The sequence below is a fragment of the Lysinibacillus sp. IITD104 genome (assembly GCF_036698265.2).
GTDB classification, from domain to species: Bacteria; Bacillota; Bacilli; order Bacillales_A; family Planococcaceae; genus Lysinibacillus; species Lysinibacillus boronitolerans.
In genome coordinates, this window is sequence record NZ_JBAHYH020000001.1 from 4,415,090 (window position 1) to 4,472,760 (window position 57,671).

The following is a 57,671-nucleotide window of genomic DNA, read 5'->3' on the forward strand; positions in this document are numbered from 1 at the left end:
ATTGATTACGTTTTGCTTGTTCAGTTTTCAAGGTTCATTTAGCAACCATCTCTCGACAGCAACTTTTATATTATAACACCTTTTTCATTTTGTTGTCAACACTTTTTTAAAACGTTTTTTCAAATCAATGGAGACAACTTTTAAAGTATATTATAATCAATCATCCATGTCAACATCTTATTTCAAATTGCTTTTGAAGTTCTAATGTTGTTAATTGCGTTGTCTTAACGACAAGTAATAATTTATCATGTTATAGAGGCCTTCGCAAGTGTTTTTTACACAAAATCTAATTTAATTTAATAAACTTGCTTTAATAAGCTATTTTGCGCAATTACGAGAATTGTAAATCATAGTATCTTTCCTTATTTAATTTATTATTTGTTTTACTATACATCTCTTTCTATTAATTCTCAATATCTTAAATTAAAATACTACTTAATTTTCAAGTTAAATATAGCTCATAAAACTTTAAAATTACTTCCTTAATAAAAACTACAAATCTAATTATGTTGTTAATGAAAATAAGCAGGCGCTAAAGTACTTCTACTTTAGCGCCTGCTTATTCCTAACATGTCCCTATTTTATGTCATTACCTTGAGGGTCAACTATATTTAAGCACCACAAGAAGTTATCCCATGCTGAATACCAGCCACTAAAGATTTCAGAAGAATCGTCCCAACGAACATCAAATTTCTTATGGCCATCTATTTCCACTAAATATAAAGTAAGTGTCTCGTCTTTTTTAGCAACGACTAATTTCATACCATGCTCGAGCTCTTCCTCCGTAAATGGAACATCAGAAACAGAACGTAATTGTGCCTGTTCAAATACTTGTTTGTTAATAATTTTGTAATTCATTATAAGCCCCCAATAAAATACTTCTTTTTATACTTATTGTATTTGATTTGAAAAACATAGAACTATAAAAGTATAACCTAAATATAATCTACGTTTAAACAACTTAATTTTTTTCATTGAGCAAAAAGAAGAGAACTCACCTATCCTGTGAATTCTCCTCTTAATCCATTGACTGCTCTTAGTAGCTCTATAAAGAGCCTACGCAGTAATTTATTTTGTAATATGACGCATTGTTGGGAATAATAATACATCACGAATTGATGGTGAATTTGTTAGTAGCATGATTAAACGGTCAATACCTATACCTAAACCACCTGTTGGAGGCATACCATATTCTAATGCTTCAATGAAATCATTGTCCATTTCATGTGCCTCATCATTACCTGCTTCTTTTTCTGCTAATTGCGCTTCAAAGCGTTGGCGTTGGTCGATAGGGTCATTTAACTCTGTGAAGGCATTGGCGTGCTCACGACGAACGATAAATAACTCAAAGCGATCTGTAAAACGCTCGTCCTCTGGATTTTTCTTCGCAAGAGGTGAGATCTCTACTGGGTGACCATATACAAATGTAGGCTGTACAAGCGTCTCTTCTACTTTTTGTTCGAAGAATTCATTGATAATATGGCCTACTTCATGAACATCCTTCACTTCTACTCCATGCTCTTTAGCAAGCGCTTGTGCTTGTTCTTTTGTCATTGACTGCCAGAAGTCTACACCTGTTGCCTCTTTTACAGCGTCAACCATGTGAACTCGTTTCCAGCCTACTGCAAGGTTGATTTCATCTTCACCATATTGAACTGATGTTGTACCAAGAACTTCTTGGGCAACATGTGCAATAAGGTTTTCAGTTAGAGACATGATATCTTGATAATCAGCATATGCTTCATATAGTTCTATCATTGTAAATTCAGGGTTGTGGCGTGTAGAGATTCCTTCATTACGGAACACACGGCCGATCTCGTATACTTTCTCTAAACCACCAACTATTAAACGTTTTAAATGCAATTCGATGGCAATTCGCATATATAATTCCATATCAAGGGCATTGTGATGTGTAATAAACGGACGAGCAGCCGCGCCACCAGCAATTGTGTGAAGCATTGGTGTTTCTACTTCTAAGTATCCAGCATTATCTAAATAATTTCGGATTGCACGAATAATTTTTGAACGCGTGATAAATGTTTTTTTGCTATCTTCATTTGTCATTAAATCTAGATAACGTTGGCGATAACGTTGCTCAACATCCTGTAAGCCATGGAATTTCTCTGGCATAGGACGTAGCGCTTTTGTAAGGAATGTGAATTCCTCAGCCTTTACAGAAAGTTCTCCCACTTGTGTACGGAACACGTTACCACGCACACCTACGATATCTCCTAAATCAGCTTGTTTAAATAATTCATACGCTTCTTCGCCTACATGATCTTGACGAACATAAATTTGAATTTGACCATTTAAATCTTGAATATGTGCAAAGCCAGCTTTTCCTTTACCACGTTTCGTCATAATACGTCCCGCAATAATTACCTCTTGAAGGTTTTCTTCAAGCTGCTCTTTTGTTTGATCTGCAAATTGCTCACGTACTCCTGTTGATAAATGTGTACGCTCAAAACGGCATCCAAATGGATCTTGTCCGTTTTCTTGTATCGTTGTCATCTTTTGGCGTCTCACCAATAGTTGATCATTTAATTCTTCTATATTTGACACTTGTTTCACTCCTTAAGTAAATTGTCCGCGTTTACGTCCATAATATTTCTATTGTACACAATTTTAGTGCTGTAATCATCTGTTTCAATTTATTTTCAATCCAATACAAAATAATTAATAATTCTAAAAATTAAAGGTACTGCTGAAAAGGCGCCTCTATTAAATTATAGAGACGCCCATAATAAAAACTATATTATTAATTCTTTGGCTTCCGGTACAATCAATTTTGATTCGCTCTCTTCATATTCCTGTACAAGACCATTTAATAATGCACGAAGTTCTGCCGCAGTTTCTGTTTGGTTAATAGCATTGCGTGCCTTACCATTGCCTCGGATTCCTTTTAAATACCATGATGCATGCTTACGCATTTCCCGTACTGCAATTCCTTCTCCTTTTAATTGAAGAAGTCGTTCAAAGTGTAGTAAACATACGTCCATTTTTTCACGTACACTTGGCTCTTCTTTTAATTCACCTGTTGCTAGGTATTGAACGGTACGATAAATCATCCATGGATTACCTAAAGCTGCACGTCCAATCATTACTGCATCTACACCTGTAGTTTCCAGCATACGTTTAGCGTCTTGTGGTGTTTCCACATCCCCATTACCAAGTACAGGAATGTTGACATTTTCCTTCACTTGGCGAATGTAATCCCAGTTCGCTTTACCTTCATACATTTGTACACGTGTACGACCATGAACTGCTACTGCAGCTGCACCTGCACGCTCAACAGCTTGAGCGTTTTCAATTGCAAAGATATGTTCTTCATCCCAACCAATACGCATTTTTACGCTAACAGGCTTTTTAACAGCATCCACAACAGCTGCTACCATCTCATATACTTTATTGGGATCTAGTAATAAGCGTGCTCCCGCTTCACATTTTATGATTTTATTGACAGGACACCCCATGTTGATATCAATAATGTCAGCAGTCGTATTTTCATCCACATATTTTGCTGCTTCTACTAAGGTTGCTTTATCTCCACCAAAAATTTGCAGTGACAGGGGATTTTCTCGTTCATCGATATAAAGCATACCTAATGTTTTTTCATTTTTTTGGACAATGCCCTTATCACTAATCATTTCAGCGTATACGAGACCTGCCCCAAACTCCTTAACCGTTAATCGGAAAGCAGAGTTGCAAATCCCAGCCATTGGCGCTAATACTACCCGATTGTCCATGACAATATCGCCAATTTGAAATGGCTTTTCTGTTGACTGACCCAACGTTTTTCTTCCTCCTCTATAGGCTTTACCTATTTTTCTCTATCTATCGTTAATGCTATACGCTGATAATTCGTTCTTACACAATTACTTAATTCACAATTGAAGGCTCATTAAAGGGTTGCCAGAAGATTACGCCTTCCTTTTCACAATCCATTTGCTGTAACAGATCATGTGCTTGTTGTAGCTGTTCATCAAGTGGTGAAGGTGTAATCTCTGCAAGCGGTGCTAGGACGAATGCTCGCTCGTACATTCTTGGATGAGGAACAATTAAGCTCTCCGTTTCAATATTCTCTTGATTGTAAAGTAAAATGTCAAGATCAATAACTCTTGGGCCCCAACGGAATTCTCTTACACGCCCTAATTCCTGTTCGATTGCTTGGCAAATCTTCAACATCTCAATAGACGATATAGCTGTTTTTAGATGAACAGCTATATTTAAAAAATCTGCCTGATCCGTATAACCTACAGCAGCCGTTTCATAAACAGATGAAACACGAATAAGCTCAATTTCCTTCTTTTCCTTTAAAAGGGCTACTGCATGCTGAAGATTCTCATATCTCTCTCCCATATTTGTTCCGATAGATAAGTAGACATCCTTCATTAGAAATCACCCCTCGTAACCTCAACAGAGACTTCTTTATAATAGCCATGAATGGGTGGATCTGGCTTAATGAGCTCTACACGCACTCCCTTTACTTTTTCAGGATAGGTTGCTAAAATCGCATTTGCTATTTTCACAACAAGAGCCTCAATAAGCTTAAACGGTTCGCCCTCTACAATATCACGGCATAACGCATACACCTCTGCATAATTAACGGTATAAGAAAGATCATCCGTTTCGCCAGCTTTTGTCATGTCTACAGCAAGCGAAACATTTGCTCGAAAGCGTTGGCCTAGAGTAGTTTCTGCTGCTAATACACCATGATAACCATAAAACTGCATGTCCTTTAAATGAATATAATCCATTATGCTTCCTCCTTGAACAAACGTTTGCCCACTAATACATCCGCCATATACGTTGCCCTCGCCATTTCCTTTACATCGTGAACTCTTATCATATGACAGCCCTTTTCAATTCCATAAACCACTGTTGCACTTGTCCCTTCAAGACGCTCCTCAACAGGTAGCTTTAAGACATTACCAATCATTGATTTACGAGATGTTGCTAACAATACAGGATAGCCCATAGCCACTAAATCTGATAAGTGTTGCATCATCGAAATATTTTGCGCAGTGTTTTTAGCAAAGCCGATACCTGGATCTAAGATGATATGATGATCGGGAACTCCCGCTTGCTGTGCAATAGTAATACTTTCTTCTAAATCTGCCTTTGCAGTCGGCCAAAAATCAACACCATAATCCATATTTTTGCGATTATGCATTAAAATGATCGGAACATGTAAGTGTGCAGCAACCTGAGCTATTTCTGGTTCAGCCTTCGCTCCCCAAATATCATTGATGATATGTGCGCCCGCTTCAATTGCGGCACGGGCTACCCTTGCTTTATACGTATCAACGGAAATAATGACCTTTACTTCCTTTGCTAACGCTTGAATAACAGGCACGATACGTGCAATTTCATCTTCATCTGAAATTCGTTCATACCCAGGGCGCGTAGATTCTCCACCTACATCAATAATTTTTGCTCCTTCAGCCACCATTTTTTTCGCTTGGGTAACAGCAGCCTCCACATTGTTATACTTTCCTCCATCTGAGAAGGAGTCAGGTGTAACATTTAGAATCCCCATAATAAATGTTTCTTGTGTATAGTCTAGTGTAATCCCATTAATCGTTAATGGTTTCGTATATTTTTCTAGCATGTAAACGCTCCTTCTATCCTTGCTCGACTTCTTGAACATATGCCTTATGCAAAATCGAATAAATAGGTCCTTTATTGCCTAAAAAATGCTGGTCTTCCAAGCTCCGAATAGGCACAATCTCTTGTACTGAATTGGTAATGAAGCATTCCGTACTTTGTAGTAAATCCTCTTTTGTATAAAAACCTTCTCGTACGTCAAGATTTAGTGCACTAGCCTTGTCTAAAACCCATGCACGAATAATCCCCGGTAAAATGCCTGTCTCCAAAGAAGGCGTATATAGTATATCATTTTTTATCCAAAATACATTTGATGTCACACCTTCAGCCACATAGCCTGTTTCTGTTAAAAAGAAACCTTCTTGTTGAGCCAGTGAAGGCATTTCAAAGCGACCAAGTACGTTATTGCCGTAATGATGCGATTTAACGCGTAAGGCTTGTTCAGGTGTATTGCGTGGTATGGTAAGCCATTTTGCAGTCTTTTCAGTTCCACGCTGTGTGTCTTGGAGTTCCTTGCGAAAAATAATGACATTAGGTTGTTTATATTCTGTTGGCTGTAATCCAATATTATGCTCTCCCGCAGATACATTTAAACGGAAGTAACCATCCTGACCGCCCGCCAGTTGATTTAGTTGTTGCACAACCTCAAGTAAAACACTCTGAGAATAGTTTAAATGAATGTGATATTGTGACAAAGCATGCTGTAATCTTTCCATATGTGCTTCCCAGTAAAATACCTGACCTCCATATGTTCGGAACGTTTCAAAGAATCCTAATCCATATAAAAATCCATGATCAAATGGAGAAATCCGTAAATCCTGCGCCGCCATATAGTTCCCGTTCATCCAGCACTGCATCTATTTCACTCCTTCTACATACGTCTCAATAAATTGGCGAAGAAGTTGTTTACCTTGCTCCGTCATAATGGATTCTGGATGATATTGTACACCCTCAATAGGATATTCCTTATGACGAAGACCCATAATTTCTCCCTCTTCCGTCCAAGCTGTTACTTCTAGACACGCTGGTAAGGTTTCCTTCTCTACAATAAGAGAATGATAGCGGGTTGCTTGAAACGGATTTGGCATACCTTTATGCAAGCCTATTTCAGCATGCAGTACAGGTGATGTCTTACCGTGCATTAAACGTTCGGCACGGATGACTTGACCGCCAAACACCTGTGCAAGTGCCTGATGACCAAGGCAAACTCCTAAAATCGGAATATTTCCCGCGAAATATTTAATAATGTTCAGGCTTTCACCCGCCTCATTTGGACTACATGGCCCTGGAGAAATAACAATCATATCGGGTGCGAGTTGTTCTATTTCCTCTACTGTAATAACATCATTACGTTTTACTACTATATCCTGACCAAACTCACCCAAATATTGGACAATGTTATAAATAAATGAATCATAATTATCGATCATTAAAATCATTTTACTCGCTCCTCTGCCATTGCCTTCGCCTGCCACATTGCCTTCGCTTTATTTAAAGATTCCTGATACTCTCTTTCTGGAACAGAGTCAATGACGATACCTGCTCCAGCCTGAATATGTGCAACTCCATTTTTTATAAATGCTGTACGGATCACAATATTGAGTTCCATATCACCCTTAAAGCCAAGCCAGCCAATTGAACCTGTATATAAACCACGTCGTACAGGCTCTAGTTCTTCAATGATTTCCATAGTGCGAATCTTTGGCGCTCCTGTAATTGTCCCACCTGGGAACATCGCACGAATAACATCTGCATTCGTTTTACCTTCTGCTATTTCTCCACGCACATTTGAAACGATATGCATAACATGTGAATAGCGCTCAATGACCATGAACTCATCCACTTCCACTGTTCCATAGGTTGAGACACGTCCTAAATCATTGCGCTCTAAATCTACTAACATCACATGCTCAGCACGCTCTTTGTCATTATCTATTAATTCTTGAGCCAACGCTAAATCTTCCACTTCGGACTTTCCTCTTGGTCGAGTGCCTGCGATTGGTCTGGTTGACAACTCATTGCCTTGACGCTTGACTAGTAACTCTGGTGATCCAGAAACAACAGAAAAATCAGGTGCTTCAATATACGCCATATAAGGTGACGGATTAAACGCTCGAAGTGCCTCATAGACATCAAGTGCAGTAGCATTAAGTTTCTTAGACTGCCGAACAGATAAATTCACTTGAAAGACATCGCCTTGAGAGATATACATTTGAATTTTTTTAACTGCTGCCTCGAAATCAGCTCCTGCAAATGAAACAAGCAACTCATTCTCATCATTCATAACTTCTACAGCAGATGTTTTCTCAAATTTACGCGAGACTAATCCAGCCTGTGCTGCAACCTGCCAGTTGTTAGCCCATTCTTCCAAGCTGACCTCACTATCTTCTAGCTTCATAAGTGTCACTATATTCGTTTTTACATCATGTACTGCCCAACAATCAAAAATATAATAAAAAATATCTGGTACATGTAGGTCATCCGTTGCCGTATTAGGAAGCTCCTCAATTTTACGAGCATAATCATACGACACAAATCCAATAGCCCCTCCCTGAAAAACCGGAAGCTCTGCATTATATATAACCTGATATTCCGCCACAAGCTCTTCTAGTAAGTCAAGTGCCTCTCCTTGTAAAACCTCTTGTCTACCATTTCTCCATTTTACTAAAAGCCCACCCTCTACTGAACGTGCGGTAGCTAATGGATTCCACGCAGCTATTGAAAAATGTCCACCACGTCCACTTTCTAAAAATACATGTGCTTGCTGAGTCTCTGACTGTTCTTTATAACTATAAAAAAATGAATCTGCATCCATCGTTAATGTTTTCGTAAGTATTGTTTTCAAGTTATTTTCCCCTTTAAACATATGATGTGATTCCATCTTAACTTGATTATTACATAGAAGCGAATATTTTTATAATTATCATAGTATCCATGTTTTCACACTAAAAAAGGGCCCCTTTATAAAGGAGCCCTTACATAAAAAAATTGAATTAGTCTTCAAATTGATATAAAGGTGTTGATAGGTAACGCTCACCATTAGAAGGCACAATAGCAAGGACATTCGAACCCTTACCTAAACGTTTTGCCGCTTCAATTGCAGCATAGATTGCAGCACCAGATGAAATACCACATAGAATTCCTTCTTCACGCGCTACTTTACGTGCTACTTCAAAAGCAACCTCATTTTCAACAGGGAATACTGAAGAATAGACTTCCGTATCTAAAACTGCTGGTACAAATCCAGCGCCAATTCCTTGAATTTTATGTGGTCCTGGTTGCCCACCAGAAAGAACTGGTGAATCTTTTGGTTCTACAGCAATGATTTCAATGTTTGGATACTTTTCTTTTAAGACAGCACCCGCACCAGTAATTGTACCACCTGTACCTACACCAGCAACAAAAGCATCAAGTGTTAGGCCATCAAATGCTTCTACAATTTCTGGTCCTGTTGTTAGACGGTGAATTACCGCGTTCGCAGGATTTGTAAATTGTTGTGGTAGGAAGTAGCCATGTTCTGCAGACAGTTCTTCTGCTTTAGCAATTGCACCTTTCATACCTGCTGGACCAGGTGTTAATACAAGCTCTGCACCATAAGCTCGCAATAAATTACGACGCTCTAAGCTCATAGTTTCTGGCATAACTAAAATGGCTTTATAACCTTTAGCAGCTGCAATCATCGCAAGACCAATACCTGTATTACCAGATGTCGGCTCAATAATCGTACCACCAGGTTTTAATGTCCCGTCTTTTTCCGCAGCTTCAATCATAGCTAAAGCTAGACGGTCTTTCACCGAGCTTCCCGGATTAAAATATTCTAATTTTACATACACAGTACCTTCATTTTCACTTGTTGCATGATTTAATTTTACAATTGGTGTTTTACCAACTAATTCAGCTACCGAGTTTGCTAATCTACTCATTTACTAATCCACTCCCAATCCCTACTATTTTTATAGGTTTTACTTATTTTGTATTTTATCAATTTTTCCATTCGATTGTCAATAAATAAAACTAATATTTTCAGAATATTTATCATTGCTATGAAAAGGAAAAATCTTATCCTCACTAAAGAAAAAGAACCTGCATTTATTGGGTAATTCACTACGAATGCCTGTAAGTTTGATCAGACTCATTTTACCCCGCAAAACCTGCAGACTCTCTTCATGTATTATTTTTCTTTTTTAGTCTCTCCATAATACCAAGTAGCATTAAATTCCGACCAAAATGCTTCCGGCGTAACAGATTGCGGTAATTGCTCTAAAGCTAATTCTCGCTCAATATGTTCTTTCACATCGTCATATGTAAAGGATTGTCCTTCTAATATCTCTTGTACTTGAACAATGCCATAATGACCATTATCTAACTTAAAGGCTTTACTTACCTCATCTGCCTTTAGTGATTTTACAGTATTAATAATTGCAGGGTCTACATTTTCCTGATTTTCTGTAAGGAAACCAATATCCCCTCCTAAACTCGCTGAAGCACTATCAACAGAAATTTCTCGTGCCAGCACTGTAAAATCAGAGCCATTTTTTAATTCACCCAGTGCCTCATCAGCAGCTTTTTTTGAATCGACCTCAATAAAATTCGTACGATAGCTTGTTTTTGTATTATATAAGCCTTGATTTTCCTCATAATACTTTTCAACGTTTTCTTCCTCTATCACTACATCTTTCGTGAGTACCTTATCCAATATAAGCTGTGATCGAATCTTTTGGCGTAGTTGCTCTGCCGAAAGATTTTGCATGGCTGTATCATACAAATCTTGAGCAGATCGCATTAACGCTAATTCCAGATCAATTTCTTTATCAGTAACTTTAATTTTATATGTTTTTGCGGCCTTTTCCATTACCGTTTCATTTACTAAATTTTGGAGTGTTTCTTTACCATATCGTTCTTCCATAGCAATCATCCACTCTTGGCGTGTGATAACATCCCCGTCAATGGCAGCGACTTGTTCGTCGCTACCAATTTCCTGACCTTTGTTCGGGATCAACCAACTAATGAACCATAATACATTTCCTAATAACAAAACGGCTATGACAGCTAAAGCAGGCTTTGTCTTTAAACGACGTTGCAATAAAGGAGTTTGGTTTGGTGTTACATTGGTTGAAGGTCGCCGATTACGCGTTGAGCTCATCGATAAACCCTTCTAGCTCATCTTTAGAAAAGCTATATGTCTCTAAGCAGAAGTGACATTGTGCCTCTGCACCGCCGTCCTCATCAATCATTTCTCTAATCTCTGCAGTTCCTAGACCTAAAATTGCCGCACCAAACCGCTCTTTTGAACATTGACATTTAAATTCAACTGGCATGGAATCTAAAATTTGTAGATGTCCATTTCCTAATACAGCTTCTAAAATTTGCTCTGGTGTAAAGCCTTTTTCAATCATTTTGGAAACAGGCTCTATTGTAGCAAGGTGTTGCTCAATTTCAGTTATCGTTTCTTCCTCACAACCTGGCATTAATTGAAGTATAAATCCGCCAGCTGCAAGAATAGTGTTGTCTGGATTAACTAATACGCCTAAACCTACAGATGATGGTACTTGCTCAGATGTAGCAAAATAATAAGTAAAATCTTCAGCAATTTCGCCTGAAACAATTGGTGTTTGTCCTGAAAACATATCTCTTAAACCAAGGTCTTTAACAATTGTAAGAGCACCTTCTGTTCCAACACCTGCTCGAACATCTAGCTTACCTTGCTCGTTTAAATCAAAGTGTACATGAGGGTTTGTCACAAATCCACGCACTTCTCCATGTGCATTACTATCAATTACCATTGGGCCAATTGGACCGTTGCCTTCAATTTTAATAGTAATTTTCTCTTCACCTTTTAGCATGGCTCCCATCATAACTGCCGCTGTCATTGAACGACCTAAAGCTGCTGATACAACTGGCCATGTATCGTGACGGCGTTGCACTTCTCCTACTGTGGCTGTTGTACGTGCTGCAAACACACGAACTTGTCCATTAAATCCTAAACCTCTTACTAAATAATCACTCATAAATGGAATGTCCCTCATTTCCTATTGGTTACGTTTATAGAGCTTATATAAACCCTTTAACGTTAAAAATGGATCTACAACATCTATAATTTGTGTCTCCCCTGCAATTAGATTTGCTAATCCACCTGTAGCAATAACTAATGGCTCCTCTTTACTTTGTGCTTTTATACGATTAACAATGCCCTCAACTTGCCCGACAAAGCCATAAAAAATTCCCGCCTGCATGGCAGAAACGGTCGTTTTCCCCACGATATGTGTAGGTCGAACGATTTCAATACGCGGCAATCTTGCAGCCTGTGTATAAAGAGCCTCTGTAGAAATAGTGATGCCTGGCGCAATAGCTCCCCCCATGTAATCGCCCTTTTCGTTCAAATAACAATAGGTTGTTGCTGTCCCAAAATCAACTATGATACAAGGGGCCTTATATAAATCTAGAGCTGCTATGGCATTCACTATGCGATCAGACCCAACCTCACGTGGATTTTCGTATTTAATATTTAAACCCGTTTTTACACCTGGTCCTACTACCAAAGGCTTTTTTCGAAAATACTTCTGGCACATCGCCTCTAGGGAAAACATAATTGGTGGCACAACTGAGGATATAATAATGCCTGTTATTTGTTCAAATGAAATGCCTGCATGATTAAAAAAGGAAAGAACTTGCATGGCATATTCATCTTCTGTTTTATGAAGATCCGTCACCATACGCCAATGGAAGGCTAATTGATCGTTGTCATCATAGACACCTAAAACAATATTTGAATTCCCTGCATCTAAAACTAAAATCAAAAATGACACCTCCCATATCGTCATTGTAACTTTCGCAATCCCCATATTACAACATTCTCTCTAACTGGAATGAGGATAAAACACTTTAGAAAATGATACCATACTTTTTATCTTGATTCAGCAGATGTTGTTTGTACTGTAGGGGGCATGCTAGGTACAGCATCGTCTACTACAAATGGAGATCAAAACTATATTGTTTCATCCTTCCATAAAAAGAGGCACCTAAATATGGCCGCCTCTCTTAAGATCATTTGAAATTAAATTTTTCTGGATCTGGACCACAACGCAGTCCATCGTTCATTGCATCCAACTGTGTCATTTCCTGCTCAGTTAACGCAAAGTCAAAAACAGCTAGGTTTTCAGTCATACGTGCAGGTGTCATCGTTTTTGGAATCGTGACAACATCATGTTGTACATCATAGCGTAATACAATCTGTGCAGGCGTTTTGCCGTATTTAGCGGCTAGCTCTTGAATCAAAGTTTCTTCCAGTAGAGAACCATTCATCAACGGAGACCATGCCTCCACCTGTATCCCCTTATCCTTACAGTAAGCACGTACTTCCTCCTGTGTTAAGTGCGGATGGAATTCAATTTGATTAATAACAGGGACGACAGTCGTTGCCTTCAAAAGGCTTTCTAAATGGTGTACGTGGAAATTACTAACTCCAATTGAACGTACTCGACCATCTTGGTAAATCTTTTCTAGCGCTTTATAAACCTCAAGATAATTTTGGTCTATTCCAGGCCAATGTACTAAATATAAATCCAAATAGTCTAATCCTATTTTTTCTAAACTGCTGTCATATGCCGCAAGTGTTTCTTCATAGGAAAGTCCATCGTTCCAAACTTTGGATGTGATAAATAATTCTTCACGAGTTACCAAGCCTTCTTCAATGGCTGCTCGTATTCCTCGTCCAACACTTTCTTCGTTTCGATATACTTGTGCTGTATCAATACTACGATAGCCTTTTGCTATAGCTGTTTTGACTGCTTCAGCTAGGTCATCTCCTTCGGGTACTCGAAAGACACCATAACCAACCAAAGGCATTTTAAGACCATTATTCAATACAACATTTCCCACGCATATACACTCCTATCTTTTTTGGCTAACATCTCTCTAAATGGCAGAGTTGCATGCAGCTTGTCTTTTTTACTACTTTATCCTAATGCTTATTAGCAAGAAAAGGCAAAGAAAAAGACTGCTTACTGAACTAGTAAACAGTCTTCCCTATTTTTAATCACGTTTTTCATCGATACCCTTAGGTGCATCATTTGGTTCTTTACGTTCTTTTGCTAGATCCAAAGTTGTTGGATTTGGCTCTTTACTTAATAGCTCTTTTTCAACAACTGGTTCGCCAATAGTATCTAATGTAGGCTTTGCTTCAATCTTTGGAGTGTTCTCCTCAATTTTTTCTACAGCCTCTGGTTCTGGTAATACACCATGATCACGTAAATGCTCAATTTCCTGTGCATTTAATGTTTCTTTTTCCATTAGTGTATTGGCAATTAAATCAAGCAGGTGACGCTTTTCCGTAAGGATACGCTTAGTACGCTCATATTGTGTATCAATAATTTTTTGCATTTCTTTATCAATTTCATAGGCGATTGAATCAGAATAGTTCTGGTCAGAATTAAAGTCGCGGCCAAGGAATACATTACCACCTTGACTTGAACCAAATTGCATTGCGCCAAGATTCTCACTCATTCCGTATTCAGTAACCATAGCACGGGCAATGCTTGTTACCTTTTGGAAATCGTTATGCGCTCCAGTAGAAACTTCACCAAGAACAATTTCTTCAGCTACACGACCACCAAGAAGACCTGCAATACGATCTAAAAGCTCTTGTTTGGTAGTAAAGAAGCGCTCTTCCTTCGGTAACATAATCGCATATCCACCAGCTTGCCCACGAGGAACAATTGTTACTTTGTGTACTGTATCAGCCTCATCTAGTTCAAGACCAACGACTACGTGGCCAGCTTCATGGAAGGATACTAGTTTCTTCTCTTTGGCAGAATATACACGACTGGCTTTTGCAGGACCAGCGATTACTCGGTCTGATGCTTCATCGATATCTGCCATATTAATAGTGCGTTTACTTTTTCGAGCCGCTACAAGCGCTGCCTCGTTTAGTAAGTTTTCTAAATCCGCACCTGAGAAACCTGGTGTACGTTGAGCAACAGCTGCTAAATCAACTGTATCTGCTAAAGGCTTATTGCGTGCATGTACTTTAAGAATTGCTTCACGACCTTTTACATCAGGGTGTCCTACTGTAATTTGACGGTCAAAACGGCCTGGACGTAATAACGCTTTATCTAAAATATCTGGGCGGTTTGTTGCGGCAATGATAATAATCCCTTCATTGGCACCGAAACCATCCATTTCAACTAATAACTGGTTTAATGTTTGTTCACGCTCATCATGGCCTCCACCGAGACCAGCACCACGTTGACGACCTACTGCATCAATCTCATCGATAAAGATGATACATGGAGCATTTTTCTTAGCATTTTCAAATAGATCTCGAACACGTGAAGCACCTACACCGACAAACATTTCTACGAAGTCAGAACCTGAGATAGAGAAGAATGGGACGCCTGCTTCACCTGCTACTGCTCGTGCAAGTAATGTTTTACCTGTACCTGGAGGACCTACAAGTAAGATACCCTTTGGAATACGGGCACCAATTTCAGTGAATTTGCGGTGGTCTTTTAAGAATTCTACCACTTCGACAAGTTCTGCTTTCTCTTCATCAGCACCTGCTACATCTGTAAAACGTACTTTTTTCTTTTGATCATCATACAGTTTAGCTTTACTTTTACCAAAGCTCATCACTTTATTACCGCCACCTTGAGATTGACTCATTAGGAAGAAGAATAAGAAAATGATGATAATGAAAGGAATAATTCCTGTGAAGAATTGAATCCATCCACTTGTTTCTGGTGCTGCTAAAAAACTAATATTACTATTTTTATCCTTAGCAGCCTCATCGATGCGGTCCATTAAAGATTGGTTTTCACGAGGGATGTTTAAAGTAAAACTTTCCCCTTTTTCATACCCCTTCAGTGTTCCTTCAACGACGTAAACTGATTTATCAGGTTGAATTGTAGCACTTGTTATTTCTTTCTTATCTAGAGCTTCTTGAAACTCATGATAAGTTAATTCTTTCGTTGGTGAATTTCCACCATTGAAAGTACCAAAAATACCGATAATCACTAGGAAAATCAGTAGATAGAATATGGTATATCGAAATATTCGATTCATCTCCAGCCTCCTCATTACAAACAGAAAAATTATAAGTAAAATCTTAACATATCATGATTTCATCATACAACGAAAAGCCCTACTTAAAAAATGTTTCGTTCACTTATTGCCGTTATCACAACAGTTTTTAGGCCATCTTTATATGTCCCAGCGTAATTGTACCTGTTCCTCGGGCTCGATATAGCTAAACATTGTGTCAAGATTTTGAATTATGTTCAACATAACAAAAAATACGTGACTTGCGCTGGAGACCTTTACTTTTTATAGCTGGTCTTTTGTATCTTAGAAAGAATATACCTCAGGCTTCAAAATACCGATATAAGGTAAGTTACGATATTTTTCAGCGTAATCTAAGCCATATCCTACAACAAAGCCATCTGGCACTTCAAAACCAACATAGTCAGCAGATAAATTTACTTTTCGGCCTGATGGTTTATCAAGTAATGTAACAATTTTAATGGACTTTGCTTTGCGGTATTTAAATAAATCTACTAGATAGCTTAAAGTTAAACCACTATCAATAATGTCCTCGATAATTAATACGTCACGCCCCTCAACGCTTGTATTCAAATCCTTTAAAATCTTTACTTCACCAGACGACACGGTAGCATTACCATAGCTAGACACATCCATAAAATCAAGTTCGATGAAAGAATCGAAGCGTTTCATTAGGTCTGTCATAAATGGCATTGCCCCTTTAAGTACGCCAACAGCTAATGGAAATGCATCTTTGTATTCCTCTGTTAATTGCGCGCCTAAGTCTGCAATTCTTTCTTGCAGTTGTTCTTCTGTAATCATAATTTTTTCGATGTCGTTTTGTAACATATCGATTCCTCCTCGTGATGTATCAAAAAATCTTCACCCTATTTCGGTGAAATATTTTACAAAGACCTTAGTCTACGATGAGCACTGTATCATCGTTTGGTTGCGGAGTGGTTGAAAAAAATATTCCCATACGCACACCAATTACCGCTACCACCTCATCAGATTGAGAAATCAGTAACGGCCAGCTATTTCGCTCATTTAAAGGAATCTTTTCATCTATAAAAAGGCGAGATAAGCGTTTTGGCTGATCCATTCCTTTTAACAGCATTCTATCTCCATCCTTGCGTGCCCGAACATAGAGCGGTAGGTGGAGTTTGCTAGCGTTAAAATAAAAAAGTTGTGCAGTATCCGTCAGCAATTCAGACGATAAATCATGCAAATTGACTAGGCGTAAGCGCTCACCATTTGTCAGTGTTGTCCAGCCATTAGCAGTCAAAATAACCTGTTTCTCAGGAGAAGCTAGGCCCTCTAACGGCTCATTTTTCTGAATCGTTAATTTTCCATAACGGCGAACTGCTAGAAAATCTTCAGGTAAGTGAATTTCAGCATACCCTGCTGTTGTATCACAAAGCTTTAAAATTGAAGTCAATAAGGCATAACTTTGTATCGTATTTGAATCTTTGTAAAGATAGTTTAATAGTATTAAAATGAGCCTCCTTTGTAAAGCAAGTGGTACCAATTGAAATGCCTCAATTTCCATGCTATATGTATTTTCATTATTTCTTATGATGATTTGGGAAAATACATCTTGGGCCAATGTCATTAAAAAGGTATCGTCTTCTTGCAATTGCTTTGTGAAATGGGTCACCTGTTCAGTCACTCGCGGATTCTCTGCCTCCAGTAAGGGTACCACATGATGTCTGAAACGATTACGTACATAGGTATCTTTAGAATTGCTAGCATCTTCTCGATAATTTAAACCTTTTCTAAGTAAATATTCCCTTATTTCAGACTTTGTAACCGTTAAAAACGGACGAATTAATGTTTTTCCTTCAAAAAGTCTTTGAGGACGTATGCCCTGCATGCTATTCATTGTTGCATTTTTTGTAAGGGCCATTAATACTGATTCCAGTTGGTCATCCGCATGATGTGCAGTTACAAGCTTATTAGCATTTGTTTTTTGCAGAATTTCTTTGAAATATTGATACCTTTCCCTACGACAAATTAACTGTGTATTACCATTTTCCTGTGCCATTATTGCAGGTATTGAAATTTCCGTGGCATGTAGATAAATGCCATTAGCGTCACAATATTTTTGAACAAAGGCTCTATCCTCAGCAGAGGCTTCCCCCCTCAACATATGATCAACATGTACGGCTTCCACATGAATGTTCCACTGCTCCTGGGTTTGAATAAAGTAATGAAGTAAAGCCATAGAGTCTACCCCACCCGAAACGGCGACGAGAAGATGGTCGCCTTGCTGTAATAATTGCTCTTCTTCAATAAATGTTTTGACCTTTAATTCAAATGACAAACGCTTCTCCTCCCCTTTTCGTTGTTATTTTAAGATGATTTACTCATTGAATATTGAGCTGGTCTAAAGACAGCCCATGTCGGTACAACATGCGTTACCTCTAACATTAATACTGTACAATCATCTTCTATTTCAAAATAACCTTGGAATGATTGCATAATGGTTGTTAGCTTTTCTTGAATCGTTTTATTTGTACTAGCTACCTGCTGTGCGAAAGCTAAAAATGTCTCCTCTTGTTCATCCCAATCAGCTACACTTGAGAACAGCCCATCTGAATGCATTAAAATAACGTCACCTGCCTTCAGTTTTCTTTTTTCAGCTTCGACTGCTGAAATAGATAAGAATCCTACAGGTGCAGCATTACTTTCAACTTTCAGTACCTCTTTTCCACGCAAAATGTAGGTAGACATTCCACCAGCCTTCCACGACCACAAATCGCCGTGCTGTAAATCGACAAGTGCAAAATCAAGTGTTGCATACATATCATCTTGCTGCTTTAATGCCATGACATAATGGAGCGTATGCATCGCAGTTTCAGGATTCATATTGTAATTTAGGCACTCTCTCATCAAATGGATCAATTTTCTACTTTCATGTTGTGCTTCTTTACTTTGCCCCATACCATCAGACAGCAATATTGCAAATAATCCAGGATGCAACTGGAAAAGAGCATGGGAATCACCAGAATATAGAGTTGCATCTTTAGACATGCTATATATATCATACTCTACTTCAAAGCTAATAGCTGATCTAAAGCATATTTGAACATGACGAAACGGTATTTCACAAGCTACTACTTTTTCAATTTCAAAAGGTTCATCAAAAATCTCATAAAGAATTGGCAGAATCATACGTTCAGCTAATGTTGTATCTTCCTCCCAGTTGACACGTGCTGGTGCTAAGGCACAAACAATCTTTCTTGCCCCAGGCTTATTGCTTAGAACATCAAGTTGAAAACATTCGATATTAGCCTCCTTTAAACGTTCAACAATGTCCTTTTCAACACTTACAAAAGAAATTGTATCCTCCTTCATCTCAGCAATTAACTGATTTAAATGATTGCTCATATCGCGAAGTTGAAGGGCAATCATTTTTTTGCCATGGAAATATTGTCCATTAATACGTTCTCTATAAAGTTCTGTATCTAATTCCTCAAAAATTTTCGTGGACTTCACGCATTTATAGCGTATTTGTTCTTCAACACGATGAATAGCTGATTCCTTGCCTACTCCTTTCATATGAAACCAATCTGTCATCAGCTTGTCCATACCATTATTTTGCGCACCCCAGCAATGATCGTAACGGAAACAGCTTAAACAAGTATTCATTGGAGCTACTTCCTTCGCGGCTTCAACAGGTGCTGTCATAAAGCGATCAAACACAAGTTCCTTCATGAATTGTACAAAATGCTGAAAGTGCTCTAATTTATACGTTACATGTTCCGTTAACCAATTCTGTCGGGCTAGTAAAATCTCCTCTCGTTGTGGAAAGAGCTTGTCCCTTACCTTATCTGAATATTTCTTTGGAATTGTTAGAAATAGAACACTCCCAATAACAATTGAGGTGAAATAAACACTATCTAAAGGCAAAGTGGCGTCATAAAATAAAAAAAATACACTAGGTAAAATACTACCGAGAGCAACACCAAACCTACCACCTTTCGCTCCCATACCTGCACATAATCCTGTTAAGGTAGCTACCGAGAGCATGCCAGTAAACGAAAGCTTGGCCACACCAATAAGCGTCCCTAGCACTGCGCCAATGACAGTTGCTAACGGAACACTTCCAACCAATGCGCCAAAACAGATAAAGAGCTGCAGTAAAAAAATAGGGAGTGAAAAATAGCTTATTACAACCGTTTGCATTCCGGTAAGCATGGCTGCAAAGACGACTAATCCTGAACCTAGCTTTTCATATGTCCAATGCGTCGTAAACCATTCATACGAATTAACAAATAATACTTGCATAAACAATGTCATAATAAGAGCTAAAGCTGCTTCACAGCCCACATAAAATTGTACAAGCACTGGTGGTATGCCCTGATACATCACTCCTTGCCACATTATTTGTACCAGTAACACAGCTAAAGACACCGCAATACTTTGGGGCAGTTGCCAATAACGGAAACGCATAATACATTCATACAGGAGAATTTGTAAAGCGAGAATTAAGACTTGTCCAAAGCCTAAGAAAAAGCACCCCGCTAAACTCCCAAATAAAACAAATTTGGCATACTCCCTATATTTTGTTCGAATAATGGCCCAAAAAGGAACTGAGAACGGTACAGCCGCTTCAAATACAACAGATTGAGCCAAGAAAAAGGCGGTTAAAAAAAAGAGAGAGCCTATTAGGATCTGCTTCTTTTTCAAACCTATTTTTTGGTCATCTACATCCGTTGTATTATACCATTCAATACTTGTCATTTAACTATCCCCTTTCCGCACTTTTGGTTATTATAAAAAATTATGTGTGGAAAGATTGTCTGACGTTGACATAAAAAAATATAAATATTTCGACTAATAGCTATTCATAAATACGAGAATTGGCAACAATTTCTATAGTGAAAGGCTTTTGATCAATAGAAATATCAGAAAATTCAATTATGGAATCAATATCATAATCATTTACTATTCATCTTAAAGCCTAATTTGAAGGGATTTTACCTACTATCAATGCTATAATTCAACTATTCTCTAGGATATATTTCTACGTAAGAACAAAAAATCCGCTAAAATACTCTTCTATGTAACTGTCCTGAAATATCTTTAAATATTTTTTACAAACCTACTTGACACTAGCACAATTGGCTTGTATTATTTAACTTGTTGCTTAAACGACATGCGGAAGTAGTTCAGTGGTAGAACACCACCTTGCCAAGGTGGGGGTCGCGAGTTCGAACCTCGTCTTCCGCTCCATTTATAAATATGGCGGCCTAGCTCAGCTGGCTAGAGCGTACGGTTCATACCCGTAAGGTCGGGGGTTCGATCCCCTCGGCCGCCACCAAATAGGCCCGTTGGTCAAGTGGTTAAGACACCGCCCTTTCACGGCGGTAACACGGGTTCGAATCCCGTACGGGTCATCTCAAACAGGTATCTCAGAATCTAGTTCTGAGATACCTGTTTTTATTTTATCCATCTATTTATACCATCTATCTATTACCTTGCAAATTCTATCCGTCAGCTTTAAGTAAAGCTATGTGACAGAATATAAAAGTATGGCATACTAGTAAAAACAACGTTTTTAGGAGGTTTTATTCCCTTGGGTGCATTAACAAAGGCTGCTTTAATTTGTGGAAGTGGCTCAATGATTATTCTTATTTCAATTCTCATAAACTTACCGTTTTTTGTTCAAATAATCCTATTACTTTGTGGACTAGCTGTAAGTGTATATGGTGTTTTTTCACTTGTCAAAATGGTTATCCATCCAGTGAAGAAAGAATCGATAGCTCCACCTGATGAAAAAATAGTAATACCCACAAAAAAGAAAAAGAGACCTTCTTCAACTTTATAGGTATATTAAAAAAGGGAGTAGCTTTTTAAAAAGCTACTCCCAACTCTATTTCATACACTTTTTCTACGATTAAAACAGTCAGCAAACTACCCTCTTCTAGCTCCGCGACCTCCGCGTTTTGATTCTGTAGCACGTTTAAGTGTTGCTAGACGTTCATCACTATCTTTTAAGAAGCGTGCCATTTTTTGCTCAAAATTTTCTTTTGGCTGATGGCGTTCGTTGCGATCATTAGAACGATTATCACGACGTGGACGTGCTGGACGCTCTGGTCTCTCAGCTTGAGGCTTTGCTTTACGGATTGAAAGACCAATCTTTCCGTCCGCTTCAACATTCATCACTTTTACTTCAACTTCATCTCCAACTTTTAGATGCTCATTGATATCTTTTACATAATTGTCAGCAACTTCACTAATGTGAACTAAGCCTGTTTTGCCATCTGGCAGCTCAACGAATGCTCCAAAATTTGTGATTCCTGTTACTTTACCTTGTACCTTGCTGCCTACTTCAATTGACATAAAAAAAATGCTCCTCCTTAAAAATTAAGCGACTCTTTTGAGCCATGTAATCAATTTAATCAAACTTTTTACTGCAATAAGCTTCTCTTTTCATTATATATAACAATAAAAGAGTGTCAACAATACATAGCTTTTCAGTCGTCTTTTTTATCTTCCTTATCTGGAATGATGAAAATAATCTCACCTTTTTCCGATAAGTAGTACTCTTTTCTTAATAGCTTTGCGATATATTCATCATCCTGTAATTGTTTGATTTTAAGATTTAATGTATCTTGTTCTTCTTTCAATTCAGTGAGATGCCGATTCGCTTCTTCTTTGGATTTCTCTTTTGCTGCTAATGTTTCATTCTGTTGTAGCAGCACATTTAAGAGAAGAGCAATAATAATGACTGGTACAATCGCAAAAAAGACAATACGACGCATCTTACGTTTTCGAGCCTGTTGTTTGCGATTTATAGCTCTATCCGTGTTACGGACATAGTCATTATCAAGCTTTGTGAAATTTTGTGATTCATCATTTGATGAATGACGTCTCGTCATGTCCGCACCTCCGAAAATTATTGTTGCTTTTTATTATACTTCAAATATCGTAATTTTTTAAAAAAAGTGTAGGACAAATACGAATAAATTTTGACAAAAGGTCTTATAACAAACATAACAATATTTATTAATAATTGCAAAATTTGTCGAATAACCGTAATTATGAAGCGTACAATGAACCAAAAGGGTCTCCATGTTATATTCACCAAAATTCTAGCAATGAAACGTAAAAAGGTTTGAAAAAATGATTGATACAAAAAAATTCCGGCTATCTGCGCTAGCGGGTCGTAAGCCCGCCAAGCGCCATCCTTTAGCCAAAATAATAAATAGTATGTCAAACCTCCAAGTAGAATCCATGTTAATAACTCAACAACCATCATCCACTTTCGAAGGCTTGACCTTTTTGGAGTTGAAAAAACAATGAGCCTTATACTATCAATTATGAAACCAACTGCTATACCGCTCAAAACCATGACAATTAATTGATAAAATTGTTCACTGACAATCATCCAAATAATTTATGAAGGAAACCTTTCGAGAAGCCACTTTCCTCCTCGTCGTACTGTAAGGTTTTTACAGTTCCTTCAAGTGTCAATAATCCTTTGTCAACATCTAAATGAACGATATGCAGTTCCTCTCCACGGATTAACAAGTGCCCTTGGGACGTCTTAATGAAAAACTCTTCCTGATCAAAGCGTTCAATTGATTTTACAGAAGTCATGTCCATTCTTTTACGATTACGAATCGTTAAAATATGCTCTCCAGATGGAATTGTGTAACGATTACTTTCTTGATGTAGCGTCATTTTTTTCCTCCTTTAGTCGTCCTAGCTTCTGTTCACTTTATGCGGACAACCTTCAAAGCATGACAACTTTATTTAAGTTGTGTAATACTTTCACCCACAGAAAGAAAGGCGGGACAACATTAGGAGGGCTAGAAATTAAATTTAGCTTTATTCCTCATCATCAATAAATTCAGGTTCAATTTTTTCAAGTCGTTCTTCTTTCAAAATGGTAAACATTTTTGCTGCATCTTCTTTTTTTACCGTATCACGTATTTCTTCTACACGGGCCGTTACTATTTTTTGACCAAAACGGATAGCAAGCTCATCACCAGCTTTCACTGTACTACTTGCTTTTGCAATCTTTTCGTTGATGGTGATTCGTCCTTGATCTGCCACTTCTTTGGCTAAAGTACGGCGTTTTATTAAACGGGATACTTTTAAAAACTTATCTAATCTCATACTCTTACTCCTTTTCTAGTTGCTTTGCTTCATTCCAAAATGCATCTAATTGTTCTAATGTAAAATCGGAAAATGGTTTTCCACTTGCCTTTACCTGTTGCTCAACATAGCCGAAACGTCTTGCAAATTTCTCATTTGCATGTAGCATTGCTTCTTCTGGTGATAATTTATAGAAACGTGCTAAGTTTACTAGTGTGAACAATACATCGCCAAATTCATCAAGACGGGATGCATTAGAGCCTTTCGTCACCTCATGGCGAAATTCCTCCCACTCCTCGGTAAATTTATCCCATGCTCCCTCCACATCTGGCCAGTCAAAGCCCACTTGTGCTGCTCTTTTTTGATAATTGTAGGCTGTTTGTAACGCAGAAGAGGCTCTATACTCTTCGTCTAATAACGGTTTATCGCTAGTTCCCTTTTCTTCGGCCTTGATGGCCTCCCAATTAGCCACAACACCATCTGCATCTTCTACTGCTACATCCCCAAAAACGTGTGGATGGCGACGAATCATTTTTTCACTAATTGAAGCTAACACATCTTCAAGTGTAAAGTAGCCTTGATCTTCTCCTATTTGTGCATGTAAAAATACTTGTAACAACACATCACCAAGTTCCTCAATCATGGCAAAATCATCTTCAGCATCAACCGCTGCCAAGTATTCATGTGCTTCTTCAAGTAAGTATTTCTTCAACGACTCATGTGTTTGCTTTTGATCCCAAGGACAGCCATTTGGGCCTCTCAGCTTTGCAATGATTTGGCGGAATGTTGTCCAATCTCTTAATGACTCCTCCTGTGATTTTACAGGTGGTACATAGACTGTTGTTAAATTATTTACTTCTACACTTTGATCGAGTTCATAGAGCGGCACTGTGACAATCTGTTCTTGTGAGGATCCTGCAGCTGTCACAACCGTCACAGGATACTCATCATCATACTTCTCCATCAACGTCAGCTTCACTTCTGATGCACTGAATGTATCGTATACTTGAGCAATCAAGATGTGCTGACGCATGTTAATGTCATGCATTGAAAAGCTCGTACCATCAAGTAATTGAAAGCCTTCAATTGGATCTATTTTTAAGGCACCAAAAATGGGATCTAAGAAACTCTGACCACCCTCAATGACTAGCTCAATTTTCCCTTCATTTGCTGCGGCAATAAGTAATTGCACTGTTTGCTCTGCAACTAATGGATGCCCTGGCACAGCATACATAACATCCTCAACAGCTATAGCTTTCATCAGAGAATCAGCTATTTCTGCATAAACAGGTTGAAATGTATCGTGTTTTTCATACACATTGTCAAAACTTTCGAATGCCACGCCCTCTGCTGCTAATTCCTCTAAAACCGGATGATCCACTGTCCGTACATATAATTTTTTTGCAGCCTTTAACTTTTTATAAACACCCATTTGCAGCTGATTAAAGTCACCTGCACCTAAACCAATAATTGTTAATGTATTCAATATTTACACCTACTTCTTTGAATTTAGCCAAAGTTGATAAACGGCCATTCTACGTCCAAACGGAAGTAAATACCATTCTTTTTCTACTAATACTCGTTTCTTTGCAATAATTGTTAGCATAACAAATGCCCCAATAGATACTGCTGTCAAACCTGCCACCATGGCTATCATACGTGAAGACATCAGATGGTTTAACAAGGACGATACTAGCTGTAACCATACAATCACGACGATTGTCATACTAAAAGATGCTATTCCTACTTTTTTATAAAAGGCACCTGAAGCTAATTGAATGCCAGTCAATGTTTTTAAATAAATAATGAGCAAGATTGCTGTTAATAATAATCCTATATCATTAGCGATGGCAGCTCCTAATACTCCCAACCAACCGATTAATCGTACATTCAATATCACTTTTAATAGAAAACCAAACATAAGAAATAAAGCTGGTTTTTTTAATTTTCCATAGCCTTGTAAGATCGCCGTAAATGTAAGAATAATCGACAACGGGACAATTTGAAATACATAGACAATCAATACCTCAGATAAGGAATTGGTTTTAAAAAGCATTTCATTTAAATAAGGCATAACTAGCATTAAGCCTAGTGCAGCAGACCAGCCAAACAGGACAGATGCTTTGTATGTTAATTGTATGAATGGCACGGCACTTCGCCCCTCTTGCTTTTTCGACAAATGGGCGACAAGTGGCACAATGGCCAGCGACAATGAAGATGCAATGACAACACCCAGTTGAACTAACGGCTGTCCTCGATCATAAATACCCTTCGTTTCCTTTGCTATTGTATGCGTTAGGCCATTATCAATTAATGAAGAATAGATTGTAAATGAATCGACCAATTGATAGCCAAGTAGCAGTAGACCACTCATACTGACGCTCAAACTCAGCCATGTGACCTCTTTAATGATAGGTAAACTTGAATTACGCTGTAGTTGCTGTTTAACTTGCAGTAGACCAAATCGTTTATACGAGATATAAGCAAGTAATAACAAGGCTGTAATTTCTCCAATTACTGTACCGATAACAGCTATTCTTCCTGCACCATAAAGTGATTTCGTCGTTGTCATAATAAGAAAGGTACCTACTAATATGACAGTTACCCTCACTGCTTGTTCAAGTACTTGGGCATAAGCAATGGGCTCCATAATTGCTCTAGATTGAAAGCTACCTTTTAAAATAGCCAGCGCCGGCATAACCAATACTACTAGGGAGCCTGTACGAATAAGTGGTGCTAATTGAATATCTCCCATCAAATGGGCAATCTTTTCAGCACCTCCAAATAAAATGGCGAAAAACAGTAGTGATAATACCGTTAAATACCTGAAAACTACCTGTGTTATAGTTCGACGTCTTTCATCACGTTCTATTGTATCAACAATGCAATCATTGTCTGCAAGCATTTTAGAAATGGCTATAGCAAAGCCACTAGATGTCCAAACAACGAAGATAGAAATAACTGGATATACCTGTTGGTAGATATAAAAGCCTTCATCACCTACTAGATTTTGAAAAGGCACACGGTAAATGGCACTAAGAACTTTTACAATAAGGGCTGCTATCGTCAATAAGGCGGCACCCTTCATGTAGCTTTTCATACCAAAACGTTGCGACATAAATTGCCCTCTTTCCTTCTTAACAATGCCAATAGTATAGCATATCTCAAAAGTTTGACGTGCAAGGTGGCACTACTGTTCCTATAATGATTCATCTTTATGTACGCAAAAAAGTTATTGTTCAGCCTTAAAGGTCATCGCAATAACTTTTCCATGCATTAACTATTCATTTGTTTTGCTAAGAAGTTTGCAGCTGTTTCCACTACTTTGACTTCTACCTCACCAACAAAGTGTACTTTAGACAAGACGATAATACAGCCTATTGGGTCACCATTTACCATAATAGGTGTCGCACAATAAGATTTTACTTGCTCATATTGTCCAGGGACAATTTCAATCGTTGTCTCCATTTTTTCAATTTTTGTTGAGCGCTCGTCCATAAAGCTTTCCGCAAAGGACGTAATGCGACGATTGATATACTCCTTTTTCCCAATCCCTGCAACAGCGATTACTTCATCACGGTCAGTGACAAATGCCGGTGTGCCCATTGTTTCATAAAGTGTTTCAACATATTCTCTTGCAAATTCCCCCAAATCATTGATGGGAGAATATTTTTTTAAAATGACTTCGCCTTCACGGTCCGTATAAATTTCAAGCGGGTCGCCTTCACGAATACGTAGCGTCCTACGAATTTCTTTTGGAATAACTACACGCCCTAAATCATCAATACGACGAACAATTCCTGTTGCCTTCATTCTAATGCCTCGCTTTCGCTACAATGAAATTTTTATTCAATGATAGTATGGTTTTTATTTAAGCAATCTATGCAAAAACTGAAGAAAAAGGATTTCACAACCATCAATTTTTTTCAAAAAACGGTATTACATCAATCAACTCCTTATTAGATTACCCAAGGAATAAGTTTCTATAATTAATTCATAAGAAATGTATTAGAAAAATCAACTATTCCTTGAGCAAATATGTTTGATTACTGAATCAACATAAAAAAGGCCATCTTATCTTTTCATGTAAAAGATAAGATGACCTTCTAACTATTGCTGCTTTTTTGCTTTATCAATAATTTGCATTAATTCTTCCAAAATATCAAATGGTTGATGTTTGCCACACTTGCGTTCATCTATTGTTAATTTTAACTGCATGCCATCCATACCAAAACCAACAGCACGCTCAAACTTCATTGACTCTTCAATAATCTTACTGCCATCGACATTTGTTGTCCCTTGTTCCGACAATAGTATTGTAATAAGCTTCTGCTTCTCCTTTACAGATACTACTCCCGCACCTAATCCCCAAACTTTCATTCGTGCAATTCGAAGTAAACGCTCTGTTTCAATTGGAAGATCGCCAAATCGATCCTCTAATTCCTCCATGATTTCGTCATACTCCTCCACCTGATCCATGGCCTTAATTCGTTTATACATTTGGATCTTTTGATAACCATCTGGAATATAAGCGTCAGGAATATAGGCATCAATACTTAACAAAATTTCAATATCTGGCTTTTCTTCTTTCTTCACGCCTGTTTGACGTTCCGCGATGGCATCCTGAAGCATTTGTGAATACAAATCAAAGCCGACTGAATCAATAAAGCCATGTTGCTGCGCTCCAAGTAAGTTTCCTGCACCTCGAATAGATAAATCTCGCATCGCAATTTTAAAGCCTGAGCCAAGCTCTGTAAATTCTTTAATTGCTTGTAAACGTTGCTCTGCTACATCTGTTAGAACTTTGTCGCGTTGGTACATAAAATACGCATAGGCTACTCTGTTAGAACGCCCAACGCGACCGCGTAATTGGTAGAGCTGGGCTAAGCCCATACGATCAGCATCATGGACAATTAACGTATTTACATTCGGTATATCGACACCTGTCTCAATAATTGTTGTCGTGACAAGCACATCATAGTCACCCTCTAAAAAGGCTAAAATTACGGATTCTAGCTCTGACTCAGTCATTTTCCCATGAGCAAAGCCTATTCTTGCTTCAGGGACAAGCACTTGAATCTCCTCAACCCTTCGAGCCATATCCTCAACCCGATTATATAAATAAAATACTTGTCCGCCACGTGCCATTTCCCTCTCAATAGCTTCTCGTACTAATGCACCACTGTGCTCCATCACATATGTTTGAACTGGGAAGCGATTAGCAGGAGGCGTTTCAATAACAGATAAATCTCGGACTCCTACCATGGACATATGAAGTGTCCTTGGGATTGGTGTAGCCGTTAAAGTTAAGACATCGACATTTGTCTTTAACTGTTTAATTTTTTCCTTATGTGTCACACCAAAACGTTGCTCTTCATCCACAATTAACAGACCAAGGTCTTGGAAAATTAAATCTTTAGATAAAATGCGGTGTGTTCCAATAACTATATCGACTCGGCCTTCTTTTAAGCCTTTTAATGTGGCTGTTTGCTCTTTTTTCGAACGGAAACGAGATAACAATCCAACATTAATGGCGAAATCCTGAAAGCGCTCACGAATTGTCTCATAATGTTGCTGGGCCAAGATAGTAGTAGGGACAAGGAATGCCACTTGCTTTCCATCTTGAATAGCCTTAAATGCGGCACGAATGGCTACCTCTGTCTTACCATAGCCTACATCGCCACAGACTAAACGATCCATAGGACGTTCACGTTCCATATCTCTTTTCACTTCAACAATTGAACGTAGCTGATCCTCTGTTTCCTCATAAGGGAACATCGCTTCAAAATTACGTTGGTCGTCGTTATCAGGTGTAAAAGCATGCCCTTTCTCTGCTTCACGCTTTGCATACAGCTTTATTAAATCATCTGCAATATCCTGTACAGCAGAGGATACCTTCGCTTTCGCCTTTTTCCACTCTGCTCCCCCTAATTTATGTAGCTTTGGTTCACGATCCTCTGACGCCACATATTTTTGGATTAAGTCTATTTGCTCTACAGGGACATATAATTTATCGTCTGCACGATATCGTATGTGCAAGTAATCCTTATGTGTACCATTAACCTCTAATGTCTCTACACCGATGTATTTACCAATCCCATGATGAACATGTACAACATAATCACCTGGCTTAATTTCCGTATAACTTTTAATACGTTCAGCATTAGTCATTTTTTGTGTACGTGCTTTTTTCTTTGCCTGCTGTTTAAAAAGCTCGTCTTCTGTTACAATTGCTAAACGCTGTAGAGGCAATTCAAAGCCACTCGACAAGCCCCCATCTACAATATAAATACCAGGTTCTGTCGGCTCACCTATTGCCGTATGAATATCGTATTCTTCAAGCATTTGCTGAACCCTTTTTACTCGTTCTTTATCCCTTGCTACGATTAGAACTGTAAATTTGCCAAGTAACCAGCGTTCAACCTCACTTTGAAGCAAGGACATTTGTCCATGAAACTGCTGCATTGGCTTGCAAGAAAAGTTAGTTGTTTTATTAAACGTAATCCCTGCAAATGTTCGCGAAAATAATGAAAATGAAAGCTTTTGTTGTGACAACATCGCCAGTATTTCTTTTAATGAGAAGGCAGGTTTGACATCATGAACCATTTTTCCCTCTTCGATTAAAGATAAAAACCATTCATCTTCTTCACGTTCCCATGCATCCATTACCTCTTGAATACGTCCAAGCTCGTCAAAAAGTACAATACCATCATGTTCAAAGTAATCTCCCAAAAAGGCAGTTTTATCGTATAATAATGAGCCATATTTGTTTACATAATCAGGTAAATTCCCTTGCTGTAGCAATTCAATATCATATTGAATATGCTGATACAGAAGTTCCTTTGTCTCCTGCTTTTTTACCTTCTTTAGACTGGCTGCTAATGCCACTTCTAAACGGCCTGCTAATGCCTGTCTTTCTGATTTAGTAAGAATGACCTCTGAAGCAGGAAGAATACGAATTTTTTGTAATTTATCAATAGAACGTTGGTCATCTGCTGAAAATGTTCGTATGGAATCAACCTCTGTGTCAAATAATTCAATACGAATAGGTGATTCTAAATAAGGTGGATAAATATCTAAAATCCCCCCACGCAACGCGAACTCTCCAGGTGATGTCACCATTGAATTCCGTACATAGCCCATCTCAACTAATGTTTGTAACCACATCTCAATTTCAATATCTTCGCCTACTGCTGTTTGTAAAAAATAGTGTAGCCAGTGCTCCTTAGGCTGCATTATTTTACGTAAACCAGCCACAGGTATTACATATACGGCTTTCTCACCTCTAGCTAAGCAATCAAGCGTCGCAATCCGCTCCGCACGAAGTTCTGGTGAAGCTACAGAAAGATCGGCTGCAATAAATTCATCTGCTGGGTAATAATGAACATGTTCCTCACCTAACAATCCAGCAAGCTCATCAACCATTTTTTGTGCCTGCAATAGATTAGGAGAGATAATGTAGATTGGCTTCTTTACATATTCAAATAACACATCGACCATTACGGGGCGTGCGCTTCCTGTTAAACCTGTAATAAGCTGTGATGCAGTTTGACCGCTCTGAATTTCCTTTAAAAATGATGTAATATGTTTATCTTGCGACACAAGCTGTCGTAAAACCTCCACAGTCAAAAGCTCCTTTCAGCGTAAAATCCTATATTATTTTTATTTCTATTATTCTAGTGTTATTTTACATATCTCTATTAATGGCTGTTTTATGAAATGGAAAAAGCCTTGAACACACATAAGTGTGTCAAAGCATCCTTCCAATTATTGAATCCATTTATTGAGTGCGTGATAATCTGGATATTGTCTCAGCGAATCCTCACATTGCTCACAAATGCAGTGCACAGTCGTTTGGCCATGCTGATCTTTCTCAACATAATCATCCGCTTCTCCCAATTCAAAAATATGCAACTTTCGAATTGTATCATCTGCATCAAATGGTAGTGTCCCTATTTCTACTTCACAATGCCGACATCGATAGCGAACTGACATCTCCAAATCATCCTCCTTTAAGCAACTTTCTACTTAAAGTATAGACATTTATAAAAAGGATTATGCACTTTTCACTGTCATCATCATTGCAATTACTTGAAAATTAGAGAATTAATTTTTACTTGTAGCTAAGACTATTCACTACAAGCATTAGCTGTAATTATAGTGTAAGGCAGTTGATTACTCACCTTACACTATGCCAATATCCAAAAACTTTAACAGAAATTTTATTCCTTCCATCTATTTGCTTGCGTTAAAGTGATTCATCACATCAAGAAACGGCTTTGAAAGAGATGCTTCAACAGCGTTTACAGAATTTACAATGGCGTCTTGCATAAGAACTTGGTCTTCCTTCGAAAATTTAGCTAAGACATAGTCTGCTACCTTCATGCCCGCTGGTGGACGATTAATGCCCACTCGAATACGGTTAAATTCCTGAGTGCCTAAATGTTGAATTAACGATTTAATGCCGTTATGACCACCTGCACTCCCTTTTTGTCGCAAACGTAATTTACCTGTCTCTAAATCCAAGTCATCATAAATGACAATTAAATCTTCTACCTCTATGTCAAAATAGTCCATTAGGGGACCAACACATTCCCCTGATAAATTCATATATGTTAATGGTTTAACAAGTAGAACCTTTCCTTCTGGTCGATGTACAGTAGTGTACATCCCGTTAAATTTTGAATTTGTTAAAGGTGTTCCCCATTTTTCTGCTAACGCATCAATGACATCAAAGCCAATATTATGTCTTGTATGCTCATAAGGTTTACCTGGGTTCCCTAAACCAACGATAATTTTCATAAGTACCTCTCTTCTTTCAAATCTAATAGTCATTATTTTACCATATAGCATACCTAGAAAGCATTTTGTATAATTCATAAAGGCATAAAAATAAGGCTAATAAGAAAGCTATAGCCTTCTTATTAGCCTTAACAGTCATTTACTTTTATACTGGCTCTTGCTCTTCTTCACTATCTGTAGTCTCTTCCTCTACAGAAACAGGCGCCACAATTGTTACTAACATATAATCATCTTCACTAATGATTTCAACAGATGTAGTATCTCGAATATCTGCTACCGTTAGGGATTCCCCAATTTTCAACGATGAAATGTCCACATCAATTGATTCAGGTAATTCTGCTGGCTTTACTTTTACTTTCAATTCTAAGTTAGGCTGCATTAAAATACCGCCCTCACTCACACCAACTGACTGTCCAAGTAATTTAATCGGGACATCAGCTTCTAGCTCTTCGGCCATATTAATGGCTAAAAAATCAATATGGTTTACTTCATCTTTCAATGAACATTGCTGAATCTCTGACACAACAGCATTCACTTTTTTCCCCTCTAACTCTAGCGAAAACACACTATTTTGCCCATTTTTTTGAATAGACTTTTTAAAATCCTTTGCAGCAATAGAAATTGGGGTTGAATCTACTTTGTAGCCGTAAATAACTGCAGGAATGGCTCCCCCTTTTCTAAGTTGGGTTAATGTTGAACGATGCCCAGTTTCGCGCTTTGTAACACTTAATACTGTACTCATACTTCTTTATTCCCCTTCCAAGAAAATTATTTACGCCTCAACAATAATTCGTTGTAGGCTATGATAATATTTAGCTCTATTTTTTTAAGGTAGAGTAAATATTATTAAGTCACATTATCATTATACCCCTTTGTGAGAAGGCTCACACATAAAACACTCACCTATTTCTTCGCCTTGACGAAATAGTGTCTAATTTATATAGAAAAGACCAATCTACTCAAAGAATAGATTGGTCTCATACTTACAATATTTATTAATCAAATAGAGTACTTACAGATTTATTTTCATAAACGCGAGAGATAGCATCCGCCATTAATTTAGCTACAGAAAGCTCTGTAATTTTTGGAGATTTTTTCTCGTCTGAAAGCTGAATTGTATTTGTCACCACTAATTCTTTAATAGCAGAGTTTTCAATACGTTCAATTGCTGGACCAGATAATACAGGGTGTGAACAGCAAGCGTAAACTTCTTTTGCTCCAGCTGCACGTAACGCATCTGCTCCAATTGTAATTGTACCTGCAGTATCAATAATATCATCAATCAAGATTGCCACTTTACCATCAACATTACCAACAATGTTCATCACTTCCGCAACGTTCGGTTTCGGACGACGTTTGTCAATAATTGCAATCGGTGCTTTTAATCGTTCAGCCATTTTACGAGCACGTGTTACCCCACCATGATCTGGTGAAACAATAACGATTTCATCTCCTGGAATACCTTTAGATTTAAAGTAATCTGATAGTAATGGTACTGCCATTAAGTGGTCGATTAGGATATCGAAGAAACCTTGAATTTGAGGTGCGTGTAAATCTAATACGATAACACGTGTTGCACCAGCAGTTTCAAGTAGGTTTGCCACTAATTTAGCTGTAATTGGCTCACGCGCTTTTGCTTTACGGTCTTGGCGTGCATAGCCATAATAAGGCATTACAACGTTTACTGTACGAGCAGATGCACGTTTAACTGCATCTACCATAATTAAAAGCTCCATTAAATGTTCGTTTACAGGTGCAGAAGTAGACTGCACGATAAACACATCACAACCTCGAATACTTTCTTCAATGCTAATTTGAATCTCTCCATCACTGAAGTGCTTAACAGAAGATTTACCTAATTCTACGCCCATTTCCTGCGCAATTTCTTGAGCTAATGGATTATTAGAATTAAGTGAAAATATTTTTAATTGTGAGTTTGCATAATGATACGGCATGATGGCCTCCTGTTTAGTTGATAATTATTTTGAATTTAATTTGCTTACATAATTCGGTTTGTTTTCTTGTCTTGCACGAGCTATGGCAAGTGCATCTTCAGGAACTTCTTTTGTAATTGTAGAACCTGCTGCAATAAATGAACCTTTTCCAACTTTCACTGGCGCTACTAAGTTAGTATTACATCCTACAAATACATCATCTTCAATAATCGTTTTGAATTTGTTTTTTCCATCATAGTTTACTGTAATGGAACCACAACCAATATTGACGTTACTACCGATCTCGGCATCGCCAATATAACTTAAATGTGAAACTTTTGTTTCGTTATCTAGCTTGCTTTTCTTCACTTCTACAAAGTTACCAATTTTCACATGACTACCGATGTCTGAAAGTGGTCGAATATGAGCAAATGGCCCAATAGCAGTATCCTCTGCAATAGCGCTTTCACGGACAACTGAAGAATGTATAGTTGTGCGATCACCAACGCGGCTATCTATGATTTGAGTATTTGGCCCGATAATGCAATCTTCACCAATCATAGTGGCACCTTCAATCATTGAGCCTGGTTGAATCACCGTATCACGCCCAATAACTGCATCTGCACTAATATGCGTTGTTTCAGGATGGATAATTGTGACACCATTACGCATATGCTTCTCGTTAATTCTTGTACGCATGAATGTCTCAGCTTGCGACAAAGCCACTCGATCATTAACACCTAGCGTCTCTTCAAAATCATCAGTGACATATGCTTCAACAATATCACCTTGCTTTTGTAAAATTTCAATGACATCTGGTAAATAATATTCACCTTGAGCATTATCATTTTTCACAAGCTTCAATGTTTCAAATAATAATTTGTTATCAAAGCAATATGTGCCTGTGTTTATTTCTTTTACTAATTGCTGCTCTGCTGAAGCATCTTTTTGTTCAACAATTTGCTCCACCTGTCCGTTATTGCCACGTAGAATACGGCCATAGCCAGTTGGATTTTCAGCAATTGCTGTTAAAATAGTTGCTTTAGCATTCTTTGCTTGATGATGTTCGAATAGAGCTTGCATCGTTTCAGGACGAATTAGTGGTGTATCTCCACATACAACTAATGTTGTACCTTCTTCATTACCTAAAATAGCCTCTGCTTGTTGCACAGCGTGCGCTGTACCTAATTGTTCAGCCTGCAGTACATACTCACTTTTATCTCCAAGCTGTTGTTGCACTTTTTCAGCACCATGTCCGACTACCGTTACAATGCGCTTCACATCTAACGTTTGAATATGATCCACCACATGTTGTACCATAGGTTTCCCACATACTGGATGGAGCACTTTATATAATTTGGACTTCATACGTGTACCTTGACCTGCAGCCAAAATGACAGCAAAAACATTGCTCATCTGTAAGTCCTCCAATACGCTCATTTTCTCTTATGACTATATAGCAAAATTCATCTATTTTCAAGGCATGTAGAGTTGACAAAAACATGAATTCCTAAATCCAATGCACCTTATGCTCGAATGTCATGAAGTATATCCTAAAATTGCTCATATTATCTTTTTATCAAAATAAAAAGAACCCTTCCATCTAGAAGAGTTCTTGATATCTTTTTTACCCTCAGTTTGTAACATATCCTTAAAAAGTAAGTTATTACCTATCCATTACACACCGATTCCCTCTAATTCTTCCTCTTTACCAGCTTCCTCTACTTCACTAGAGTTATGATACTCGTTTAAAATGATCTCCTGAATTTTATTTCGAGTATCAGAATTAATTGGATGAGCAATATCTCTAAATTCCCCATCTGGTGTTCGTTTACTAGGCATAGCTACAAATAAACCAGTATTTCCATCAATTACACGAATATCGTGAACAACAAACTCATTATCAAGTGTAATGGAAGCAATCGCACGCATGCGACCATCCGTCTGTACCCGACGTAACCTTACATCAGTAACTTCCATTTTCTCACCACCTCTCTTCTTGGATGCCTAAATGAAAATATCATATTCTCAATTACCGAATATTTTCCTTTTCATAGTCTATCAAATTTTCTAAAAAATTTGAATACTTATTAGAATAATATTTTTTCTTATATACGGAATTTTTGACAATTGTTTGTCAGCGTAAAAAAACTCACTAAAAAGAATAAAGATTCTCTTTAGTGAGCTTTACAAGCTTAATTTATTTTACGATCGCGATTACTTCGATTTCTACTTTTACATCCTTCGGAAGACGGGCTACCTCTACCGCTGAACGCGCTGGTTTATGATCACCAAAATGATTTGCATAAACTTCATTCATCGCTACAAAGTCATTCATGTCCTTCATAAATACTGTTGTTTTCACAACATTATCTAAAGAAGTTCCAGCTTCCGCTAAAACTGCTTTTAAATTAGCAAATACTTGATTTGTTTGTACAGTTATATCGCCTTCCACTAAATCCCCTGTAGCTGTTAATGGAATTTGACCAGAGCTATAAAACATTCCGTTAACAATAATACCTTGTGAATATGGTCCGATTGCTGCTGGTGCATTTGTTGTTGCTACTACTTTCATTTGTCATGTCCCCTTTTAGAAAAATAGTTACCTTCACTTAATGCAATTGTTCGATCTTTTTCATTAACTTCATGAAGCTTTACAAGTGAATAATAATCATCTACTAATGTTTCGTCCGCATGCTCAGCCTCCACAAGCACGGCAATGCCTGCTAGCTGACAGTCAAACTCCTCTAAGAGATTTTTCATGCCATTCATAGTACCGCCGACCTTCATAAAGTCGTCCGTAATTAATACACGTTGTCCACTCTTCATGCTTCTTTTTGATAATACCATTGTCTGAATTCTTCTGGAAGAACCAGATACATAGTTAATGCTAACTGTAGAACCTTCTGTTACTTTACTATCTCTTCTCACAACAACCACTGGTACATTTAAATGTCTTGCAATGGCATGGGCAATAGATATCCCTTTAGTTGCTACTGTCATTATGACATCGATTTGTTGATCTGCAAAGGCAGAGGCAAAGACCTTTCCTACTCGATTTATTAAATCTGGGTTTCCAAGCAAATCTGTCATAAATAAGTAACCGCCTGGTAACAATCGATCTGAATGTTCTAGCTCTGCTTTTAAATCTTCAATCACTAAACGTACTTCTGCCTCGGACATTTTCGGAATATACTTTACTCCTCCTGCAGCACCCGGCACTGTCATCAATAACCCGATTCCTTTTTCTTCGAAAGTTTCTTTTACAATCGTTAAATCCTCACTAATGGATGACTTTGCAGATTGATATAGTTCTGAAAAATAAGTTAGCGGGATCAGCTGATGTGGATGTTCTAGTAAGTAGTACGTCATATCAACAAGTCGTTCACTACGCTTCCATTTCATGCGACCCTCTCCTAAACACGAATATTTATAGGTAAAATTAACACAAATTTGCGTTTCTAAGCAAGCGTATTTCGCTCACCTAAAATTCGTACTGCATAAACTTCCTCACAAAAACCACGTAAACCATTATAAATGCGACTTACACGAGCTTCACTATCCACAAGCCCAAATACAGTTGGACCGCTTCCACTCATTAACGTGGCATCTGCCCCAAAACGCTTCATTTGTTCCTTTAACATCACAACTTCTGGGTGGAGCTTAAATGTTACAGTTTCCAAAACATTTCCTAATGAAGAACATAATAGCTCATAATCTTTTGTCTCTATAGCTTGTATCATCTGCTTTGTATTTGGGTGTTCCAGTCCTTCAACCTTAAGACCCCCATATACTTCTGCTGTCGATACACCAATTTTAGGTTTAGCTAGTACAACCCAACAGTTAGGTGGAGCTGGTAATTCTTTTATTTTTTCGCCTCGTCCTGTAGCGAGTGCCGTGCCTCCGTAAACACAAAACGAAACATCCGAGCCAATTTTAGCACCAAGCTCCGCTAATTCATCTATTGATAAACCTAAATTCCACAGTTCATTTAGCCCTTTTAATGTTGCAGCTGCATCACTACTGCCTCCTGCGAGACCTGCTGCTATGGGTATTTCTTTTTCAATTGTAATGGATACACCTTGTCTAATGCCGTATGTATCTTTAATGAGACGCGCTGCCTGATAAGCAAAATTACGATGGTCATTTGGTACAAAGTTATCTGTTGAAATTATTTGAATAACACCATCTTCTCGAGATTCAAGACTGATACGATCAGCTAAATCGACTGTTGTCATAACCATCTCCACTTCGTGAAAATTATCTGGTCTTTTATAAAGTACATCTAATGTTAAATTGATTTTTGCAGGCGCCTTTACATAAAGCATCTTTCTTCCTCCCTTATAGCTACACGTATAAACAGTTCTTTTTTTCGCGCAAGATTATTCATTTTATTTTACCATATTGAGAATACGAAAATGGAAAAAAAGAACCGTTTACCCTATTCGGAGTAACGGCTCTCTCTCGTCAGTTGTATTTGTTGTGTTAGTAAGGATTTTCATCCCTGCTGAATGAAACTTGATAAGATGACTATTTTAACAAAAACAGCCTACTTACGCTCTTGCTCACTACTTGCCCGTTCAGCCATTTCTATGGCACGTTTGACCATATTACCGGCATCACGAGCTTTTATGCCGCCCCAGCCTTCCTTTTGCACAACATCATAAAATCCAAGCTCTTTTGCGATCTCTTCTTTTAATCGAGGTGACATGATACCTTTTCTAGGCATATAAACTCCTCCTTTAACAACTGACGAATTTAGTATGCCCATGAAAACGCAAAACACTCATGTATTTTTAACATACATGAGTGTTTCTAAAATATAGAAATAAGTACTAGAAACTATTTTGCGACAGCAGCCTTTGCTTCGTCTAAAAATGTAATCTCTACTGCTTCAGTTAAAATATCTGTGTAGCTATACGATACGCGCTTGCACGTATTGTCTTCTTGATCGAGTTCGACTACAAAGATGGCGCGATATGTCTCACGTAGTATCCCTGCACACTCAACCGTTTTCTTGCGACCACCGTTTGCTTTTAATTGCAAACGTTTACCCAAATGACAATCCAACGACTTTTTAATGTCCGCTAAAGTTTTTGGCATTTTCGCTTACACCTCACTAATAACAAGTATAAGCTAATGGCCTAAAAATGTCAACAAAATATAATATTTTATCAGCCTCTTATAAATTTTGTCAACTTATTTTTTATAAAAAATATTTATTTTTTTACATATCCGAAAAAATGTTAACAAAAATTTTTACTTTGCAAAAACAGGATGCAGTGCATCAGCTAATTTCCCAAACTCTTGAATAGAAAGTGTTTCTCCACGGCGAGTTGGCTCAATATTAGCTAGCTCTAATGCCTGTAAAATTTGATCCTTTTTCACCTTTCCATTTGGTAAACCAGATTGCAGGTTATTATAGATCGTTTTTCTTCGCTGTACGAATGAGGCCCGTGTTACAACAAATAAAAAATCCTCATCTATTACTTTTACTGGTGGTTCCTCATGCTTGATAAGACGAATTACAGCAGAGTCGACGTTAGGTTGTGGCATGAAAACTGTTTTAGGCACTGTCATTGCAATATCTGCTTTCACGTAATATTGAATGGCAATTGATAAAGAACCATATTCTTTCGTCCCTGGCTTAGCCGTTATACGGTCTGCTACCTCTTTCTGCATCATCACAACAAAACCACGGATCGGTAATCGGTCATTGAGTAATTTCATTAAAATTGGAGTCGTTACATAATACGGTAAATTGGCCACAACCATAATATCATCAATACCTGGCATCTCATCTGCAATTACTTTCTCAACATCTACCTTAAGTATGTCAGAGTGGATGATAGACACATTATTGTATGGACTAAGTGTGTCTTCTAGTACGGGCAATAAACGTTGGTCGATTTCAAAGGAAACTACCTTTTTAGCGCTTCTCGCCAAATGTTCAGTTAATGCACCGATACCAGGACCAACTTCAATTGCGCCACTATTCTCAGTTAAATGGGCGTGACTCACTATATTTCTTAAAATGTTAGGATCAATTAAGAAGTTTTGACCTAAGCTTTTTTTAAATGAAAAACCATACTTTTTTAAAATTTCTTGTGTTCGAATTGGTGTCGCAATATCCTTATGCATCATTTTCCTCCTGATCTAACTGTGCGATAGCCGCACCAAATTGCTCCTCTGTAATCTGAAACATTTTCATTCTTTTATGAAGTTGTTTACCATTTGTAGCACCTATATTTAAGATTTCCCCTAGTCGATCACGACGCTGCTTTGACTGTGGATGTCCAATTAAACGAGCTGTCATTAAATCTTCCAGTGTAATCACCTCTTCGTGTAGCACGCCATGAATAGGGGTATAGACATGTTGAAGTGCCTCACGTATATCATCGTCAGCAGCATGTTCAATACCTAGCCCTTTACCGTTTTTAGCAATTGTTTTGGCTTTTGGTAAAAAGGCATGCTTCACCCCTTGTACACGCTCCTCTATAATGGCGCGTATTCGACGTCCTGGATAGTCGGGATCTGTAAATACAATAACTCCACGTTTTTCTTGGGCGTGCTGAATTCGTTTTAATGTTTCTTCAGAAATTGCAGATCCATTTGTTTCTATAGTATCTGCTTGTACAGCACGTTTAATAGCTGTCGTATCATCTTTTCCTTCAACAACAATAATTTCTTTAATTTGCAAAAAGGCTCCTCTTTTCTATCTACCTTATCTTCTGACCATTTTACAACTGCTCTATACGATTTGTACAGGAATACAAGGTACAGATGAACTTATCTTATTCAACTTCTGCTATACATACCTTACAAATATTATTTGCTAAAAAATAATAAAGAAGCCTTCCCGCCAGTCAAAACAGGAAAGCTCCATTTGTGAAAAACATTTTGATTAATTTTACAATTTTTCTAATTTAATACTTTAACACGCACTTTCTTACGCCCCCAGTTACGTGCTTGGGCATCTGTTTGTACAAGTATGTCAATCTTATTACCCTTAATTGACCCACCAGTATCCCCAGCAATAGCGGTACCATAGCCTTCTACCCAAACCTTTGAGCCTAACTTAATAACAGAAGGGTCAACTGCTATCACCTTCAAGCCAGAATTTGAACGTAGGTTTATACCAGTTGCTGATGTACCTGTACAACCGTTGCAATATGGTGTATAAGCTGTTGCCGTTACATAAAATTCTTTACCGTTAGCAGGCTCTGCAGAACCACGTGAAACAGTTGCTGCGCTTGCAACGATTGTTTTTGTGCCTACTGCAACCACTTGTTTCTTCGGCTCTTTTAAAATTTTTTCAGATTGCAGGTTTTTTGCCACAACCTCACCATTTTCTTTGACAACCTCATACGTACGAGTAATTGAGCCCTTCTCGCCTGTTGCTACTACTTTTTGTTTCCCCTTTTGCAATGAAGCATCCTGCTTCTTTTCAACTGCGAAATCTAAAGAGTCTTCCACTACATCGATAACCTTTTCTACGCGAACTACTGTGATTTTACTCTCCGGAGTAATAACGTTCTCCAGGTTATTTTCGACACGATCGAATTCATTTAGCTGAATTCCTTGTTGTTTTAAAAAGTTAGCGACCGTAGTCGAAGTGGACCATACTTGTCTTTTATTTACGCCATCGACAAGCGTTACTTGAAACGCTTTTTGAATATCGATTTTGTTTTCTGCTCCTAGTTCAGTATCTAGACCTTGCGCTAAAGAGTCATGTTCAGATACTTTAATATTTGCTTCCTTCAAAATGTCCTTCACAAGTGTTTCAGTTGTCCAAACTTTTGACTGATTTCCATCAACTGAAATAGTTACTTCTTTTGCCTGTTCCCATGTAATTGCTAATCCATTAACAATTTTGGTGTTCAGAGAGGGTGAAATTTTGTCATGCTCTGCTATATCTATATTTTGATTTTGTAATAATTGTTCTACAGTTTTGGCATGTGTTGATACTTCGATTGTTTCTCCATTCGCTTCAAGCTTAACGGACTTTTTCGTACCTTGATAAAGCACGAAAGAGATTACAGACACAAACAGGACAAGTGAAATAATTCTTATCACTGTTTGCTTACTCCTCAATGATCCTAAGAACAAGTTTTTCATGGAATTATTTGACATGAAAAAACGCCTCCTTAATACAAGGTTGGATTATACGGACTAGTTTTGGCACTGTCAACCCGAAAGTATTTCTTTGAAAATTGACTTCTTGTTTTTTGCCAACCACAAACCCAGTATTGGAGGCATCTAAGCTAGTTAATTGTCAATCCCAAAAAATTTTTTCGCATTGGCTGTTGTTGCTTGTGCAATTTCCTCAATTGTCAACCCTTTCAAACGTGCGATTTCCTCAGCAACTAAAGGCACGAAAGCGGGCTCATTGCGCTTACCTCGATGTGGATGTGGAGCTAAATAAGGAGCGTCTGTTTCAATCATTAAGTGCTCAAGAGCTATTTCTGTAGCTACTTCCTTTGGTAGGCGTGCATTTTTAAATGTCACTGGTCCCCCAAGACTAATCATAAAATTCATACCTATACATTCACGTGCTGTTTCTACACTTCCACTAAAGCAGTGCATAACCCCCCCTACAGATGCAGCATTTTCTTCACGTAAAATTTGAACAACATCACCCGTTGCATCCCTATTATGAATAATGATTGGCAAATTGATCTTTTGAGCTAATTGAATTTGCTTGCGAAAAAGTTCCTGTTGAACATCCTTTGGAGACTTATCCCAATAGTAATCCAATCCTGTTTCACCAATGCCAACTATTTTTGGATGTGATGCTAATTCCTCAATCCACTCTAAATCTTGTTGAGTACAATCAATCGCATCTACTGGATGCCAACCAATGACACCGTAAACAAAGTCATATTGCTCTATTAGTTGCATTGTTCTCTCAATGGTTTTACGGTCAAAACCAATAACAACCATTCTTTCTACTTTAGCTTCAAGGGCTCTATCAATCACCTCTTGAAGGTCTTCCTCATACTGATCTGCGTTTAAATGTACGTGTGTATCTATAAACATCTTCATTCTCCTAACATTGATTTTATTAAAATTTATTATTTCATATTTTTCGTAAGCATTACAATTTCATTACAAACTATTTGGTATTGTGTCATTCCACTTATTCGACATTGCTCGAAATAGTACTTTAAACCCACAAAACCCCATTTTTTATGCAACTTAAATTATTTCAAAATAATTTAATCTCAATTTTCCTTACAGATTTGAAAAGCCTGCTGAATAATTCATATTCAGCAGGCCTCCTTAAGTTCATTACTTTACTTTTGCACCATTTTCGAGTTCAGGATCAACGGATGCTAATTTTAAAATTCCATCTTTCTCACCAGCTAAAATCATTCCTTGTGATAATTCACCACGTAATTTTACTGGTTTTAAATTTGCTACGACAATCACTTTTTGACCTATTAAATCATCTGGTGTATAGAATTTTGCAATACCTGAAACTACTTGGCGTTGCTCATATCCTAGATCGACTTGAAGCTTTAATAATTTATCTGCTTTTGGAACAGTTTCACATGCAGTCACCGTCGCTACTCGCAAATCAACTTTCATAAAATCATCAATAGTAATTTCAGGAATTTCTGGATTTTCGTCAGTCGCTGTAGCCTTTTTACTTTCTTCCTCTTGTGGTGTTTTCACAGAACCACGCATTTCCTCACGAATATAAGCAATCTCAACCTCGTTTTCTAAGCGTGGGAAAATTGGTATCCCTTTTTCTACCACTTTAATGTTTGCTGGAATAGTATTGCCGAATGTTTCAATTGTATCCCATGCTAAGAATTTGTCATCTAATCCTAACTGATCGATCATACGTTTCGGAGTTGTTGTCATAAATGGTTGCAACATGACAGCAATTTGGTGTAAGCTTTCTGCCAAATTTCGCATAACAGCACCTAATTTTGGCTTGTCTGATTCCTCTTTTGCTAACACCCAAGGCTGTGTCTCATCTATATACTTATTTGTGCGTGAAACAAGCGTCCATAAGTCCGCAAGAACGACACTAAATTGCATTTTTTCCATACTTTCTTCATATTTAATACGTACTGACTCAGCTTGCTCTTTTAAAGCTGCATCAAATTCTGTCGATTGAAGATTTTCTGTCGGAATAATACCATCAAAATACTTATTAATCATTGAAATTGTACGATTTAATAAGTTCCCTAAATCATTTGCCAGATCAAAGTTTGTACGTTCAATAAATGATTCTGGTGAAAATACCCCATCAGATCCAAATGGTAATTCACGTAATAGGAAATAACGTGTCGCATCTAGTCCATAACGCTCGATTAACATTTCTGGATAAATCACATTGCCTTTTGATTTAGACATTTTTCCGTCCTTCATCATAATAAAACCATGTGCAAATACTTTTTTCGGTAATGGCAAATCTAATGCCATTAAGAAGATTGGCCAATAAATCGTGTGGAAACGAACAATATCCTTCCCAACTACATGTACATCTGCTGGCCAATATTTATTGAATAGTGATTCATCTTCTGATAGATAACCTAAGGATGTAATATAATTCGTTAATGCATCAACCCATACATAAATGACATGCTTTGGATCTCCTGGTACTTTAATTCCCCAATCGAAGGATGTTCTTGATACCGATAAATCCTCTAGCCCTGGTTTAATGAAGTTGTTAATCATTTCATTTTTTCGTGATTCTGGCTCAATGAATTCAAGGTTCTCTTCATAATAAGCTAATAAACGATCTGCATATTTCTTCATATTAAAGAAGTACGATTCTTCTTTAACCTTGTGCACTGGACGACCACAATCTGGACAATTCCCGTCAACTAGTTGAGTCTCAGTAAAGAATGATTCACACGGTGTACAGTACCAGCCTTCATATTGACCTTTATAAATATCACCATTATCTAAAAACTTTTGGAAAATCTTTTCGACAGCTTTCGTATGTCGATCCTGCGTTGTTTGAATAAAGTCATCATAAGAAATATCCATTAAACCCCAAAGTTTTTTCGCAGCATCTGCAATTTCATTTACATAATCTTGAGGATGTTTACCCGCTTCAGCTGCTTTTTCTTGAATTTTTTGGCCATGTTCGTCCATTCCTGTTAAAAAGCGTACATCATAACCTTTTAAACGTTTATAGCGTGCAATAGTATCAGATGCTACTGTTGTATATGCCGTACCAATATGAAATTTCCCACTTGGATAGTAGATGGGTGTTGTTATATAGAATGTTTTTTGTTGTTCACTCACAAGAACTGCCTCCATTGTTTTACAATATACTTTCTATTCTAACGAAGTACGAAATTCGTTTCAATGAAAGTTTATTAAACGCGAAAATTGTCGAATAATATATTTAATCCATTAAATGACTTAAATAAGAACCTTTTTTACTATTAGCAAAAATATTTATTAAAAACCTTTTAAAAAAATTAAAATACCTGCATTCTTCTCAAAAATTTTTTTCAAAAACCATAATATTAGTGCATTAATTAATTGACGTTTATGGCATTACTTGGTATGATAACTATCAGACAAAGAAATAATGTCGAAATTTGACGAAATACCAATATAACTTTTATAAATTAGGAGGAAATCTATTATGAAATCAACAGGGATTGTTCGTAAAGTCGATGAGTTAGGTCGTGTAGTAATTCCTATCGAGTTACGCCGTACGCTAGGTATTGCTGAAAAGGACGCTTTAGAAATCTATGTGGATGATGATAAAATCATCTTAAAAAAATATATGCCTAATATGACATGTGCTGTTACTGGTGAAGTTTCAGATGATAACTTCCGTCTAGTTGGAGGCAAATTAATTTTAAGTCCAGAAGGCGCTGAAATGTTAGTTAAAGAAATTCAATCTAACTTAAAAAAATAATTAATTACTCACCTAAATCAACACAGTGATTTAGGTGTTTCTGTTTTTAATATAACCAAATTCTTGACCCCTTATAATGTACATGTCAGACCTTGCTACTTAAGGGTACTATTATTTACAATTATTATCAATTTAAAATTGTGTCTCAAAATTATTACATTTCAACTTTTAGTTTCGGAGACAGTAACAAAATAAAAATAAAGAGCTACCCTAATAAGGTAACTCTTTACTATTATTCACTATGATATTCATTATAAACATCTCGCTTTGCCTTTTGTCTTAACTTAGCTACTTCTTTAATGGCTTCTTTTGAGGATACATTCGATTGATTGATAATGAAATCAACATGTTCAACAATGGACATGTTTTGCCAATAGGCTTCTTCGTGATCTTCCTCTTCTAGACAGCTATTACCTTCCAGGACAATACAAAACTCTCCCCGTATTTCCTCTGTTTGTGACCATTCTACAGCTTCAGCCAATGTACCTCGTAAAAACTCTTCAAACTTCTTTGTCAGCTCTCGAGCTAAAACGACACGACGTTCCCCGAGTATAGCTTCCATATCTTTTAATGTATCCTTTAAGCGATGTGGTGCCTCATATAGTAAAATCGTTTCTTGGCGTTTTTTTAATTGTTCTAATTGCTGACGACGTTCTTTTTTCCCACGATTCAAAAATCCATAAAAGAAAAATGGTTGTGGCGACAACCCAGATGCAATTAACGCTGAAATTGCTGCATTAGGCCCTGGCACGGGTACGACAGAAAAGTTTTGAGCAATTGCTTTTTCAACTATATCTGCACCTGGATCAGAAATACAAGGTAAACCAGCATCACTTACTAATGCAATTGTTTTTCCTTCTTGTAGTAATGTTAATAATTTTTCTCCACCCACGGCTAAATTATGTTCATGGTAACTTATCAGTGGTGTTTCAATCTCAAAGTAGTTGCACAGCTTTTTGGTGTTTCTAGTATCTTCTGCAGCGATAATATCGGCTTCTTTTAAAATGCGAAGTGCACGCACACTCATATCCTCTAAATTACCAATAGGTGTTCCTACCAGATATAAACAACCTGTCTGATCGTGTATTGTACTTTTTTGTGATTTCACGATTCACCCCTCCTTATATAATTAATTTTCTGTGTTCTTGTTAATTGCTTAAAGGCATATTCAGCACGCATTGCTTCTTGTTTTGTCTCAAATTTCTCTTTATAAATACATTTCACTGGACCTCTAGCTCTTGTATATTTTGCTCCTTTACCAGCGTTATGTACAGCAACACGTTTTTCTATATTATTTGTATACCCTGCATAAAGAGTTTGATCAGCACACTCTAACACATAAAAATAGTGATTATTACTCTTTTCCATAAAGAATTTCTCTCACTTCTGCCGTGTATTCATTATTGGCATCATAAACATACAACGGCGGCATAATTTTCAAATCAGGCTTTCCATCTTTTATTCCTTCTATTAATAATGTATTAGCCTCTTTCCCTTCTTTCGGATAAATGAGCTGCATCCGTTTAGGCTCTAAGCGATTTGCTCGCATAGCTGTCACAATATCTAATAATCGCCCTGGTCGGTGGACAAATGCGGCCTTGCCCCCTTGCTTTAATAATTTACTTGCTGATTGAATCGCTTCTTCCAATGTTAAATACAATTCATGTCGTGCAATGGCATGATGCTCACTAAGATTTTTATCACTTGCTTCATGTGCTAAAAAATAGGGTGGATTACAGGTAACCACATCATACTTTTCAATGCCTAGTTGTTTCGGTATTTCTTTGACATCTCCAAGAATCATTTGTATTTGCTGTTCTAGCTGATTATAACGGATACTTCTCTCTGCCATATCAAATAAACGTGGCTGAATTTCTACTCCCGTTATTTGTCCCTTTGTACGTGCACTTAAAAAAAGTGGTATCACACCATTTCCTGAGCATAAATCAACAATTTTTCCCTTATGATAAGGAATACTGACAAACTTCGAAAGCAACACTGCATCTAATGAAAACGAAAAGACAGAGGGACTTTGAATAATACGTAAATTCTCAGCCAACAAATAATCTAACCGCTCATCACCTTTTAGCCATTTTTCCATGCTTACTCCTCCTACGCTACAAAACAAAAGACTGACACCACCGTAGCGGGAATCAGCCTTTTATTACACATTCTGTTTATTTAAAAATGATAGACAAAACAGACAATCCTCACCCTTACGTGAACTTCCAAAATGAACATGGCAAACATGGAAGCCCTCTTGGTAGAGGCGAGCTAAGTTATCATATCCCTCACCAATATCTAGCGGACTTTCTTTCTTTACTTCAGCAGCTTGTACGGAGTTTGTATTAGAAAGTAGTTCTTCTAGACGTGTACGTAGATGATGATTTTCTGTTTCAAGCGCCTTATGCTCTTCCATCATTAACGCTACAAATTGTTTCAATGCACCAAATTGCTCCTGCATTGCTTCGAGCTGTTGTTCGAACTCCATAACGGTATCTAAGAAATTACGGTCCTTCACCCAAGCCACCTCGTTAAATTCTCTATCTTAAATAAGATTTTTTTCGCATGCTAGCAGTTCTTCTAGTGTATACTCAACTGTGCGTTCTTGCTCGTGTAAATATACTTGAATAAGTCTTTCCAGCACATTTATCCCTACTACTTTCCCACGGCCATCTGGTGTCATTGTTATCTCACCAACATCTGGCATGCCCTCTTTTGCTTCTTCATATTCATCATTTTCATACTTTAAGCAACACATTAAACGTCCACAAAGGCCAGATATTTTTGAGGGATTTAATGATAAGTTTTGATCTTTAGCCATTTTAATAGAAACGGGCTCAAAATCACCCAAAAATGTGGAGCAACAAAGCATTCTACCACATGGACCGATACCACCTAAAAGCTTCGCTTCATCACGCACACCGATTTGGCGAAGTTCAATACGTGTTCTAAAAACAGAGGCTAAATCTTTTACTAGATCCCTGAAATCAACTCGTCCTTCAGCTGTAAAGTAAAAAATAATTTTATTACGATCAAATGTATATTCAACATCTACAAGTTTCATTTCTAAATTATGCTCTATAATTTTAGTACTAGCGAGTTCAAATGCGCGTTTTGATTCTGCTGCATTTTCCTCTACTTGTATACGATCACGATCATCTGCTGGTCTAAGTACTTGTTTTAGTGGTAATACAACATCATTATCACCCACTACCTTTTGAGGGACAACTACCTTTCCATACTCTACACCGCGGGCTGTCTCTACAATAACATATTGATTATCTTCTAGTAGAAATGATGCCGGATCAAAATAATATATTTTACCCGCCTTTTTAAAGCGGACTCCTACTACATTATACAAATGTATATCCCTCCTGCAGATTTAGCATTAACTGCTCCATCAATAACGTCCTATTCATGTTACGCTGTAAAGATGCGCGTGCTTGTAAAATAGATTCCAGCTGATTTGACAATTTATCATAAGTGGAATATAACGCAACTTCTTTAAATAGTGGTAACATGTCTGGATAAGTACAAGCTGCCTCGGGATTAGCTTTTATTGACACTATATCACGGTAAGCAAATAGTAGTAAATCCAATGCTTGTTCCATCTCGCTTTTTTCTTTAAAGTGAGGCAACCACTCTTCATGCACAATAAGCATTGCTTCATGTACATTTTGCCGAATGGCCTCTACTAATTTTAACACTGTTTTTCGAGCGAGTGCAAACTGCTCATCATTTGCTAAAAATATAGCTGTTTCGAGCTCGTTTGTCATCATGCTTACTGTTGAAGCCATTGAATGTGAAATATTATTTTCCTGTAAATGCTTCAATAAAACATGACGTGGCATTTTTTGAAATTTGATATGTTGGCAACGAGAACGGATAGTTGGAAGTATTGACTGCATTTGCTCCGTTAGTAATATAGCAGTTACCTCTCCATCTGGCTCCTCTAAAAATTTAAGTATCATATTAGCAGAGGCTGTATTAAGACGGTCTGCATGATGAAGCACATAAATCTTACGTCCTTCTTCTACACCCATCATTTTCATTTCTCCAATGAGTTCTCGCATCTGATCAATTTTTATAAATTGACCATCTGGATAAATTTGATGAATATTTGGATGATTTCCCGAATCTACACGTTTGCAATTTCGACATGTTTCACATGGAACATTGCCATTTGGTTGCTCACATAACATCAATTTGACAAAAAAGTGCATAATATCTGCCTTGCCTGTCCCTTTTTCACCATCAAAAATATATGCATGTGCTAATCTGTTCTTGTCAAAAATCGTTTGAAGTTGCTTCATTACGACTGGTTGTAGTGTGAGTAGCTCTTCAAAATTCTTGGCCATACATTTAAATTCCTTCCTGTTTCTACAACAAAAGTGGTACTTTCTTGCACTTTTGTTTTCTGTAAAGAAACATTGCCGTTGTTCTACTTTAATGGCGAGTTGCCACATCAACATTTGAAAAAAGCCCGCGCCTATATGAGAACGAGACACGGGTTTTACATATATAAATTAATTAATAAGCCTTTAATTTCACCGATTTTATCAAGAAGATCTATTGCTTCTTTTTCTTCGTCTAAGAGATCCTGTGCAAGCTCGACAAGACGTGTATCAATGGTCTCAATGATTTTCAGACGTCTTCCTTCACCAAAACGATTCCAGGTATGTGATTGTTTTAACTCCATACCATGTTCTACTGTCTCTTGTAGAAATCGTTTTACAAGCATTTTAAACCTAGCAAGTTCTCGTAAATTACGTGATCTAGCTACTCGGTCCCCTGCAGTAGATATATCCCCTAACAAACGTGTGAGTTGTTCTGTTTGCAACTTATTACCTTGCTTGACGACCATATCTCCAAATCGGTTATTTTGATTATTATTTTGTAGTGGCTCTTTGCGATTTGTATTTAACCCGACACGTATATCTTGATTAATTTTCAAGCTGGTTTCGCCCCCACAATTTTCATCTATTTCTCCTACGCATAATCGATTTTAAATAAAATGTTTAATAGTAACAAATAATCAATGATTTAGCTTCGGAGGCTACTTTTTAAAAATGATGGAATTGTTCAATCGGTAAAACAAATACGGTAGCTCCTCCCACCTCTACCTCCACAGGGTAAGGTATATAGGAATCAGCATTTCCTCCTAACGGAGAAACGGGTGCAACCATTTGCTCTCTTGCCCGACAATTATCCCGAATAATATCTAAAAGTTTGGGTATGAGAGAGTCTTCAGTTCCTATAAGAAATGTCGTATTTCCTGAACGTAAAAATCCTCCTGTGCTCGCTAATTTAGTTGCGCGAAACTGATTTTTCGTTAAAGCATTTGATAAGCGGCTGCTATCCTGATCTTGCACTACAGCTACGACTAACTTCATTCGCACTCACCCCTTTTATAAAATTCACCTATATAGGTTTTAATACTATTCCTAAGCATTAGCTTATAAACTTTATCTTGATTCTGCAGATGTTTAAACATCCATTAAAATTGAGGAATATCACCAATGTTGCCCGCCTATACAATGCAGGTTAGTTAACCTAAAACTAGATCTGCTTGAAAGTGAAGCGTCAGCGGTAATTGCCCTCCGACATAATGGATACTCCCAATTGATGCTATCCTAGCGAAGTTAAATTAATGGATAGTATCATTATATCACATTGTTGTAGACAACTTCATGCATTTACTGTATTGCTTCCAATAATAATAACCATACATCTTCCACAACATTCTCAATATCTTGATCTGCGTTGACCACACGTATTCGCTCTGGATACTGCTCTACTAGTTGTAAATATCCTTCACGTACCTTCTGATGAAATGGCAAACTTTCAACATCTAAGCGGTTTACTTCCCGATTGCCTGTTGCATGAATACGCGCTAAGCCAACCTCTGGAGCAAGATCAAATAATATGGTCAGATCAGGTAATTTCTTCCCAATAGCAAACTCATTAATAGAAAGCACCTCATTGACACCGATTCCTCTTGCATATCCTTGGTAGGCTAAAGAGGAATCGATAAAACGGTCACATATAACCAACTTCCCTGCATCTAAGGCAGGGCGTACCTTTTCAAAATAATGCTGGCTTCTTGCTGCAGCATATAATAATGCTTCTGTTCGTTCATCCATCGCAGTATGTGCAGGATTCAAAATGATCGTTCTTATTTTTTCCGCAATCTCGATTCCACCTGGTTCTCTTGTTGCTAGAACTTCTATATTATTTTTTGCTAATCGCTCTGCTATCATTTGAATGACCGTTGTTTTCCCTGCTCCCTCTGGTCCTTCAAATGTAATAAATAAATTGCTATTCATGCTGTTATTGCCTCCAACTATTTAATAACCTGAATCATTTTTTCTGCTAATCGATGATTCCCCTGGAATGTTGCACCTGCTGCTAATAGCTCTTCCAATTGACTTAACTTAGCTACTGTTATTCTTTCACCTGGTACTAATAATGGTATACCAGGTGGATAAGGGATAATCATATTTGCTGAAATTCGTCCCATTGTACGCATATAGGGTAACCACTCTTTACTTAATGATGCAACCTCATTAAAGGTATATATAGGCTCAGTAATCGGTACAAAATGATAGGCTGTTTGAGAAGCAGTTATGCTATCTGTTTTAGCTGTGTTTAATAGCATCGTTATAGCCTCTTTTATACGAACCCTGATTTCAGCAAATGGATAGGTATGTCCTTGCTTCAGCAAAGGTAACACAAATAAAACTTGATTGGCATCTGCCAGTTCCCCATAAACATGCTTTGCCTCTAATGCCTCCTGTAACTGAAAGCCACTATAACCATTAACACGTAACAATACTTTAAGTGGATCATCTACTTCAATTACTTCCAATGAACCAATTGATCGTAATGCATCTACCCATTGATTCTTTTTTTCTATTATATATGCCCCATCACTCTCCATATATGTCTGTACATAATAGCGAGCATCATCTAATGATGCTAATAATAAGTAAGATGGGCTACTAGATTGTAACATGCGTAAGTAATAATGTATTTTGTCAGCCTCTATCAATTCCGACTTAACATGCATAAAAGAAGCCATCGTCATAGCAGGTAGAGTCTTATGAGCTGATTGAACAACAACATCTGCTCCAAATGTCAATGCGGATGGCTGAAATAGCGTACATGCATTAAAATGTGCGCCATGTGCTTCATCCACCAATACAGGTATCCCCTTTTCATGACAATAAGCAATTTGTTGCTGTATTTCATTTGAAGTCATCCCATAATAAGTAGGATATGTTAAAACAACCGCTTTCGCCTCTGAATAATTTTCTACTGCTTCCTTTAAATCTCTATATGTTACATGTGTCGCCGACATCGTTCGTTCATCCCATAGCGGAGACACAAATATTGGCTTAGCCCCAGTAAGTTCAATAGCATGGAAAATCGATTTATGCGCATTACGCTGAACAATAATGGTATCGCCTTTGTTACAAGTAGCATAAATCATTGCTAAATTTCCAACAGTAGACCCTCCTACTAAAAAGAAACTCTTCGTTGCCCCATATGTATCTGCCAATAAATTTTCTGCTTCTAATATCATTTCCTCAGGGTAATGTAAATCATCTAAACCGGATAATTCAGTTACATCATAACGCATTACATCTTTAAATGCTTGCGGAAGGTGAGACAGTTCGCCATGCTTATGACCTGGGACATGAAAAGAAATATTCTGCTGCTGTCTAAAGCGTTCTAACCTTTCTATAATTGGCTTTTTCTTTTGCAAAACAAACACCTATTTTCGTTAGATTCTCCCTTAATTATACGAAATTATAAGGAGAGAAAAAAGCTATCCCTTTTCAACAAAAATATCTTATTCGAAAAGGAGGGTCTTCTATACCTATATCGCCCTTTTTGCACACGTAAAAGTTGCTAGATCAAAATAAAACCGATTATTACAGATAACAGCAATAATCGGTTCTCCAATTTTTCCATCATACAACTAGTCTTTTGCAGCTTGAAGTGCCATTGCTTCCACTAATTGTTCAACTAGTCGAGGTACAAAATTATCTAATACTGGATTCATCATTCCTGCTAAAAATCCACTAGCTTTCATTGTTAAATTACCAGTCAGCTGTGGTGATTCATTTTGATTTTGTTTTACTTCAAAAGAACCATCACCATTTATTGGATCAGATAAACCCTCTAAATCAAATTGTAATTGATGAGCATCCGATTTTTTTACCTTAAGTTTCACTTTAACAGCTTTTTGAATAATGCCAAAATCTCCTTGGAAAACCCATATCATATCATCTTCATTTAGTAGTTCATGATGTAAGTAACCTGGTATTAAAACAGCCCATTGTTCCTTATGATGAATAAAATCCTCTAATTTATTTTTCTGTATATTGATTTCCTTACTATGTTGCCCTGTTGCCATTCTGTTGACCCCCTTTGAATATTTTGATAACCTTCTTAAACTTTAACATTTCTAGGTTTCAAAACATACAAAAAAACCACTGATTTCTCAGTGGTTTCTTTTTTGCCTAGCGACGTCCTACTCTCACAGGGGGAAGCCCCCAACTACCATCGGCGCTTATTGATTACGTTTTGCTTGTTCAGTTTTCAAGGTTCATTTGTTCGCCGCCGTTTCAGCAGCAACTCTTATATAATACCATGTACTTCACACTGTGTCAACAATAATTTCAAAATCTTTTTTGTTTCAATCAGTTGTATTAGCGACTCCTATAACTATACCATAATCTTTTTATATTGCAAGCTTTTTATAAAATAAATATTAAGGCTGTTATTCCTAATACACCAGGAATACCTAAGACGGCGATTGTTAAGACAGAAAACAGATTGATTGGTACATTATATCCTATATAACCAATACCTAAATGGATTACGAATAATAATAGAAAAGCAAATGCAAATCTAAACCAAAACACCGATAATCCTTCTAAAATTTTCCCCAGTTTAGCATGTCTTATTATTATATAAAGAAAAAGAAGCCCGACAGGAATACAAATACTCACAATAACTAACCAAGACATATAGTTGCCTCCTCAATTAAATAATTATGAAAGTTTATGTTTCCTGTTTTGCTTCTATGAATATTTTAAAAAGAACTATTTAATTAATACCTTACGAATTCTAGCTTCCTTAAACAAATAGAAATGAATACTTTCTGCTGTTTTGCGTTGAGCAATCACACCTAGGTCATAATCATCCATTAATTCTTCTATTATCTTCGCCTGCTGTAAATCCTCTTTTGTTTCTTTAATCAGATTCACAAGCTTATCATCGAATTCTTTTTTTAATTTCCCTTTACTACGGAAGAACATATTAATCCCTCACTCATAACTCACGTCGACCTTCCATTGCCTTAGATAGCGTAACCTCATCTGCGTATTCTAGATCTCCACCTACTGGTAATCCATGAGCAATACGGGTTGTACGAATGCCTGACGGTTTGACAAGGCGAGAAATGTACATAGCGGTTGCCTCACCCTCGATTGTTGAATTCGTAGCTAAAATAAGTTCTTGGACACTTTCATCTTGCAAGCGCACTAGCAAGGAAGCAACATTAATATCTTCTGGACCAATACCATCCATTGGTGAAATAGCCCCTTGAAGCACATGGTACATACCGTTGTAGTCACGCATTTTTTCCATTGCGATTACGTCTTTTGTATCTTGCACAACACAAATAATAGAATGATCTCGCTGCTTGTCCGTACAAATGTGACATGGATCTACATCCGTTATATTGCCACAAACAGAACAGTAGCTTAGGTTTCGTTTAGCATCAATCAGTGCTTTAGAGAAGGATAATACATCGTCTTCCTTCATGGATAACACAAAAAACGCCAGACGAGCCGCAGTTTTCGGCCCGATACCTGGCAATTTCATAAAACTATCGATCAATTTAGATATTGGTTCTGGGTAGTACATATGAATACCTCCTAGAATGGAAGGTTTAAGCCTTGAGTGAATTTACCCATAGTTGAGTTTGTTTTTTCTTCTACCTTTTTCAACGCTTCATTTGTTGCAATAACAATTAGGTCTTGTAACATTTCGATGTCTTCTGGGTCTACTACAGATTCATCTAGATTTACTGAAACTACTTCACGCTGACCAGAAACTGTTACTTTCACCATACCGCCGCCCGCAACACCTTCAAATTGCTCAGCATTTAAAGCTTCTTGAGCCTCCATCATTTCCTTTTGCATTTTTTGCATTTTTTTCATCATACCTTGCATATTTCCCATTCCACGCATAAATGTTTCCTCCTAAAAATTTAATCTTCAATAATTTCTACAAAATCTTTACCAAAGAGCTTTTCAGCCTCTGTCACAAGCGGATCCTGTGAAGCAAGAGGTTGAGCATCATCGATAAATGGTTCTTCTGGCATTTCTGCCGGTGGTGGCTCTAATAATTCTTCTCCATGGTCTGATACAGTCTGTGATTTCTTTTGCTGCAGACCATGATCACGAATAAACTCTTCACGCATTTTTAACCATGATTCTTCTGGTATGCATAGCATCTCGTACATTGTACCAGTTTGCCCTGCAATTAATTGTGTAAAGTGAGCCTTTAAAGACTGGTTGTCGGCAACCATCTGACAATGAATATCATACTTGAATTTTAACACAAAAGCACTTGAAGATGCCGCAACAGGTTCGGCTTCTGCTAAAAGAGCCGATTGAGATTTTTGCATTTGACTTAAGGCTTGTGCCCAAATGGACTTAATGCGTTGCACATCTTGCTTTGTTGCATCTTTCAGCACTTCCTGAATACGACCTGTCGGTGCTTTATAACCATTCGGGTTTTTAGCTCGGGGTCGTTGCTCTTTTTGTGCTGCCGACGCTTGCACAGGTGTCCCTGTTTGCAGTTGTAAGGATAATTGCTGAACTATTTGCTCAAGATCTATAATTTTTTGAGTGAGCTCAGGGCTTTGCATCGTTTCGTTTGTGGCCACTGATTGATGGGTTACTCCCCCCGAAAACTGAACCATTTTAAGCAAAGCCGTCTCTAAATAGATTTTCGTATGGTGAGAGAAACGCATTTCCTGCTGTGTTTTTGCGAGTATATCAATATAACCATAAAGCAAATCTGGTGCAAACTCATGTGCTAATGTAAATACACGTTCCTCAGGTGACACAAGCTCTAAAAGTTCAGCTAAATCATCGCTTGTTTGAAGTAATAATAAATCACGGAAAAATGTAATTAAATCCTCTGAGAGTCGCAAAGGGTCCTTACCGTCAGCTATAAGTTGCTCTAAAAGCGCAAGCATTTGC

General features: G+C 37.5%; 61 protein-coding genes and 3 tRNA genes (1 of these 64 cut by a window edge). 5 read left to right on the plus strand and 59 right to left on the minus strand.

The window, feature by feature from the left end; translation table 11 throughout:
* Positions 1 to 576: 576 nt before the first annotated feature.
* The 18 genes from V1L66_RS22365 to V1L66_RS22450 form a co-directional block, all read right to left on the minus strand.
* On the minus strand, positions 577 to 858 hold the full coding sequence (locus tag V1L66_RS22365; RefSeq protein WP_036075669.1) for a hypothetical protein: 282 nt from the start codon (positions 856 to 858) through the stop codon (positions 577 to 579).
* A gap of 210 nt (positions 859 to 1,068) precedes the next feature.
* A complete protein-coding gene (lysS, locus tag V1L66_RS22370; protein ID WP_333006330.1) occupies positions 1,069 to 2,571 on the minus strand; it encodes a lysine--tRNA ligase in 1,503 nt (500 codons plus the stop codon).
* A 179-nt stretch (positions 2,572 to 2,750) separates the two neighbouring features.
* Positions 2,751 to 3,791, minus strand: coding sequence for a tRNA dihydrouridine synthase DusB (dusB, locus tag V1L66_RS22375; RefSeq protein WP_036075670.1), 1,041 nt, complete (start codon positions 3,789 to 3,791; stop codon positions 2,751 to 2,753).
* Between the two features lie 88 nt (positions 3,792 to 3,879).
* Positions 3,880 to 4,392: a 2-amino-4-hydroxy-6-hydroxymethyldihydropteridine diphosphokinase gene (gene folK, locus V1L66_RS22380; protein ID WP_016993606.1), complete on the minus strand. Its 513-nt coding sequence runs from the start codon at positions 4,390 to 4,392 to the stop codon at positions 3,880 to 3,882.
* Positions 4,392 to 4,757 carry a dihydroneopterin aldolase gene (gene folB, locus V1L66_RS22385; protein ID WP_258860505.1) on the minus strand — a complete coding sequence of 122 codons (366 nt, stop codon included), beginning with the start codon at positions 4,755 to 4,757 and terminating at the stop codon, positions 4,392 to 4,394. Before folB ends, folK begins: the two co-directional genes overlap by 1 nt.
* Positions 4,757 to 5,611 carry a dihydropteroate synthase gene (gene folP, locus V1L66_RS22390; protein ID WP_036075672.1) on the minus strand — a complete coding sequence of 285 codons (855 nt, stop codon included), beginning with the start codon at positions 5,609 to 5,611 and terminating at the stop codon, positions 4,757 to 4,759. Before folP ends, folB begins: the two co-directional genes overlap by 1 nt.
* 13 nt (positions 5,612 to 5,624) lie before the next feature.
* A complete protein-coding gene (pabC, locus tag V1L66_RS22395) occupies positions 5,625 to 6,464 on the minus strand; it encodes an aminodeoxychorismate lyase (protein ID WP_312126435.1) in 840 nt (279 codons plus the stop codon).
* Complete coding sequence (pabA, locus tag V1L66_RS22400; RefSeq protein ID WP_036075675.1) at positions 6,465 to 7,046, minus strand: aminodeoxychorismate/anthranilate synthase component II; 582 nt, start codon at positions 7,044 to 7,046, stop codon at positions 6,465 to 6,467.
* Entirely contained in the window at positions 7,043 to 8,473 is a 1,431-nt protein-coding gene (pabB, locus tag V1L66_RS22405; protein WP_333006331.1) for an aminodeoxychorismate synthase, component I, read from the minus strand. Before pabB ends, pabA begins: the two co-directional genes overlap by 4 nt.
* Positions 8,474 to 8,600: 127 nt before the next feature.
* Entirely contained in the window at positions 8,601 to 9,530 is a 930-nt protein-coding gene (gene cysK / locus V1L66_RS22410; protein ID WP_036075678.1) for a cysteine synthase A, read from the minus strand.
* Between the two features lie 248 nt (positions 9,531 to 9,778).
* Positions 9,779 to 10,750 (minus strand): peptidyl-prolyl cis-trans isomerase, encoded by a 972-nt coding sequence (locus tag V1L66_RS22415; RefSeq protein WP_333006332.1) that lies wholly within the window; start codon positions 10,748 to 10,750, stop codon positions 9,779 to 9,781.
* Entirely contained in the window at positions 10,734 to 11,615 is an 882-nt protein-coding gene (gene hslO, locus V1L66_RS22420; protein ID WP_009373570.1) for an Hsp33 family molecular chaperone HslO, read from the minus strand. Before hslO ends, V1L66_RS22415 begins: the two co-directional genes overlap by 17 nt.
* Positions 11,616 to 11,636: 21 nt before the next feature.
* Positions 11,637 to 12,404: a type III pantothenate kinase gene (locus V1L66_RS22425; protein ID WP_004229137.1), complete on the minus strand. Its 768-nt coding sequence runs from the start codon at positions 12,402 to 12,404 to the stop codon at positions 11,637 to 11,639.
* A gap of 247 nt (positions 12,405 to 12,651) precedes the next feature.
* A complete protein-coding gene (locus V1L66_RS22430) occupies positions 12,652 to 13,485 on the minus strand; it encodes an aldo/keto reductase (RefSeq protein WP_333006333.1) in 834 nt (277 codons plus the stop codon).
* Positions 13,486 to 13,638: 153 nt separating this feature from the next.
* Positions 13,639 to 15,666 (minus strand): ATP-dependent zinc metalloprotease FtsH, encoded by a 2,028-nt coding sequence (ftsH, locus tag V1L66_RS22435; RefSeq protein WP_333006334.1) that lies wholly within the window; start codon positions 15,664 to 15,666, stop codon positions 13,639 to 13,641.
* A gap of 282 nt (positions 15,667 to 15,948) precedes the next feature.
* The gene (gene hpt / locus V1L66_RS22440) at positions 15,949 to 16,491 is read right to left on the minus strand and encodes a hypoxanthine phosphoribosyltransferase (RefSeq protein ID WP_004229145.1); all 543 of its coding nucleotides are present in this window, start codon (positions 16,489 to 16,491) and stop codon (positions 15,949 to 15,951) included.
* A 67-nt stretch (positions 16,492 to 16,558) separates the two neighbouring features.
* The gene (gene tilS, locus V1L66_RS22445) at positions 16,559 to 17,965 is read right to left on the minus strand and encodes a tRNA lysidine(34) synthetase TilS (RefSeq protein ID WP_333006335.1); all 1,407 of its coding nucleotides are present in this window, start codon (positions 17,963 to 17,965) and stop codon (positions 16,559 to 16,561) included.
* 29 nt (positions 17,966 to 17,994) lie between these two features.
* Positions 17,995 to 20,388 (minus strand): SpoIIE family protein phosphatase, encoded by a 2,394-nt coding sequence (locus tag V1L66_RS22450; protein ID WP_333006336.1) that lies wholly within the window; start codon positions 20,386 to 20,388, stop codon positions 17,995 to 17,997.
* Between the two features lie 417 nt (positions 20,389 to 20,805).
* Here V1L66_RS22450 and V1L66_RS22455 point away from each other — a divergent pair.
* The 4 genes from V1L66_RS22455 (at position 20,806) to V1L66_RS22470 (ending at position 21,475) form a co-directional block, all read left to right on the plus strand.
* Positions 20,806 to 20,880 (plus strand) — tRNA-Gly (locus V1L66_RS22455).
* Between the two features lie 11 nt (positions 20,881 to 20,891).
* Positions 20,892 to 20,968 (plus strand) — tRNA-Met (locus V1L66_RS22460).
* A 4-nt stretch (positions 20,969 to 20,972) separates the two neighbouring features.
* A tRNA-Glu gene (locus tag V1L66_RS22465) sits at positions 20,973 to 21,044 on the plus strand.
* A gap of 179 nt (positions 21,045 to 21,223) precedes the next feature.
* On the plus strand, positions 21,224 to 21,475 hold the full coding sequence (locus V1L66_RS22470) for a hypothetical protein (protein ID WP_036075683.1): 252 nt from the start codon (positions 21,224 to 21,226) through the stop codon (positions 21,473 to 21,475).
* 86 nt (positions 21,476 to 21,561) lie between these two features.
* On the opposite strand, the gene V1L66_RS22475 is transcribed toward V1L66_RS22470, so the two are convergent.
* From V1L66_RS22475 to metG, 25 genes are all read right to left on the minus strand, one after another.
* The gene (locus V1L66_RS22475) at positions 21,562 to 21,990 is read right to left on the minus strand and encodes a S1 domain-containing RNA-binding protein (RefSeq protein WP_004229154.1); all 429 of its coding nucleotides are present in this window, start codon (positions 21,988 to 21,990) and stop codon (positions 21,562 to 21,564) included.
* A gap of 134 nt (positions 21,991 to 22,124) precedes the next feature.
* A complete protein-coding gene (locus V1L66_RS22480) occupies positions 22,125 to 22,529 on the minus strand; it encodes a septum formation initiator family protein (protein WP_016993778.1) in 405 nt (134 codons plus the stop codon).
* Between the two features lie 17 nt (positions 22,530 to 22,546).
* On the minus strand, positions 22,547 to 23,038 hold the full coding sequence (gene yabQ / locus V1L66_RS22485) for a spore cortex biosynthesis protein YabQ (protein ID WP_036075686.1): 492 nt from the start codon (positions 23,036 to 23,038) through the stop codon (positions 22,547 to 22,549).
* Positions 23,035 to 23,334, minus strand: a complete 300-nt coding sequence (gene yabP, locus V1L66_RS22490; protein WP_004229167.1) for a sporulation protein YabP — start codon at positions 23,332 to 23,334, stop codon at positions 23,035 to 23,037. The genes yabQ and yabP overlap by 4 nt, the downstream gene beginning before the upstream one ends.
* Before the next feature lie 147 nt (positions 23,335 to 23,481).
* Entirely contained in the window at positions 23,482 to 23,772 is a 291-nt protein-coding gene (locus tag V1L66_RS22495) for an RNA-binding S4 domain-containing protein (protein WP_004229169.1), read from the minus strand.
* A 4-nt stretch (positions 23,773 to 23,776) separates the two neighbouring features.
* Complete coding sequence (mazG, locus tag V1L66_RS22500; protein ID WP_333006337.1) at positions 23,777 to 25,237, minus strand: nucleoside triphosphate pyrophosphohydrolase; 1,461 nt, start codon at positions 25,235 to 25,237, stop codon at positions 23,777 to 23,779.
* A 9-nt stretch (positions 25,238 to 25,246) separates the two neighbouring features.
* Positions 25,247 to 26,869: an oligosaccharide flippase family protein gene (locus V1L66_RS22505; protein ID WP_333006338.1), complete on the minus strand. Its 1,623-nt coding sequence runs from the start codon at positions 26,867 to 26,869 to the stop codon at positions 25,247 to 25,249.
* Positions 26,870 to 27,027: 158 nt separating this feature from the next.
* Positions 27,028 to 27,564 carry a stage V sporulation protein T gene (gene spoVT, locus V1L66_RS22510; RefSeq protein ID WP_004229174.1) on the minus strand — a complete coding sequence of 179 codons (537 nt, stop codon included), beginning with the start codon at positions 27,562 to 27,564 and terminating at the stop codon, positions 27,028 to 27,030.
* A 297-nt stretch (positions 27,565 to 27,861) separates the two neighbouring features.
* Positions 27,862 to 31,374 (minus strand): transcription-repair coupling factor, encoded by a 3,513-nt coding sequence (gene mfd, locus V1L66_RS22515; RefSeq protein ID WP_333006339.1) that lies wholly within the window; start codon positions 31,372 to 31,374, stop codon positions 27,862 to 27,864.
* 144 nt (positions 31,375 to 31,518) lie between these two features.
* Positions 31,519 to 31,746, minus strand: coding sequence for an anti-sigma-F factor Fin (locus tag V1L66_RS22520; protein ID WP_016993788.1), 228 nt, complete (start codon positions 31,744 to 31,746; stop codon positions 31,519 to 31,521).
* 240 nt (positions 31,747 to 31,986) lie between these two features.
* Complete coding sequence (pth, locus tag V1L66_RS22525) at positions 31,987 to 32,553, minus strand: aminoacyl-tRNA hydrolase (RefSeq protein WP_016993791.1); 567 nt, start codon at positions 32,551 to 32,553, stop codon at positions 31,987 to 31,989.
* Positions 32,554 to 32,698: 145 nt separating this feature from the next.
* Entirely contained in the window at positions 32,699 to 33,295 is a 597-nt protein-coding gene (locus V1L66_RS22530; RefSeq protein ID WP_016993793.1) for a 50S ribosomal protein L25/general stress protein Ctc, read from the minus strand.
* Between the two features lie 253 nt (positions 33,296 to 33,548).
* On the minus strand, positions 33,549 to 34,508 hold the full coding sequence (locus V1L66_RS22535; protein WP_004229183.1) for a ribose-phosphate diphosphokinase: 960 nt from the start codon (positions 34,506 to 34,508) through the stop codon (positions 33,549 to 33,551).
* A 24-nt stretch (positions 34,509 to 34,532) separates the two neighbouring features.
* The gene (gene glmU / locus V1L66_RS22540) at positions 34,533 to 35,903 is read right to left on the minus strand and encodes a bifunctional UDP-N-acetylglucosamine diphosphorylase/glucosamine-1-phosphate N-acetyltransferase GlmU (protein WP_333006340.1); all 1,371 of its coding nucleotides are present in this window, start codon (positions 35,901 to 35,903) and stop codon (positions 34,533 to 34,535) included.
* A gap of 261 nt (positions 35,904 to 36,164) precedes the next feature.
* Positions 36,165 to 36,467, minus strand: coding sequence for a septation regulator SpoVG (spoVG, locus tag V1L66_RS22545; RefSeq protein ID WP_004229187.1), 303 nt, complete (start codon positions 36,465 to 36,467; stop codon positions 36,165 to 36,167).
* A gap of 220 nt (positions 36,468 to 36,687) precedes the next feature.
* Positions 36,688 to 37,062 carry a RidA family protein gene (locus V1L66_RS22550; RefSeq protein ID WP_004229189.1) on the minus strand — a complete coding sequence of 125 codons (375 nt, stop codon included), beginning with the start codon at positions 37,060 to 37,062 and terminating at the stop codon, positions 36,688 to 36,690.
* The gene (gene purR, locus V1L66_RS22555; RefSeq protein WP_016993803.1) at positions 37,059 to 37,892 is read right to left on the minus strand and encodes a pur operon repressor; all 834 of its coding nucleotides are present in this window, start codon (positions 37,890 to 37,892) and stop codon (positions 37,059 to 37,061) included. The genes V1L66_RS22550 and purR overlap by 4 nt, the downstream gene beginning before the upstream one ends.
* A gap of 56 nt (positions 37,893 to 37,948) precedes the next feature.
* Positions 37,949 to 38,815, minus strand: coding sequence for a 4-(cytidine 5'-diphospho)-2-C-methyl-D-erythritol kinase (ispE, locus tag V1L66_RS22560; protein ID WP_036075694.1), 867 nt, complete (start codon positions 38,813 to 38,815; stop codon positions 37,949 to 37,951).
* A gap of 221 nt (positions 38,816 to 39,036) precedes the next feature.
* Positions 39,037 to 39,216, minus strand: coding sequence for a small, acid-soluble spore protein, alpha/beta type (locus tag V1L66_RS22565; RefSeq protein WP_004229193.1), 180 nt, complete (start codon positions 39,214 to 39,216; stop codon positions 39,037 to 39,039).
* A gap of 113 nt (positions 39,217 to 39,329) precedes the next feature.
* Positions 39,330 to 39,590 carry a biofilm formation stimulator Veg gene (gene veg / locus V1L66_RS22570; protein ID WP_004229199.1) on the minus strand — a complete coding sequence of 87 codons (261 nt, stop codon included), beginning with the start codon at positions 39,588 to 39,590 and terminating at the stop codon, positions 39,330 to 39,332.
* A 156-nt stretch (positions 39,591 to 39,746) separates the two neighbouring features.
* Entirely contained in the window at positions 39,747 to 40,628 is an 882-nt protein-coding gene (gene rsmA, locus V1L66_RS22575; protein WP_333006341.1) for a 16S rRNA (adenine(1518)-N(6)/adenine(1519)-N(6))-dimethyltransferase RsmA, read from the minus strand.
* Positions 40,621 to 41,187: a ribonuclease M5 gene (gene rnmV, locus V1L66_RS22580; RefSeq protein WP_036075698.1), complete on the minus strand. Its 567-nt coding sequence runs from the start codon at positions 41,185 to 41,187 to the stop codon at positions 40,621 to 40,623. Before rnmV ends, rsmA begins: the two co-directional genes overlap by 8 nt.
* A 221-nt stretch (positions 41,188 to 41,408) precedes the next feature.
* Entirely contained in the window at positions 41,409 to 42,620 is a 1,212-nt protein-coding gene (locus tag V1L66_RS22585; protein WP_016993808.1) for a G5 and 3D domain-containing protein, read from the minus strand.
* 135 nt (positions 42,621 to 42,755) lie between these two features.
* Complete coding sequence (locus V1L66_RS22590) at positions 42,756 to 43,526, minus strand: TatD family hydrolase (RefSeq protein WP_036075700.1); 771 nt, start codon at positions 43,524 to 43,526, stop codon at positions 42,756 to 42,758.
* A gap of 252 nt (positions 43,527 to 43,778) precedes the next feature.
* A complete protein-coding gene (metG, locus tag V1L66_RS22595; protein ID WP_374116330.1) occupies positions 43,779 to 45,770 on the minus strand; it encodes a methionine--tRNA ligase in 1,992 nt (663 codons plus the stop codon).
* 334 nt (positions 45,771 to 46,104) lie between these two features.
* Between metG and V1L66_RS22600 the strand changes: the two genes are divergently transcribed.
* Positions 46,105 to 46,383, plus strand: a complete 279-nt coding sequence (locus V1L66_RS22600; RefSeq protein ID WP_004229214.1) for an AbrB/MazE/SpoVT family DNA-binding domain-containing protein — start codon at positions 46,105 to 46,107, stop codon at positions 46,381 to 46,383.
* Positions 46,384 to 46,615: 232 nt separating this feature from the next.
* On the opposite strand, the gene rsmI is transcribed toward V1L66_RS22600, so the two are convergent.
* The 16 genes from rsmI to dnaX form a co-directional block, all read right to left on the minus strand.
* Positions 46,616 to 47,491, minus strand: coding sequence for a 16S rRNA (cytidine(1402)-2'-O)-methyltransferase (gene rsmI / locus V1L66_RS22605; protein WP_036075705.1), 876 nt, complete (start codon positions 47,489 to 47,491; stop codon positions 46,616 to 46,618).
* The gene (locus V1L66_RS22610) at positions 47,488 to 47,751 is read right to left on the minus strand and encodes a GIY-YIG nuclease family protein (protein WP_016993812.1); all 264 of its coding nucleotides are present in this window, start codon (positions 47,749 to 47,751) and stop codon (positions 47,488 to 47,490) included. Before V1L66_RS22610 ends, rsmI begins: the two co-directional genes overlap by 4 nt.
* Positions 47,738 to 48,484, minus strand: coding sequence for a tRNA1(Val) (adenine(37)-N6)-methyltransferase (locus tag V1L66_RS22615; protein WP_258860516.1), 747 nt, complete (start codon positions 48,482 to 48,484; stop codon positions 47,738 to 47,740). The genes V1L66_RS22610 and V1L66_RS22615 overlap by 14 nt, the downstream gene beginning before the upstream one ends.
* A 63-nt stretch (positions 48,485 to 48,547) precedes the next feature.
* Positions 48,548 to 48,904: a DNA replication initiation control protein YabA gene (gene yabA / locus V1L66_RS22620; RefSeq protein ID WP_004229222.1), complete on the minus strand. Its 357-nt coding sequence runs from the start codon at positions 48,902 to 48,904 to the stop codon at positions 48,548 to 48,550.
* Positions 48,905 to 48,931: 27 nt separating this feature from the next.
* Complete coding sequence (locus V1L66_RS22625; RefSeq protein ID WP_036075709.1) at positions 48,932 to 49,747, minus strand: stage 0 sporulation family protein; 816 nt, start codon at positions 49,745 to 49,747, stop codon at positions 48,932 to 48,934.
* Entirely contained in the window at positions 49,740 to 50,744 is a 1,005-nt protein-coding gene (holB, locus tag V1L66_RS22630) for a DNA polymerase III subunit delta' (RefSeq protein WP_016993814.1), read from the minus strand. The genes V1L66_RS22625 and holB overlap by 8 nt, the downstream gene beginning before the upstream one ends.
* A 155-nt stretch (positions 50,745 to 50,899) precedes the next feature.
* A complete protein-coding gene (locus tag V1L66_RS22635) occupies positions 50,900 to 51,340 on the minus strand; it encodes a YaaR family protein (protein WP_004229228.1) in 441 nt (146 codons plus the stop codon).
* Between the two features lie 109 nt (positions 51,341 to 51,449).
* Entirely contained in the window at positions 51,450 to 51,779 is a 330-nt protein-coding gene (locus V1L66_RS22640; RefSeq protein ID WP_004229230.1) for a cyclic-di-AMP receptor, read from the minus strand.
* A gap of 303 nt (positions 51,780 to 52,082) precedes the next feature.
* Positions 52,083 to 52,712, minus strand: coding sequence for a dTMP kinase (gene tmk / locus V1L66_RS22645; protein WP_036075713.1), 630 nt, complete (start codon positions 52,710 to 52,712; stop codon positions 52,083 to 52,085).
* Between the two features lie 17 nt (positions 52,713 to 52,729).
* Positions 52,730 to 54,163 carry an aminotransferase class I/II-fold pyridoxal phosphate-dependent enzyme gene (locus V1L66_RS22650; protein ID WP_333006342.1) on the minus strand — a complete coding sequence of 478 codons (1,434 nt, stop codon included), beginning with the start codon at positions 54,161 to 54,163 and terminating at the stop codon, positions 52,730 to 52,732.
* Between the two features lie 207 nt (positions 54,164 to 54,370).
* Complete coding sequence (locus tag V1L66_RS22655) at positions 54,371 to 54,808, minus strand: SRPBCC domain-containing protein (RefSeq protein WP_258860518.1); 438 nt, start codon at positions 54,806 to 54,808, stop codon at positions 54,371 to 54,373.
* A gap of 343 nt (positions 54,809 to 55,151) precedes the next feature.
* A complete protein-coding gene (locus V1L66_RS22660; protein ID WP_016992634.1) occupies positions 55,152 to 55,424 on the minus strand; it encodes a pro-sigmaK processing inhibitor BofA family protein in 273 nt (90 codons plus the stop codon).
* Between the two features lie 75 nt (positions 55,425 to 55,499).
* Complete coding sequence (locus V1L66_RS22665; RefSeq protein ID WP_004233954.1) at positions 55,500 to 55,715, minus strand: YaaL family protein; 216 nt, start codon at positions 55,713 to 55,715, stop codon at positions 55,500 to 55,502.
* Positions 55,716 to 55,728: 13 nt separating this feature from the next.
* Positions 55,729 to 56,325, minus strand: coding sequence for a recombination mediator RecR (recR, locus tag V1L66_RS22670; RefSeq protein ID WP_016992632.1), 597 nt, complete (start codon positions 56,323 to 56,325; stop codon positions 55,729 to 55,731).
* 11 nt (positions 56,326 to 56,336) lie between these two features.
* Positions 56,337 to 56,651: a YbaB/EbfC family nucleoid-associated protein gene (locus tag V1L66_RS22675; protein WP_004233957.1), complete on the minus strand. Its 315-nt coding sequence runs from the start codon at positions 56,649 to 56,651 to the stop codon at positions 56,337 to 56,339.
* A gap of 20 nt (positions 56,652 to 56,671) precedes the next feature.
* Positions 56,672 to 57,671, minus strand: the 3' portion of a protein-coding gene (gene dnaX, locus V1L66_RS22680) for a DNA polymerase III subunit gamma/tau (protein ID WP_333006616.1). 785 nt of this gene lie beyond the right edge of the window; 1,000 of the gene's 1,785 nt are visible here — the last part of the coding sequence; its start codon lies off the right edge, out of view; it ends in the stop codon at positions 56,672 to 56,674.

What these genes read in the sequence shown, in the direction of transcription:
- spoVT (WP_004229174.1), bottom strand. Translation starts at nt 27,564, where the DNA reads ATGAAGGCAACAGGAATTGTTCGTCGTATTGATGATTTAGGGCGTGTA.
- V1L66_RS22530 (WP_016993793.1), bottom strand. Translation starts at nt 33,295, where the DNA reads ATGAGTACAGTATTAAGTGTTACAAAGCGCGAAACTGGGCATCGTTCA.
- holB (WP_016993814.1), bottom strand. Translation starts at nt 50,744, where the DNA reads ATGGCCAAGAATTTTGAAGAGCTACTCACACTACAACCAGTCGTAATG.
- veg (WP_004229199.1), bottom strand. Translation starts at nt 39,590, where the DNA reads ATGCCAAAAACTTTAGCGGACATTAAAAAGTCGTTGGATTGTCATTTG.
- V1L66_RS22520 (WP_016993788.1), bottom strand. Translation starts at nt 31,746, where the DNA reads ATGTCAGTTCGCTATCGATGTCGGCATTGTGAAGTAGAAATAGGGACA.
- folK (WP_016993606.1), bottom strand. Translation starts at nt 4,392, where the DNA reads ATGAAGGATGTCTACTTATCTATCGGAACAAATATGGGAGAGAGATAT.
- V1L66_RS22550 (WP_004229189.1), bottom strand. Translation starts at nt 37,062, where the DNA reads ATGAAAGTAGTAGCAACAACAAATGCACCAGCAGCAATCGGACCATAT.
- V1L66_RS22585 (WP_016993808.1), bottom strand. Translation starts at nt 42,620, where the DNA reads ATGTCAAATAATTCCATGAAAAACTTGTTCTTAGGATCATTGAGGAGT.
- purR (WP_016993803.1), bottom strand. Translation starts at nt 37,892, where the DNA reads ATGAAATGGAAGCGTAGTGAACGACTTGTTGATATGACGTACTACTTA.
- folP (WP_036075672.1), bottom strand. Translation starts at nt 5,611, where the DNA reads ATGCTAGAAAAATATACGAAACCATTAACGATTAATGGGATTACACTA.
- spoVG (WP_004229187.1), bottom strand. Translation starts at nt 36,467, where the DNA reads ATGGAAGTTACTGATGTAAGGTTACGTCGGGTACAGACGGATGGTCGC.
- cysK (WP_036075678.1), bottom strand. Translation starts at nt 9,530, where the DNA reads ATGAGTAGATTAGCAAACTCGGTAGCTGAATTAGTTGGTAAAACACCA.
- V1L66_RS22615 (WP_258860516.1), bottom strand. Translation starts at nt 48,484, where the DNA reads ATGGAAAAATGGCTAAAAGGTGATGAGCGGTTAGATTATTTGTTGGCT.
- hpt (WP_004229145.1), bottom strand. Translation starts at nt 16,491, where the DNA reads ATGTTACAAAACGACATCGAAAAAATTATGATTACAGAAGAACAACTG.
- V1L66_RS22610 (WP_016993812.1), bottom strand. Translation starts at nt 47,751, where the DNA reads ATGGAAAAGAGTAATAATCACTATTTTTATGTGTTAGAGTGTGCTGAT.
- tmk (WP_036075713.1), bottom strand. Translation starts at nt 52,712, where the DNA reads ATGAATAGCAATTTATTTATTACATTTGAAGGACCAGAGGGAGCAGGG.
- V1L66_RS22505 (WP_333006338.1), bottom strand. Translation starts at nt 26,869, where the DNA reads ATGTCGCAACGTTTTGGTATGAAAAGCTACATGAAGGGTGCCGCCTTA.
- pabA (WP_036075675.1), bottom strand. Translation starts at nt 7,046, where the DNA reads ATGATTTTAATGATCGATAATTATGATTCATTTATTTATAACATTGTC.
- V1L66_RS22495 (WP_004229169.1), bottom strand. Translation starts at nt 23,772, where the DNA reads ATGAGATTAGATAAGTTTTTAAAAGTATCCCGTTTAATAAAACGCCGT.
- ispE (WP_036075694.1), bottom strand. Translation starts at nt 38,815, where the DNA reads ATGCTTTATGTAAAGGCGCCTGCAAAAATCAATTTAACATTAGATGTA.
- V1L66_RS22415 (WP_333006332.1), bottom strand. Translation starts at nt 10,750, where the DNA reads ATGAGCTCAACGCGTAATCGGCGACCTTCAACCAATGTAACACCAAAC.
- yabP (WP_004229167.1), bottom strand. Translation starts at nt 23,334, where the DNA reads ATGACGCTACATCAAGAAAGTAATCGTTACACAATTCCATCTGGAGAG.
- V1L66_RS22640 (WP_004229230.1), bottom strand. Translation starts at nt 51,779, where the DNA reads ATGAAGTTAGTCGTAGCTGTAGTGCAAGATCAGGATAGCAGCCGCTTA.
- V1L66_RS22475 (WP_004229154.1), bottom strand. Translation starts at nt 21,990, where the DNA reads ATGTCAATTGAAGTAGGCAGCAAGGTACAAGGTAAAGTAACAGGAATC.
- ftsH (WP_333006334.1), bottom strand. Translation starts at nt 15,666, where the DNA reads ATGAATCGAATATTTCGATATACCATATTCTATCTACTGATTTTCCTA.
- pabB (WP_333006331.1), bottom strand. Translation starts at nt 8,473, where the DNA reads ATGTTTAAAGGGGAAAATAACTTGAAAACAATACTTACGAAAACATTA.
- pth (WP_016993791.1), bottom strand. Translation starts at nt 32,553, where the DNA reads ATGAAAATTATCGTTGGTTTAGGGAACCCAGGTAAACCTTATGAGCAT.
- V1L66_RS22675 (WP_004233957.1), bottom strand. Translation starts at nt 56,651, where the DNA reads ATGCGTGGAATGGGAAATATGCAAGGTATGATGAAAAAAATGCAAAAA.
- V1L66_RS22600 (WP_004229214.1), top strand. Translation starts at nt 46,105, where the DNA reads ATGAAATCAACAGGGATTGTTCGTAAAGTCGATGAGTTAGGTCGTGTA.
- recR (WP_016992632.1), bottom strand. Translation starts at nt 56,325, where the DNA reads ATGTACTACCCAGAACCAATATCTAAATTGATCGATAGTTTTATGAAA.
- yabQ (WP_036075686.1), bottom strand. Translation starts at nt 23,038, where the DNA reads ATGATTGTCAGTGAACAATTTTATCAATTAATTGTCATGGTTTTGAGC.
- V1L66_RS22365 (WP_036075669.1), bottom strand. Translation starts at nt 858, where the DNA reads ATGAATTACAAAATTATTAACAAACAAGTATTTGAACAGGCACAATTA.
- V1L66_RS22655 (WP_258860518.1), bottom strand. Translation starts at nt 54,808, where the DNA reads ATGGCAACAGGGCAACATAGTAAGGAAATCAATATACAGAAAAATAAA.
- V1L66_RS22590 (WP_036075700.1), bottom strand. Translation starts at nt 43,526, where the DNA reads ATGTTTATAGATACACACGTACATTTAAACGCAGATCAGTATGAGGAA.
- V1L66_RS22450 (WP_333006336.1), bottom strand. Translation starts at nt 20,388, where the DNA reads ATGACAAGTATTGAATGGTATAATACAACGGATGTAGATGACCAAAAA.
- metG (WP_374116330.1), bottom strand. Translation starts at nt 45,770, where the DNA reads ATGGAGGCAGTTCTTGTGAGTGAACAACAAAAAACATTCTATATAACA.
- V1L66_RS22480 (WP_016993778.1), bottom strand. Translation starts at nt 22,529, where the DNA reads ATGACGAGACGTCATTCATCAAATGATGAATCACAAAATTTCACAAAG.
- hslO (WP_009373570.1), bottom strand. Translation starts at nt 11,615, where the DNA reads ATGAGTGATTATTTAGTAAGAGGTTTAGGATTTAATGGACAAGTTCGT.
- rsmA (WP_333006341.1), bottom strand. Translation starts at nt 40,628, where the DNA reads ATGCATAAGGATATTGCGACACCAATTCGAACACAAGAAATTTTAAAA.
- glmU (WP_333006340.1), bottom strand. Translation starts at nt 35,903, where the DNA reads ATGAGCAATGTTTTTGCTGTCATTTTGGCTGCAGGTCAAGGTACACGT.
- V1L66_RS22535 (WP_004229183.1), bottom strand. Translation starts at nt 34,508, where the DNA reads ATGCCGTATCATTATGCAAACTCACAATTAAAAATATTTTCACTTAAT.
- V1L66_RS22565 (WP_004229193.1), bottom strand. Translation starts at nt 39,216, where the DNA reads ATGCCTAGAAAAGGTATCATGTCACCTCGATTAAAAGAAGAGATCGCA.
- folB (WP_258860505.1), bottom strand. Translation starts at nt 4,757, where the DNA reads ATGGATTATATTCATTTAAAGGACATGCAGTTTTATGGTTATCATGGT.
- pabC (WP_312126435.1), bottom strand. Translation starts at nt 6,464, where the DNA reads ATGCAGTGCTGGATGAACGGGAACTATATGGCGGCGCAGGATTTACGG.
- V1L66_RS22665 (WP_004233954.1), bottom strand. Translation starts at nt 55,715, where the DNA reads ATGTTCTTCCGTAGTAAAGGGAAATTAAAAAAAGAATTCGATGATAAG.
- V1L66_RS22660 (WP_016992634.1), bottom strand. Translation starts at nt 55,424, where the DNA reads ATGTCTTGGTTAGTTATTGTGAGTATTTGTATTCCTGTCGGGCTTCTT.